Source organism: Nonomuraea sp. 3-1Str (genome assembly GCF_031570565.1).
In the GTDB taxonomy this organism is placed as follows: Bacteria; Actinomycetota; Actinomycetes; order Streptosporangiales; family Streptosporangiaceae; genus Nonomuraea.
Genome location: NZ_JALHBK010000041.1, coordinates 1 through 56,037, shown reverse-complemented (window position 1 = coordinate 56,037; position 56,037 = coordinate 1). Strand labels below are relative to the sequence as shown.

Annotated in this window: 48 protein-coding genes and 1 pseudogene (1 of these 49 only partly in view); 27 read left to right on the top strand and 22 right to left on the bottom strand. The window is 72.7% G+C overall.

Annotated features, from left to right (window positions below; translation table 11 throughout):
• Positions 1–1,201: the 3' portion of an MFS transporter gene (locus tag MTP10_RS39155; protein WP_310716629.1), read on the top strand. It extends 269 nt beyond the left edge of the window; only the last 1,201 of its 1,470 coding nucleotides appear in the window; its start codon lies off the left edge, out of view; it ends in the stop codon at positions 1,199–1,201.
• A 9-nt stretch (positions 1,202–1,210) separates the two neighbouring features.
• On the opposite strand, the gene MTP10_RS39150 is transcribed toward MTP10_RS39155, so the two are convergent.
• On the bottom strand, positions 1,211–1,918 hold the full coding sequence (locus tag MTP10_RS39150) for an alternative oxidase (protein WP_310716628.1): 708 nt from the start codon (positions 1,916–1,918) through the stop codon (positions 1,211–1,213).
• A 296-nt stretch (positions 1,919–2,214) separates the two neighbouring features.
• Between MTP10_RS39150 and MTP10_RS39145 the strand changes: the two genes are divergently transcribed.
• The 4 genes from MTP10_RS39145 to MTP10_RS39130 all read left to right on the top strand — a co-directional run bounded on the left by MTP10_RS39145 (position 2,215) and on the right by MTP10_RS39130 (position 7,640).
• Positions 2,215–3,495, top strand: coding sequence for an aspartate aminotransferase family protein (locus MTP10_RS39145; protein WP_310716627.1), 1,281 nt, complete (start codon positions 2,215–2,217; stop codon positions 3,493–3,495).
• Between the two features lie 29 nt (positions 3,496–3,524).
• Positions 3,525–5,030, top strand: coding sequence for a CoA-acylating methylmalonate-semialdehyde dehydrogenase (locus MTP10_RS39140; protein WP_310716626.1), 1,506 nt, complete (start codon positions 3,525–3,527; stop codon positions 5,028–5,030).
• Between the two features lie 99 nt (positions 5,031–5,129).
• On the top strand, positions 5,130–6,320 hold the full coding sequence (locus MTP10_RS39135; protein ID WP_310716624.1) for an extracellular solute-binding protein: 1,191 nt from the start codon (positions 5,130–5,132) through the stop codon (positions 6,318–6,320).
• Between the two features lie 102 nt (positions 6,321–6,422).
• A complete protein-coding gene (locus tag MTP10_RS39130; protein WP_310716621.1) occupies positions 6,423–7,640 on the top strand; it encodes a saccharopine dehydrogenase C-terminal domain-containing protein in 1,218 nt (405 codons plus the stop codon).
• Between the two features lie 64 nt (positions 7,641–7,704).
• Here the strand turns inward: MTP10_RS39130 and MTP10_RS39125 are convergent, their stop codons facing one another.
• Positions 7,705–10,932 carry a tetratricopeptide repeat-containing serine protease family protein gene (locus MTP10_RS39125; RefSeq protein ID WP_310716620.1) on the bottom strand — a complete coding sequence of 1,076 codons (3,228 nt, stop codon included), beginning with the start codon at positions 10,930–10,932 and terminating at the stop codon, positions 7,705–7,707.
• 59 nt (positions 10,933–10,991) lie between these two features.
• Between MTP10_RS39125 and MTP10_RS39120 the strand changes: the two genes are divergently transcribed.
• Positions 10,992–11,294 carry a trypco2 family protein gene (locus tag MTP10_RS39120; RefSeq protein WP_310716618.1) on the top strand — a complete coding sequence of 101 codons (303 nt, stop codon included), beginning with the start codon at positions 10,992–10,994 and terminating at the stop codon, positions 11,292–11,294.
• Between the two features lie 5 nt (positions 11,295–11,299).
• On the opposite strand, the gene MTP10_RS39115 is transcribed toward MTP10_RS39120, so the two are convergent.
• Together MTP10_RS39115 and gabT are read right to left on the bottom strand one after the other, a co-directional pair.
• The gene (locus MTP10_RS39115; RefSeq protein ID WP_310716617.1) at positions 11,300–11,500 is read right to left on the bottom strand and encodes a hypothetical protein; all 201 of its coding nucleotides are present in this window, start codon (positions 11,498–11,500) and stop codon (positions 11,300–11,302) included.
• Positions 11,501–11,723: 223 nt separating this feature from the next.
• Positions 11,724–13,052 carry a 4-aminobutyrate--2-oxoglutarate transaminase gene (gene gabT, locus MTP10_RS39110; RefSeq protein WP_310716616.1) on the bottom strand — a complete coding sequence of 443 codons (1,329 nt, stop codon included), beginning with the start codon at positions 13,050–13,052 and terminating at the stop codon, positions 11,724–11,726.
• A 94-nt stretch (positions 13,053–13,146) separates the two neighbouring features.
• On the opposite strand from gabT, the gene MTP10_RS39105 reads away from it, so the two are divergent.
• Positions 13,147–14,802 (top strand): PucR family transcriptional regulator, encoded by a 1,656-nt coding sequence (locus tag MTP10_RS39105; RefSeq protein ID WP_310716614.1) that lies wholly within the window; start codon positions 13,147–13,149, stop codon positions 14,800–14,802.
• Here the strand turns inward: MTP10_RS39105 and MTP10_RS39100 are convergent.
• Both MTP10_RS39100 and MTP10_RS39095 read right to left on the bottom strand, forming a co-directional pair.
• Positions 14,762–15,388: a TetR/AcrR family transcriptional regulator gene (locus tag MTP10_RS39100; RefSeq protein WP_310716613.1), complete on the bottom strand. Its 627-nt coding sequence runs from the start codon at positions 15,386–15,388 to the stop codon at positions 14,762–14,764. The genes MTP10_RS39105 and MTP10_RS39100 overlap by 41 nt on opposite strands.
• 207 nt (positions 15,389–15,595) lie before the next feature.
• The gene (locus tag MTP10_RS39095; RefSeq protein WP_310716612.1) at positions 15,596–16,216 is read right to left on the bottom strand and encodes a TetR/AcrR family transcriptional regulator; all 621 of its coding nucleotides are present in this window, start codon (positions 16,214–16,216) and stop codon (positions 15,596–15,598) included.
• A 119-nt stretch (positions 16,217–16,335) separates the two neighbouring features.
• Between MTP10_RS39095 and MTP10_RS39090 the strand changes: the two genes are divergently transcribed.
• Together MTP10_RS39090 and MTP10_RS39085 are read left to right on the top strand one after the other, a co-directional pair.
• Positions 16,336–17,280, top strand: a complete 945-nt coding sequence (locus MTP10_RS39090) for an alpha/beta hydrolase (RefSeq protein WP_310716611.1) — start codon at positions 16,336–16,338, stop codon at positions 17,278–17,280.
• A gap of 91 nt (positions 17,281–17,371) precedes the next feature.
• Positions 17,372–18,799, top strand: coding sequence for an aldehyde dehydrogenase family protein (locus tag MTP10_RS39085; protein ID WP_310716610.1), 1,428 nt, complete (start codon positions 17,372–17,374; stop codon positions 18,797–18,799).
• An 85-nt stretch (positions 18,800–18,884) separates the two neighbouring features.
• Here the strand turns inward: MTP10_RS39085 and MTP10_RS39080 are convergent, their stop codons facing one another.
• Together MTP10_RS39080 and MTP10_RS39075 are read right to left on the bottom strand one after the other, a co-directional pair.
• The gene (locus tag MTP10_RS39080; protein WP_310716609.1) at positions 18,885–20,141 is read right to left on the bottom strand and encodes a hypothetical protein; all 1,257 of its coding nucleotides are present in this window, start codon (positions 20,139–20,141) and stop codon (positions 18,885–18,887) included.
• 56 nt (positions 20,142–20,197) lie between these two features.
• The gene (locus MTP10_RS39075) at positions 20,198–21,277 is read right to left on the bottom strand and encodes a peptidase (RefSeq protein ID WP_310716608.1); all 1,080 of its coding nucleotides are present in this window, start codon (positions 21,275–21,277) and stop codon (positions 20,198–20,200) included.
• 195 nt (positions 21,278–21,472) lie between these two features.
• On the opposite strand from MTP10_RS39075, the gene dxr reads away from it, so the two are divergent.
• The 4 genes from dxr (at position 21,473) to MTP10_RS39055 (ending at position 26,548) form a co-directional block, all read left to right on the top strand.
• Positions 21,473–22,663, top strand: coding sequence for a 1-deoxy-D-xylulose-5-phosphate reductoisomerase (gene dxr, locus MTP10_RS39070; protein ID WP_310716607.1), 1,191 nt, complete (start codon positions 21,473–21,475; stop codon positions 22,661–22,663).
• Positions 22,664–22,704: 41 nt separating this feature from the next.
• The gene (gene ispG, locus MTP10_RS39065; RefSeq protein WP_310716606.1) at positions 22,705–23,871 is read left to right on the top strand and encodes a flavodoxin-dependent (E)-4-hydroxy-3-methylbut-2-enyl-diphosphate synthase; all 1,167 of its coding nucleotides are present in this window, start codon (positions 22,705–22,707) and stop codon (positions 23,869–23,871) included.
• A 118-nt stretch (positions 23,872–23,989) separates the two neighbouring features.
• A complete protein-coding gene (locus MTP10_RS39060) occupies positions 23,990–25,669 on the top strand; it encodes an alpha/beta hydrolase (RefSeq protein ID WP_310716605.1) in 1,680 nt (559 codons plus the stop codon).
• Positions 25,670–25,705: 36 nt separating this feature from the next.
• The gene (locus MTP10_RS39055) at positions 25,706–26,548 is read left to right on the top strand and encodes a GNAT family N-acetyltransferase (RefSeq protein ID WP_310716635.1); all 843 of its coding nucleotides are present in this window, start codon (positions 25,706–25,708) and stop codon (positions 26,546–26,548) included.
• Between the two features lie 38 nt (positions 26,549–26,586).
• On the opposite strand, the gene MTP10_RS39050 is transcribed toward MTP10_RS39055, so the two are convergent.
• The 4 genes from MTP10_RS39050 to MTP10_RS39035 form a co-directional block, all read right to left on the bottom strand.
• A complete protein-coding gene (locus MTP10_RS39050; RefSeq protein WP_310716604.1) occupies positions 26,587–26,982 on the bottom strand; it encodes a DUF3037 domain-containing protein in 396 nt (131 codons plus the stop codon).
• Positions 26,979–27,788, bottom strand: coding sequence for a HipA family kinase (locus MTP10_RS39045; protein ID WP_310716603.1), 810 nt, complete (start codon positions 27,786–27,788; stop codon positions 26,979–26,981). The genes MTP10_RS39050 and MTP10_RS39045 overlap by 4 nt, the downstream gene beginning before the upstream one ends.
• A 114-nt stretch (positions 27,789–27,902) precedes the next feature.
• Positions 27,903–28,775, bottom strand: a complete 873-nt coding sequence (locus MTP10_RS39040; RefSeq protein WP_310716602.1) for a TIGR03619 family F420-dependent LLM class oxidoreductase — start codon at positions 28,773–28,775, stop codon at positions 27,903–27,905.
• The gene (locus tag MTP10_RS39035) at positions 28,772–30,019 is read right to left on the bottom strand and encodes an LLM class flavin-dependent oxidoreductase (protein ID WP_310716601.1); all 1,248 of its coding nucleotides are present in this window, start codon (positions 30,017–30,019) and stop codon (positions 28,772–28,774) included. The genes MTP10_RS39040 and MTP10_RS39035 overlap by 4 nt, the downstream gene beginning before the upstream one ends.
• A 93-nt stretch (positions 30,020–30,112) precedes the next feature.
• Between MTP10_RS39035 and MTP10_RS39030 the strand changes: the two genes are divergently transcribed.
• The 5 genes and pseudogenes from MTP10_RS39030 to MTP10_RS39010 all read left to right on the top strand — a co-directional run bounded on the left by MTP10_RS39030 (position 30,113) and on the right by MTP10_RS39010 (position 36,620).
• Positions 30,113–30,940, top strand: coding sequence for an LLM class F420-dependent oxidoreductase (locus MTP10_RS39030; RefSeq protein ID WP_310716600.1), 828 nt, complete (start codon positions 30,113–30,115; stop codon positions 30,938–30,940).
• Positions 30,941–31,135: 195 nt separating this feature from the next.
• Entirely contained in the window at positions 31,136–33,331 is a 2,196-nt protein-coding gene (locus MTP10_RS39025; RefSeq protein ID WP_310716599.1) for a protein kinase domain-containing protein, read from the top strand.
• A 289-nt stretch (positions 33,332–33,620) separates the two neighbouring features.
• A complete protein-coding gene (locus MTP10_RS39020) occupies positions 33,621–35,030 on the top strand; it encodes an AAA family ATPase (protein WP_310716598.1) in 1,410 nt (469 codons plus the stop codon).
• Complete coding sequence (locus MTP10_RS39015) at positions 35,027–35,677, top strand: hypothetical protein (RefSeq protein WP_310716597.1); 651 nt, start codon at positions 35,027–35,029, stop codon at positions 35,675–35,677. The genes MTP10_RS39020 and MTP10_RS39015 overlap by 4 nt, the downstream gene beginning before the upstream one ends.
• Positions 35,678–35,898: 221 nt before the next feature.
• Positions 35,899–36,620: pseudogene (locus MTP10_RS39010) on the top strand (aminoglycoside N(3)-acetyltransferase).
• A gap of 70 nt (positions 36,621–36,690) precedes the next feature.
• On the opposite strand, the gene MTP10_RS39005 reads toward MTP10_RS39010, so the two are convergent.
• Both MTP10_RS39005 and MTP10_RS39000 read right to left on the bottom strand, forming a co-directional pair.
• Entirely contained in the window at positions 36,691–37,281 is a 591-nt protein-coding gene (locus MTP10_RS39005) for a DUF1707 domain-containing protein (RefSeq protein WP_310716596.1), read from the bottom strand.
• Positions 37,282–37,415: 134 nt separating this feature from the next.
• Entirely contained in the window at positions 37,416–37,937 is a 522-nt protein-coding gene (locus MTP10_RS39000; RefSeq protein ID WP_310716595.1) for a TetR family transcriptional regulator, read from the bottom strand.
• A gap of 98 nt (positions 37,938–38,035) precedes the next feature.
• On the opposite strand from MTP10_RS39000, the gene MTP10_RS38995 reads away from it, so the two are divergent.
• On the top strand, positions 38,036–40,285 hold the full coding sequence (locus MTP10_RS38995; protein ID WP_310716594.1) for an MMPL family transporter: 2,250 nt from the start codon (positions 38,036–38,038) through the stop codon (positions 40,283–40,285).
• Positions 40,286–40,378: 93 nt separating this feature from the next.
• Here the strand turns inward: MTP10_RS38995 and MTP10_RS38990 are convergent, their stop codons facing one another.
• The 5 genes from MTP10_RS38990 to MTP10_RS38970 all read right to left on the bottom strand — a co-directional run bounded on the left by MTP10_RS38990 (position 40,379) and on the right by MTP10_RS38970 (position 43,988).
• Positions 40,379–40,714, bottom strand: coding sequence for a hypothetical protein (locus MTP10_RS38990; protein ID WP_310716593.1), 336 nt, complete (start codon positions 40,712–40,714; stop codon positions 40,379–40,381).
• 118 nt (positions 40,715–40,832) lie between these two features.
• A complete protein-coding gene (locus MTP10_RS38985) occupies positions 40,833–41,570 on the bottom strand; it encodes a BTAD domain-containing putative transcriptional regulator (RefSeq protein ID WP_310716592.1) in 738 nt (245 codons plus the stop codon).
• A gap of 103 nt (positions 41,571–41,673) precedes the next feature.
• Positions 41,674–42,324, bottom strand: a complete 651-nt coding sequence (locus MTP10_RS38980; protein ID WP_310716591.1) for a metalloregulator ArsR/SmtB family transcription factor — start codon at positions 42,322–42,324, stop codon at positions 41,674–41,676.
• Entirely contained in the window at positions 42,324–42,839 is a 516-nt protein-coding gene (locus MTP10_RS38975) for a cupin domain-containing protein (RefSeq protein WP_310716590.1), read from the bottom strand. Before MTP10_RS38975 ends, MTP10_RS38980 begins: the two co-directional genes overlap by 1 nt.
• Positions 42,840–42,899: 60 nt before the next feature.
• The gene (locus MTP10_RS38970) at positions 42,900–43,988 is read right to left on the bottom strand and encodes an alcohol dehydrogenase catalytic domain-containing protein (RefSeq protein WP_310716589.1); all 1,089 of its coding nucleotides are present in this window, start codon (positions 43,986–43,988) and stop codon (positions 42,900–42,902) included.
• A 161-nt stretch (positions 43,989–44,149) separates the two neighbouring features.
• Here MTP10_RS38970 and MTP10_RS38965 point away from each other — a divergent pair, with 161 nt between their 5' ends.
• Genes MTP10_RS38965 through MTP10_RS38955 form a run of 3 tightly spaced genes read left to right on the top strand, consistent with a single transcriptional unit; the run spans position 44,150 to position 48,818 of the window.
• A complete protein-coding gene (locus MTP10_RS38965) occupies positions 44,150–45,421 on the top strand; it encodes an ABC transporter substrate-binding protein (protein ID WP_310716588.1) in 1,272 nt (423 codons plus the stop codon).
• Complete coding sequence (locus tag MTP10_RS38960) at positions 45,418–48,078, top strand: ABC transporter permease subunit (protein WP_310716587.1); 2,661 nt, start codon at positions 45,418–45,420, stop codon at positions 48,076–48,078. Before MTP10_RS38965 ends, MTP10_RS38960 begins: the two co-directional genes overlap by 4 nt.
• Positions 48,078–48,818, top strand: coding sequence for an ATP-binding cassette domain-containing protein (locus MTP10_RS38955; RefSeq protein ID WP_310716586.1), 741 nt, complete (start codon positions 48,078–48,080; stop codon positions 48,816–48,818). Before MTP10_RS38960 ends, MTP10_RS38955 begins: the two co-directional genes overlap by 1 nt.
• A gap of 10 nt (positions 48,819–48,828) precedes the next feature.
• On the opposite strand, the gene MTP10_RS38950 is transcribed toward MTP10_RS38955, so the two are convergent.
• Positions 48,829–49,026, bottom strand: coding sequence for a hypothetical protein (locus tag MTP10_RS38950; RefSeq protein WP_310716585.1), 198 nt, complete (start codon positions 49,024–49,026; stop codon positions 48,829–48,831).
• 146 nt (positions 49,027–49,172) lie between these two features.
• Positions 49,173–49,691 carry a LysR family transcriptional regulator gene (locus MTP10_RS38945; RefSeq protein ID WP_310716583.1) on the bottom strand — a complete coding sequence of 173 codons (519 nt, stop codon included), beginning with the start codon at positions 49,689–49,691 and terminating at the stop codon, positions 49,173–49,175.
• A gap of 71 nt (positions 49,692–49,762) precedes the next feature.
• Between MTP10_RS38945 and MTP10_RS38940 the strand changes: the two genes are divergently transcribed.
• The 5 genes from MTP10_RS38940 to MTP10_RS38920 are packed head-to-tail and all read left to right on the top strand — an operon-like array spanning position 49,763 to position 54,415.
• Positions 49,763–50,425, top strand: a complete 663-nt coding sequence (locus MTP10_RS38940) for a type 1 glutamine amidotransferase domain-containing protein (protein WP_310716581.1) — start codon at positions 49,763–49,765, stop codon at positions 50,423–50,425.
• A gap of 41 nt (positions 50,426–50,466) precedes the next feature.
• On the top strand, positions 50,467–51,474 hold the full coding sequence (locus tag MTP10_RS38935) for an alpha/beta hydrolase (RefSeq protein WP_310716580.1): 1,008 nt from the start codon (positions 50,467–50,469) through the stop codon (positions 51,472–51,474).
• A 9-nt stretch (positions 51,475–51,483) separates the two neighbouring features.
• A complete protein-coding gene (locus tag MTP10_RS38930) occupies positions 51,484–52,584 on the top strand; it encodes an acyl-CoA dehydrogenase family protein (RefSeq protein WP_310716578.1) in 1,101 nt (366 codons plus the stop codon).
• Positions 52,581–53,570, top strand: a complete 990-nt coding sequence (locus tag MTP10_RS38925; protein WP_310716576.1) for an acyl-CoA dehydrogenase family protein — start codon at positions 52,581–52,583, stop codon at positions 53,568–53,570. Before MTP10_RS38930 ends, MTP10_RS38925 begins: the two co-directional genes overlap by 4 nt.
• A gap of 8 nt (positions 53,571–53,578) precedes the next feature.
• Positions 53,579–54,415, top strand: a complete 837-nt coding sequence (locus tag MTP10_RS38920; protein WP_310716574.1) for a TIGR03619 family F420-dependent LLM class oxidoreductase — start codon at positions 53,579–53,581, stop codon at positions 54,413–54,415.
• Positions 54,416–54,481: 66 nt separating this feature from the next.
• On the opposite strand, the gene MTP10_RS38915 is transcribed toward MTP10_RS38920, so the two are convergent.
• A complete protein-coding gene (locus MTP10_RS38915; protein WP_310716572.1) occupies positions 54,482–55,636 on the bottom strand; it encodes a hypothetical protein in 1,155 nt (384 codons plus the stop codon).
• Positions 55,637–56,037: the final 401 nt, after the last annotated feature.

Genomic DNA, 56,037 nt, shown 5'->3' with positions numbered 1-56,037 from the left:
CGGGCTTGCCTTCTTCGGCGGCGCGTCGCTGCTGGCCGTGCTGGCCTCCGAGCCGTGGCAGCTCATCGGCGCGCGGGCGCTGATGGGCGTCGGCGGCTCGATCCTCATGCCCTCGACGCTGTCCATCCTGATGACCGTCTTCGACGAGGCTGAGCGGCGCAAGGCGATGGCCGCCTGGAGCGCCGTCGCCATGGTGAGCGTGATCGCCGGTCCCACGCTGGGCGGCTTCCTGCTCGAGCACTACTGGTGGGGCTCGGTCTTCCTGCTGAACGTGCCGATCGCCGCCCTCGCCATCCTGGCCGCCTTCGTCCTCATGCCCGAGACCCGCAGCTCGGGGCGGCGGATCGACCCGGTCGGCGTGGTCCTGTCGGTCGTCGGGCTGAGCGCCGCCGTCTACGTCATCATCGAGCGCGAGTGGAACGTGGCCGGCATCGTGACCGCGGTGCTCGCCCTCGGCGCGTTCGTGGTGTGGGAGCGCCGCCAGGAGCACCCGATGCTGCCGCTGGAGCTGTTCCGCAACCGCAACTTCAGCGGGGCGTCCTTCTCCATCCTGCTCATGTCGTTCGGCGCGGGCGCGGTGATGCTCATGCTGACGCAGTACCTGCAGTTCGTGCTCGGCTACGGGCCCATGCGGGCGGGGCTGGCGCTGCTGCCGTACGCGGTGGCGGCGGCGCTGTTCAACGGCCTGGGCGCGGCGCTCGGGCAGCGGGTGAGCAACCGGGTCCTGGTCGGCGTGGGCCTGGTGGTCATGGCCGGCGGGTTCGTGGTGCTCGCCACGACCACCGGCTACGTGCCGGTGCTGACCGGGCTGCTGGTCATGGGGATCGGCGGCGGCCTGGCCGGTCCGGCGGCCTACGCCTCGCTCATGGGGGCCATCCCCCTGGAGCACGCCGGGGTGGGCTCGGCGCTGAACGACACGGTTCAGCAGGTCGGCATGGCCATGAGCATCGCGATCCTGGGCAGCGTGCTGGCCGGGGTGTTCACCTCGTCCATGCCGGCCGGTGTGCCCGACGCGGCCAAGGAGTCGATCGGCGACGCGATCCGGCTGGGCTTCGCCGAGCCCGCCCGCGCCGCGTTCACCGACGCCATGCATCTCGGCGCGTGGGTGGGGTGCGGATTCTGCGTGGCCGCCGCGCTGCTCGCGCTGTCGGTCATGCGGTCGCCGGCTCCCGCGGTCGCCCCCGAGCCCGAGCGGGTCTGAGGCGGCACGTCAGCGGAGCCGGGGCTCGCGCATGGCCTCCAGGCTGTCGAGCTTGTGGACGCGCTCGTCGTGGCCGATCTGCCGCAGCAGGTCGGCCACCGACCGCTGGCGGCCGTACTCGGCGGCGTAGGTGCCCGGGTCGGGCACGAGGTCCAGGGCGGGGTTCTCGGCCACGAAGGTCATGTACTCGTGCTCGGCGTGGTCCTCGAACTCGGCGTTGAGCCGGTAGGACCAGTCGGGCCGGAGCAGGAACAGCACCCACGACACGTGGTAGTAGAAGAACGAGATGAACCACGGCGCCAGCCTGTGCAGCAGCCATGACTGCTTCTCGCCGTTGCGCTGGACGAGATCCTGCATGATCAGCAGGTGCCACTGCTCGTTGTCCTGGTCGGCGCGGGCCTCCACGATCCGCTCGAACACCCTCCTGGCCAGTGCCGAGCGCCCCGCGTGGCGGTGCACCGCCCAGTAGCCCATCCGCTCCCACGCCTGGTACGGCACGCGGGCGATGATCTCCAGCATGGCGAACTTGGTGAACGAGCCCTGCCGCCCGTACATGAGGTCGACCGGCTTGAACATCATCCGCGCCAGCAGGCTGTAGTCCATGCGCGGGGTGGCGAGCGTGTCGCGCTCGGCCTGCCGGAGCAGGTCGCGACCGAGCTTCGGGGGACCGGAGGGCAGCTCGGGGCGCTCAACGGCGGGGTCCAGGGTGATGGTCATGGCGGGTGTCTCCTCGGGTCGTCGTCGTGATGATCCGATCGTGGCCGAGGAGGACCCCTCCGGTCGTCGGCCGCCGGTGGTCTTCGCTGGTGCCTCGCGCGGCGTACCGCCGGCGCGTCCCGTACGCCCGGAGGCGCACGGGACATCCCCTAGGGGGCGGACAGCATGAGGTCCTGTTGTCATGACATACACTGGTTCGGAGCCCAGAGACCCACCCGACAGCATGTAAGGCGATGCGGCGGCACGCCGACAGGTTGCCGGTGGGGGGAACCCTGCGAGGACGGGATACTCAGAACATGTCGGAGCTTCTCGCGCGCCACCGGGCCGTCATGCCCAACTGGCTGGCCCTCAACTACAACGAGCCCATCGAGATCGTCGGCGGCAAGGGCAACCGCGTCGTCGACGCCGACGGGAAGAGCTACCTCGACTTCTTCGCCGGCATCCTCACCAACATGATCGGCTACGACGTCCCCGAGGTGCGTGAGGCCGTCGAACGCCAGCTCGCCACGGGCGTCGTCCACACGAGCACGGTCTACCTCCTGCGCGGCCAGATCGAGCTGGCCGAGAAGATCGCCCGTCTGTCCGGCATCCCGGACGCGAAGGTCTTCTTCACCAACTCCGGCACCGAGGCCAACGAGACGGCCCTGCTGCTGGCCACGTACGCCCGCAAGAGCGACCAGGTGCTGGCCATGCGGCAGAGCTACCACGGGCGCAGCTTCGGCGCGATCGGCGTCACCTCCAACCGCGCCTGGAAGAACAACTCGCTCTCCCCGCTCAACGCGCACTTCCTGCACGGCGCGGACCGGCACCTCGCCCAGTTCCGCGGCCTGTCCGACGCCGAGTACATCCAGGTGTGCGTGGACGACCTGCGCCACGTGCTCGCCACCGCGGTCGCCGGCGACGTCGCCGCGCTGATCGCCGAGCCCATCCAGGGGGTCGGCGGCTTCACCATGGCCCCCGACGGTCTGTTCGCCGCCTACAAGGAGGTCCTGGACGAGCAGGGCATCCTGCTGATCTCCGACGAGGTGCAGACCGGCTGGGGCCGCACCGGCAGCGCGTTCTTCGGCATCCAGAACCACGGCGTGACGCCCGACATGATGACGTTCGCCAAGGGCCTCGGCAACGGGTTCGCCGTCGGCGGCGTCGTCGCCCGCGGCGACCTCATGGACGCCCTGCCCGCCGTGGGGCTGGCCACGTTCGGCGGCAACCCGATCTCCATGGCCGCCGCCAACGCCACGCTCGACTACGTCCTCGACCACGACCTCCAGGCCAACGCCGCCCGCACCGGCGCCCTCATCACGGACGGCCTGCGCGCCGCCGCCGAGCGGCTGCCCGTCGTCAAGGACGTGCGCGGCAAGGGGCTCATGTTCGCCGTCGAGCTGGAGACCCCGGCCCAGGCCGCCCGGTTCATGGAGGAGACCAAGCGGGCCGGCCTGCTCGCCGGCAAGGGCGGCCTGTACGGCACCGCCATCCGCATGGCACCGCCCCTCACCCTCACGATGGACGAGGCCGCCGAGGGGCTCGGCATCATCGTCCACGCACTCGAAGTCATCAACGCGGAGGCGGCAACCCAGTGAGCCCAGTGAGCCCAGCGAAGGACGGCGCAGTGAAGTCAGTGCAGCACTGGATCGGCGGAGCCCTCACCGGCGGCGACGGCCGTACCGGGGACATCTTCAACCCGGCGACCGGTGAGGTGAGCGGGCACGTGGCGCTGGCCTCCGTCGAGGAGGTGGACGCGGCGGTGGCCGCCGCGGCCGCGGCGTTCCCCGCCTGGCGGGACGCGTCACTGGTCAAGCGGACGCAGGTGCTGTTCCGCTTCCGCGAGCTCATGAACACCCACCGCGACGAGCTGGCCGCGCTGATCTCCGCCGAGCACGGCAAGGTGCACTCCGACGCGCTCGGCGAGGTGGCCCGCGGGCTCGAGGTCGTCGAGTTCGCCTGCGGCATCCCGCACCTGCTCAAGGGCGGCTTCTCCGAGGGCGTCTCGACCCGGGTCGACTCCTACTCGATCCGCCAGCCCCTCGGGGTCGTGGCCGGCATCACGCCGTTCAACTTCCCGGCCATGGTGCCGATGTGGATGTACCCGATCGCGATCGCCTGCGGCAACGCGTTCGTGCTCAAGCCGTCGGAGAAGGACCCGTCGGCGTCGCTGCTCATGGCCCGGCTGTGGCAGGAGGCGGGGCTGCCCGACGGCGTGTTCAACGTCGTTCAGGGCGACAAGGAGGCGGTGGACCGGCTGCTGGAGCACCCGGACGTGCGGGCCGTCTCGTTCGTCGGCTCCACCCCGATCGCCCGCTACGTGTACGAGACCGGCACCTCCCACGGCAAGCGCGTCCAGGCGCTCGGCGGCGCCAAGAACCACATGCTCGTGCTCCCGGACGCCGACCTCGACCTGGTCGCCGACTCGGCCGTCTCGGCCGGCTTCGGCTCGGCCGGTGAGCGGTGCATGGCGATCTCCGTCGTGCTGGCCGTGGACCCCGTCGGCGACGAGCTGGTCGAGAAGATCTCCGAGCGTGTCGGCAGGCTGGTGATCGGCCCGGGCGACGACCCGAAGGCGCAGATGGGGCCGCTGGTCACGCGCGAGCATCGCGACAAGGTCGCCTCCTACCTCGACCTCGGCCTCCAGGAGGGCGCCAAGCTGGTCGTGGACGGCCGTGAGAGCTCGGTCCTCGGCGGCGGCAAGGCGTCCGAGGCGCCCGGGTTCTGGCTGGGCCCGACCGTGCTCGACCACGTGCCGGCGGGCTCGCGGGTGCACACCGAGGAGATCTTCGGGCCGGTGCTGTCGATCGTGCGCGTCTCGTCGTACGAGGAGGGCGTGCGGGTCATCAACGACGGCGAGTACGGCAACGGCACCGCCATCTTCACCAACGACGGCGGCGCCGCCCGGCGCTTCCAGAACGAGGTGGAGGTCGGCATGATCGGGGTCAACGTGCCGATCCCGGTGCCGATGGCGTTCTACAGCTTCGGCGGCTGGAAGGCGTCGCTGTTCGGCGACACGCACGTCCACGGCAGCGAGGGCGTCCACTTCTACACCCGCGGCAAGGTCGTCACCTCCCGCTGGCTGGACCCCTCCCACGGCGGGGTCAACCTCGGCTTCCCCACCAACGCGTAGGCCCCCGCGACCCTACCGGGGAGGGACACGCGTCCCTCCCCGGTCCGCGCCCCGGTAAGCTCCAGGTCACGACAAGGGTCGCGGACAAGGGGGACCACGTTGGATCGCCGCACACCCGTCCTGGCGCTCGCCGCGACGGTCCTCGCCGCGGGCCTGGGCGCGGCGAGCCCGGCATCCGGCGCCGCCGTCCCGCTCCCCGGGGCGAGCGCCACCCGGGTGTCCCTTCCGGCGCCGCGCAGCGCCGCGACCGGCACGCCGTCGCCCACCGCGAGCGTCAAGCCGCGCAAGTCCACGTCCCCGCAGGGCCCGGCCCAGAGCGACGGGACGCTGCAGATCCTCACCTACCGCGGCTACGCCGACTACTCCGGCACCACCGGCGAGTTCGAGAAGACCACCGGCTGCCGCATCGCCCGCTACGACACCGTGCAGACCGCCGCCCAGATGGCCGCCCAGGTCGGGCAGCGGCCCTACGACGTGATCTCCGCCGGGCCCGTGCTGGCCGCCGACCTCATCGCGGGCAAGCAGGTGCAGCCGGTCGACCCGGCCAAGGTGCCCGGCTACGGCGACCTCACCAAGCGCTTCCGCGACATGACGGTCCGCTCGGGCAAGGTCTACGGGGTGCCCTACCTGTGGGGCTTCCACGAGTTCCTGTACGACTCCTCCCGGGTCAAGGGCGACCCGACGCTCAGGGACGTCTTCGGCTCGGGCCACGTCGCGCTGCGCGACACCCCGCTGACCATCGCCGACGCGGCCCTGGCCGACGGGGTCGAGGGCGACCCGTTCGAGCTCGGCAAGGACGAGCTGGGCAGGGCCGCCGGCCTGCTGGAGGAGCAGCCCGGCCGGGAGTACTGGACCGAGCCGCTGGACCTGGTCAAGGGCTTCGCCACCGGCTCGCTCGACTACGCCCAGGCCACCCCGTACTACCGCCTGCTGCTGCAGGAGGCCGGCCGGCCGGTCAAGGCGGTCGACGCGCCGCGCACCACCGGCTGGGTCGACTCCTGGATGCTGGGCGCCGGGGTGCCCAACACCGAGTGCGCCTACCGCTGGCTCGCCTACACCGCCACGGCCGCGGTCCAGCGCAAGGCCGTCGCCTGGGTGGGGCTGGCCCCGGCCAACCCGAAGGCGTGCGCCAAGGCCACCCGGCGCGTCTGCGACGCGTTCGGCGTCGACGAGCCGGAGCACCTCGACCGGGTCGCCTTCGCCACCCGCCCGCCCGACGGGTGCAAGCCCAAGGACGGCTGCCCGGCGTACGCCGCCTGGGAGAAGCGGTGGCACGCGCTCGTCAGGTGACCTCCACCGCAGGTGGGAGCCCTGCGTTCGCGTGTCGTCAATTTAGACTGAATGACCAGTCAGTCTCGACTGAATGACCAGTCAGTGAGTAGGGTACTCAGCATGAGAATCCTCCTGGTCGGCGCAGGCGGGGTCGGCTCCGCCGTGGTGCCCATCGCCGCTCGCCGAGATTTCTTCGAACACATCGTGGTCGCCGACTCTCAACAGAGCCGGGCGGCCCGTGCCGTCGCCGCCGTGGACGACCCGCGCTTCACCGCGATCGCGCTCGACGCCTCCGATCGCGCCCAGGTCGAGGCGGCCCTCCGCGAGCACCGGTGCGACGTGCTGTTCAACGCCGTCGATCCCCGGTTCACGATGCCGCTGTTCGAGGCGGCGTTCGCCGCGGGGGCGCACTACCTCGACATGGCCATGTCGCTGTCGAGGCCGCACCCGAGCGAGCCGTACCGCAAGCCGGGGTTGAAGTTGGGCGACCGGCAGTTCGCGCTCGACGGCGAGTGGCGGGGCGCGGGCCGGCTGGCGCTGGTCGGCATGGGCGTCGAGCCGGGGCTGGCCGACGTGTTCGCCCGCTACGCCGCTGACCACCTGTTCGCGAGCATCGACGAGGTCGGTGTCCGGGACGGCTCCAACCTGGTCGTGGACGGCTACGACTTCGCGCCCACGTTCTCCATCTGGACCACGATCGAGGAGTGCCTGAACCCGCCCGTGGTCTGGGAGGACGGGAGCTGGCGCACCACCGAGCCGTTCAGCGAGCCCGAGGTGTTCGACTTCCCGGCCGGCATCGGCCCGGTCGAGTGCGTGAACGTCGAGCACGAGGAGGTCGTGCTCGTGCCCCGCTGGATCCCCGCGCGCAAGGTGACGTTCAAGTACGGGCTCGGCGACGAGTTCATCGGCGTGCTCAAGACGCTGCGCAAGCTCGGCCTCGACAGCGCCGAGAAGGTGCGCGTGGGCGGCGCCGAGGTGGCGCCGCGCGACCTCGTGGCCGCCCGCCTGCCCGACCCGGCCACGCTCGGCGAGCGCATGCACGGCAAGACGTGCGCCGGCACCTGGGTGAAGGGCCTCGGCAAGGACGGCGTGCCGCGTGAGGTGTACCTGTACCACGTGGTGGACAACGACTGGTCGATGCGGGAGTACGGCTCCCAGGCCGTCGTGTGGCAGACCGCGGTCCACCCCGTCGTGGCGCTGGAGCTGGTCGCACGCGGCGTCTGGAAGGGCGAGGGCGTGCTCGGGCCAGAGGCGTTCGACGCCGTCCCGTTCCTCGACCTGCTCCACGAGTACGGCTCCCCGTGGGAGATGCGCGAGACCCGGCTGGTAGCCGCCTGATACTCCAGGTCTGCCATGCTGGAATCGGCCTCCTGCCGGCGGTAACGGTCGCCCTGCGGGCCCGTCAGGAGATGCCTATCCAGTCCGCCTCCTCGCCGGTGAGCCGCCGCCACTCGGCCGACACCCCCTCGGGGTCCGCCTCACCGGCGGCGCGCAGCCACATCGCCGCCGCCTGCGTCTCGGCTTCCAGCTCGATCAGCAGGTGGAGGCTCTGCAACAGCGGCTCGATCGCCTCCACCGGACGCCCGCACTCGACAAGCAGCCCGCCGCGCAACGACAGGCAGTGCGCCAGCTTCTCGGGCTCCCCGGTCCCGCCGCCGCGGATCGCGATCGCCTCCTCGATCGGGGCGAGACCCTCGGCGTGCCGTTCGAGCAGGGCGTACCGGATGGCGTTGTTGGCAAGCGCGGTGGCCAGGCTGTCCAGCCCTCTCCCGTCATGGGCGGAGGTGGAACTGTCCGGCCGTCTGCCGGGATGGGCGGCGGCCAGGCGGCGGAACACGGCCACCGCCTCCTGTACGGCCGCCAACGCCTCCTCCGGGCGTCCGGCGTTGCCGTAGGCGTTCGACAAATTGTTGAGCTCGGTGGCGAGGCTGTTCAGGTGCAGGTCGGGGCTGACAGCGGCAAGGTCGTGGAGCAGGGCGACGGCTCGCTCCGCGCGTTCGACCACGTCGTCGTGCCGGCCCATCCCGGCACGGCTGGAGGCCGCCGTCGTCAACGTCGAGACGAGCCTGGGCACGTGATTGTCCGGGTCGATCTCGGCGAGCCTGTGCTCGATGGCGGTCGCCTCCTCGCTCGCCGCCACGCTCTCGGCAGCTCGGCCAGCCCTCTCGTACAGGGTGGACAGCGTGACGAGGGCATGCGCCAGCTCCGACTTGCGGTGCTCCCTCTCGAAGGAGCCCGGCTCGGCATCGTCCATATGGCGGCGCTGCAGCCCCACCGCCTCCTCGGCGGCTGCCAGCGCCGCCTCCTGCCGCCAGGGCGGGCACGCATTGGCGAACACCCGCAACGCATCGGCAAGGCCGAGGGCGTGGTCCCGGCCGAGGCGGCGGTTGACGCCCACGGACTCCTCGGCGGCGGCCACCGCCTCCTCCCGCCGGTTCACGACCAGGTAACGCTCCGCGAGGTAGGCCAGTGCCGTGGCCAGATCGCTCACGACCCCCCTGTGTCGCTTCGGCACGCGGAAGGGCCACAGGCGGCCGGTCATGGTCGCCCGGCGGGCCTCCTCGCGGGCGACCATGACCAGCCGCTCCGCCACCCGTACCCCGAAGTCACGCAGTACCAGGGTCGACAAGGGTGTTGCCATCGTCAGCGCGAGCAGTTCGCCGTAGGCCAGGTTCTGCTCTTCCTCCACGAACGACGCCAGCGCGGCACGCAGCGCCTCCGGGCGTTCGGCGTGCGTCGTGATGTCGAGCATCGTCACGATCAGGTGCCAGTGCCTGATGCCGAGCAGCGAGCGGAAGATCGGGCGGAAATGGTCCTGTTCGCGGGCCGAGGCGCGGGCCAGCACCTCCAGTGCCCGCTGGCGCTGCTCGACGGTCGCGGCGGGCAGAAGCACGTTCAGCAGCTCGGGGGTGTCCCTGGTGACGGTCGCAACCAGGTGCTCGCCGATTCGATCCGGCTGGAGGGCGCCCCAGTACTCCCCCGCAGGGGCCGGGTAGAGGCCGTGGATCCAGCCGGCCGCCGCTTCCCGCCGGTCGGCGTCGGTGCCGTCCCAGCCCGGTACCGCCTCCAGCGTGGCCCCGGCCTGCGCCGCGTCGTCGGCACCGCACAGCGCGGCCGCGGCGATCGCCCGTTCGAGCGACTTAGGGTTGAGCGCCAGGCCCGCCGCGACCGCCGTACGCTGCCAATACCGGCGTTCGTGGTTGAGCAGCACGTCCTCGACCGCGTCCGATGCCTGGACCTCGACAGGATGCTCGCTCGACTGCAGCAGCTCCACGAGTGCGGCCATCTGGATGGTCAGGATGGACGCGCGGACGTCGGCGCCCAGCCAGGTGGGCGGATCGATGGCCTTGGCCGCCGAGGCCCACGAGGGGCCGCCGAAGCCGGGGATGCGTTCGAGGTGAGCGGCGAGGTCGCGTAAGGCGTCACCGAAGGCGGCGCGGCGGCCGCCCTCGTCGGGTTCGAGCGGCTGGAGGGTCTGCACGACGGTCCCGGACAGCGCCGCCTCCAGGTCGGGATGGCCGGTGCGGAGCTGCGTCCACCACTCCCCGGCGGTGCGGGCCACCAGCAGAATCCGTACGGTCTGCCCGTCGCCGCCGTGCAGCACCTGCTCCAGCAGGTGCACCACCTGCTCGGGCCGGCTCTCGGCGTAGTCCACGACGACGATGAGCGGCACCGTCGTCTGCGCGAAGACGGCGTAGGCGGCCGGGTCCACGCGCCGGGACAGCAGGTGGCCGCCGACGAAGCCGCGCCCGTACATGTCGTTCAACAGCCGCCGCGACAGCCTGGTCTTCCCCTGCCCGCCGGGACCGGCGAGCAGGCGCACGGAGACCCCGTCGCCTTCGCACCAGTCGGCCAGCTCCTCGAGCAGCTCCCGTCGGCCGCGGAAGGCGACCACCTCGGCGTCGGCGCGCAGCAGGAAGGCGGGCGAGCGGAGATCGGCCCGGACCTGTGGTGTGTCCAGCAGCCCGGCCAGCTCCACCGACTCCAGCAGAGGCACGCAGCCGGTCGCGTCCCTGATCAGATCGTGAAAGCCCGGATCAGCCAGGAGGTCCTGGGCTCGGGTGGCGGCCAGGCGGCCGCCGTATGCCGTGCGGTCCTGAGAGACGACACCGATCACGAGCCGACCGTCGGCGGACAGAACCGCCGCACCGGACATACCCGCCCACGGGGACTCGCCCGGCGCCCCTAGCCTGGGCAGCGAGTCGTCCACGTGAATCTCGTAACGGCCGGCGGAGGCGGCGGTGCCCGGATTGACGTGACCGGACAGCTGCTCCTCCCACCGTCCGCTCTCCTCGCGTTGCGCCCTCGGGTAGCCGGTGGCCTGGCAGGGGACGCGCGGCTTGGTGCTGGTGAGCCGCCCCCACCGCATCGGCCGCCGGCCGAGCCCCTCGCCCGCGTCGGGAACTCGGATCAGCGCCGCGTCCACGGCCCCGGAGCGGTGCCGCCACACCACCGTGCCCGCCGACTCCTGCCCGGCCCACCCGACGACGACCTCGTGACCCACGTCATCGACCACGTGGGCTGAAGTCAGCACCAGCGACGGGGCGACGAGGAAGCCGCTGCCGAACACCTTGCGGCCGTCGCCCACCCGGGCGCGCACGTACACGGATCTTACGGACTCAGCAGCCACGCCTCACCTCCACATACGATGAGCTTCCCCCGAATTGTGAGCCGCGATGGGAGATCGACGTGAGCGATTCCGAATGGGTGGAGCTGGACGACGCGATCACCGCGTTACGCAAGCAGCTCGACGAGGCGCGTAAGCGGGGTGCGGACGAGGACCTGAAGTTCGCGCTCGGTGAGGTGACCGTCGAGTTCGGCATGGAGATCCGCAAGGAGGGGTCGGGCAACGCGGGCGTGCGCTTCGGGGTCGTCTCCGTGGGCGCCAAGGGGACGGTGGCCAAGAACGTCACGCACAAGGTGACCATCAAGATGACGCCCCGGATGAGCGACGGGGAGTCGGTGGACGTCGGCGACGAGGACGGCTGGTAGCCGCCTCAGCGGGCCGGGAAGGCGAGGACCGTGCCGAGCGCAGCGGGCAGCAGCGCCTCGGCGCAGTCGGCGCAGGCCAGCACGGCGGAGTCGTCGGGCAGGCGGCCCACGCGCACGCGCGGTCTCGGCCACCGCTTGTGGCAGACGGCGCAGGCATCGCCTTCGCGCTGCGCCCAGCTCAGATCGTCAGGGTCGAACGTCAACATGTCCTGCGCCGTTCCTGTCGGGCCCCAGTTCATCACGCTCCCCGAGGTGATCGCGCACCCGTGCACCGGATCCGTTATAACCCCGGCCGCTCTCGTGATCGTCTAGCTGGACGTCAAGCTAGAGTGAATTCTCTACCCGACCCGCATCTCTAAGGCCCATAAACACGGGCATCCAGCCACAAGCCGGATGCCCGTTTTGTAACAATTCTACTTTGTAAAGGGTCTACAGCTCGGCGAGCGCCTTCTCCAGGATGCCGAGGCCCTCCTCCAGCAGGTGCTCGGGCATCACCAGCGGCGGCAGGAAGCGCAGCACGTTGCCGTAGGTGCCGGCCGTGAGCACCAGCAGGCCCTCCGCGTGGCAGCGCCGGACCACCTCGGCGACGGCCGCCGGGTCCGGCTCCTTGGTGCCGGGCCGTACCAGCTCGATCGCGATCATCGCGCCGCGGCCGCGCACGTCGCCGATCACGCCGAAGCGCTCCTGCATCGAGCGGAGGCGGGGCAGCATGATCTCGCCGATCCGCCGGGCCTTGGCGACCAGGTCCTCCTCGGCGATGGTCTCCAGCACGCCCAGCGCCGCCTCGCAGGCCAGCGGGTTGCCGCCGTACGTGCCGCCGAGGCCGCCCGGGTGGACCTTGTCCATGATCTCGGCGCGGCCGGTCACCGCGGCCAGCGGCAGGCCGCCCGCGATGCCCTTGGCCGTGCAGATGAGGTCCGGCACGACGCCCTCGTCCTCGCAGGCGAACAGGTCACCGGTGCGCGCGAAGCCCGTCTGCACCTCGTCGGCCACGAACACGATGCCGTTCTCGCGGCAGAACTCCGCGATCCGCGGCAGGAAGCCCTTGGCCGGCTCGATGAAGCCGCCCTCGCCCGCGATCGGCTCGATCACCACGGCGGCCACGTTCGTCGCGCCGACCTGCTTGGTGATCATGTCGATGGCCTGGGCGGCTGCCTCCTCGGCGCAGTTCTCCGGGCCGGTCGGCCAGCGGAACGGGTAGGCCAGCGGCACCCGGTACACCTCGGGGGCGTACGGGCCGAAGCCCTGCTTGTACGGCATGTTCTTGGCCGTGAGGGTCATCGTGAGCAGCGTGCGCCCGTGGTAGCCGTGGTCGAACACCACGACCGCCTGCCGGCCGGTGGCGTACCGGGCGATCTTGACCGCGTTCTCGACGGCCTCGGCGCCGCTGTTCACCAGGAAGGTGCGCTTGTCGTGGTCGCCGGGGGTCAGCTCGTTGAGCTTCTCGCAGACCTGCACGTACGACTCGTACGGCGTGACCATGAAGCAGGTGTGGGTGAAGTCGGCGACCTGCTTCTGGACCCGCTCGACCACCCGCGGGGCGGAGTTGCCCACGTTCGTGACGGCGATGCCGGAGCCGAAGTCGATCAGCGCGTTGCCGTCGGCGTCCTCCACCACGCCGCCCCCCGCTCGGGTCACGAAGACCGGGAGGGTGGTGCCGATGCCGTGCGGCACGGCGGCCTGCTTGCGGGCCAGCAGCTCCTGCGACCTGGGTCCGGGGATGGCGGTGACGAGACGGCGCTCCTGCGGGATGCTCATGGGTCCGACGCTACGGCCCGCTCCTACCTGCGCCGATACGTCGATATGGCACACTGGAGGCACTTGCCTTCGCCGGAATGGACAACTCTCTCGGATGGCGCCTTCGCTTCGGGTCGTGGTGCGGCGGATGGGGCTGCGGCCGCTCGCCGGGTCGATCGAGGGGGTCGTGGTCCGGTGGGTCGCGGTCAGCGAGCTGGAGGATCCGACCCCGTACCTGGAGGGGGACGAGCTGCTCCTGACCACTGGAATGCGCCTCGAATCCGATATTTCCCGATATGTCGCCCGATTGGTGGCGCGGGGGGTCGCGGGGCTCGGCTTCGGGGTCGGCCTGACGCACGACGAGGTGCCGCCGGGCCTGGTGCGGGCCGCCTCGGAAGCCGGGCTCCCGCTGCTGGAGGTGCCGCGCGAGACGCCCTTCATCGCGATCGGCAAGGCGGTCAGCGAGCTGCTGGCGGCCGAGCAGTACGACGAGATCAAGCGCGCCTTCGCGGCGCAGGGCCGGCTGACGCGCGCCGCCCTGCGTCAGGAGGGGCCGCACGCGGTGATCGACCGGCTGGCCAAGGAGATCAGCGGGTGGGCGGCGCTGCTGGACGAGGCCGGAGAGGTCCGCCACGCGACACCCGGCGCCCAGGTCGGCACGGTGACGGCCGAGCTCGGCCGCCTGGGCGCGCTGCCCGGCCGGCCCGATGCGCAAGGTGGGCGACCAGGGGCGTCGGCGGCTCAGACGGGGCGGCCCGCCAGCCTGGCGCTCTCCGGGCCCGAGGGGCACACGGTGGTGCTGCCGCTCGGCGGGGGGCCACGTCCGCGCGGGTTCTTCGCGGCCGGCTCGCCCCGGCCGTTCTCGCCGGTGGGTCACACGGTGCTCAACGCCGCTGCCTCACTGCTCACGCTGGCGCTCGAACAGGGCGGAGCCCGGCTGGAGGCGGAGCGGCGGCTGTGCTCGGCCGTACTGGAGCTGCTGCTCGCCGGGGCGTACGAGCAGGGGCGCGCGGTGCTGGACCCGGTCGGCGTACGGCTGCCCGAGGAGCCGCTGACCGTGCTGGTGGCCCGGGCGGAGACTCTGGAGGTCCTGGAGGAGGCCCTGGAGCCCCACGCCTTCACGGCCCTGCTTCCGGCGTCCCCGGCGTTCCTGGCGTCCCCGGCGTTGTCGGCGTCTCCCGCGCCGGGCGGGAAGGCGCACAGTGCCGATCCCGCGGCGGCACGCGGCAGGGCCGGGGGCGAGAGGCTGGTGGTGGCCGTCGTGGGGGAGGAGGGCGCCGAGGAAGTGGCCGCCTTCGCCGGTGGGCCCGTCGGCGTGAGCGCCCCCTGCTCGTACGGCGAGCTGGCCGGCGCCCTCGACCAGGCGCGCCGCGCGCTGGCGGCGGCCGGCGACGGTGGGGTGGTGCGGTTTGCCGACCTGGCCGGGCAGGGGCTGCTGAGGCTGCTCGACCCGGGCGCCGCGCGGGCGTTCGCGGACGCGCTGCTCACCCCGCTCACCCGGTACGGCTCGCGCGCCGACCTCGTCGAGTCGCTGCGCGCCTACCTGAGCTGCAACGGCCACTGGGACGCGGCGGCCCAGCGGCTCGGCGTGCACCGCCACACCCTGCGCTACCGGATGCGGCGCGTGGCCGAGCTGCTCGGCCGGGACCTCGACGACCCGGGCGTACGGGCCGAGCTGTGGATCGCGCTGGCGGCCACCGCTTCCTTCGCGCGGCCGCCCGCTGACGCGCCTACTGCTTGGACACCAGATAGCAGCAGATCGTCGCCGTAGTGACCGCCTCGTAGGTGTGGGCGTCGCGCAGGTGGCCGGCCCGTTCGAGGCTGACGGCGCCCTGCGCCGCCGCCCAGAGCGCGTCGGCGATCTTGCGCGGCTGGGTCGGGACGAGGTAGCCGGCCGAGATGCAGTCGGCGATGACCCGGTCGAGGATGTTCAGCGCGGCGCGGGCCAGGGTTCTGGCGCGCTCGCTCGGCTCGAAGCCGGGGATGGCCCGCTCGAACATGAGGCTGTAGTAGCCGGGCTCGGCCAGGCACGCCTGACGGTAGGCGGGGCCGAGAGCCGACAGGTACTCGAAGGGGTTGTCGCGCTGCGGCACGGCATCCAGGAACCGCCTGAAGCGCTCGAAGCCCTCCAGGTACAGGGCCTCGGCGAGTCCCTCCCGGTTGCCGAACATCGTGTAGATCACGGTGGTGGTGCAGCCGGCCTCGCTGGCGATCCTGCGCATGGTCAGGCTCTCCGGCCCGTCGCTCACCAGCAGGTTGACGGCGACGTCCAGGAGCCTGGAACGCAGCTCGTCGTGGCTCGCCCGTTCGCCCAGCAGGTAGGCGCCCTGAAGTCCAAGCGGCGCCGAGGAGGTCATGGGGCCACGCCTTTCTGCTCGGGGGCCCACCGCGCTGGAGACCCGCACACGTTGACTTAGCCAGGGCGGGGATGATTCAAACCGCTCCGCACGGTAAACATCCCGAATTAGGTCTACTTCTGTTACATGGTGGGTAAAGGAGGGGGTCCGGACGAGGTCGGCGGACGCCGTCCTCTTCCGCGCGCCGGCGGGAGCAGGGAGCCGGGGTCACAGGTCGGGGCCGAGGACGCGGTCGACGATGTCGCGCATGCTCGCGACGACCTCGGCCCTGTCGTACGGCGCCGTGCCGGAGATCATGTCGTGCAGGGCGCCGTGCACCCCGTGGTAGGCGATGCGGGCGAAGACCTCTGGCGTGCCCGGTCGTAGGACTCCGGCGGTCATCCCCCGTTTGATCGCCTCAGCCAGCAGGTCGATGACCTGCTGGTTGGTCTCCCAGCACAGGGCGAGGGCCTTGGCGTCGGCGGAGCCGTAGACGACGCGGTGCAGGCCGGCGTGCTCCATGGCGTGGTCGATCAGGCGCTCCAGCAGCGCCGTGAGCACGTCGATCCAGTCGTCCTGGGGTGTCCGGTCGGCGAGAACGGCTTCGGCGAGCTCGAGATAGCCGGCCACGTACCGCTCCCAGAGGGCGGCCACGACCTGCTCCTTGGCCGAGAAGTGCAGGTAGAAGCTGCCCTTGGCGACCTCCGCCCGCGCGGTGATGTCGCTGACGGTGGCGTCGGCCACCCCGCGCTCGGTGAAGACGTCCATGGCCGCGTCCAGCAGTTCGGCGCGGCGTTCGCCGGCCGGCTTGATCACGCGTTTGCGCGTGGCCTCCGGGCCCCTGCTCATGGCCATGCCTCCACGATCGCTTGACTGACCGTTGGTCATTCGTACAGACTGACCAGCGGTCAGTTGACTGACCAACGGTCATTAGCTTACACGTCCCCCTTCCGAAGGAGTGACAACCCATGCGCCTGCGCTCCGCGCTCGCTCTGGCCGCCACGGCGGTCGCCCTTCCTGCTCTGCTGAACCGCTCCCGCGGTGAGACCGTCCCGATGGACGCCCGCGCCAGGCGGGACGCGCCCGGGTCGTTCGTCCGGCTCAGCCACGGCACGACGCACGTCGTGACGGACGGCCCCGAATCGGGAGAGCCGATCCTGTTCATCCCCGGAGCGACCCTGTCCCTGTGGGTGTGGGACGGCCTGTTCGAACAACTGGCCCGGGCCGGATACCGCACCATCCGCTACGACCGCTACGGCCTCGGCTTCAGCGACCGTCCCGAGGTGGAGTACAACCAGCAACTGTTCGAAGAGCAGATCATCGACCTGCTGGACACGCTCGGCGTCGACCGCCCGGTGACACTCGTCGCCCTGGCGTTCGGCGGGCCGATCGCGGCCGAGTTCGCCGTGCGCCACCCCGAACGGGTCGCCCGCCTGTGCCTGGTCTCGCCCGACGGTTTCGCCACCCCGCTCAACCGCGGGCTGCGCCTGGCCATGCTGCCCGGCATAGGTCTGCCCTTCTTCCAGGTCTTCGGGGACCGGGCGTTGAAGTCCCGCCTGCCCGGCTACTCGCGCGACCGGCGGGTGGTGGCCCGCATCCAGGCACGCCTGCTGCCGGAACTTCGCTACCAGGGCTTCAAGCGCAGCCTGCTCTCCGCGCTCGGCAACGTCCCCTTCCACGGAGCCGAGTACCTGTATCGGTTCGTCGACACCCGAGACGTTCCGGTTCAGGTGGTGTGGGGACGCCAGGACCCCGTGACCCCGATGCCGCCGGAGGAGGTCCTGCGCACCGTGTTCTCCCGCGCCGACCTCCGCCTGCTCGACGGTGTGGGGCATCTGCCGCACTACGAGCGTCCCGACGAGACCGCCGCGATCGTCCTGGACTTCCTGCGGGCACACCAGGAGCCTGCATGACTTCGGGTTGTACGCACCGGCGGGCCGCTTCGGGGGGTTTGTGCGTCGTGGCCAAATCGGCCGAAGGTCGCGGTGGCATAACGTCAGAGGTATGGACGTGCGCACCTTCTGGCTCGCAGGACGCCCCGCCACCGGGGACACCGAGCTCACCGTCACCAATCCCCTCGACGGTCGCGAGGTCGGCAGGCACTCCGTGCCGACCGACGCCCAGGTCGAGGAGGCCGTCGCGGCCGCCGCGGAGGTGGCCCGGCAGGCAGCCGCGCTGCCCGTGCACGTGCGCGCGGAGGCCCTGGCCCACGTGTCGCGCCGCCTCGCCGAGCGGGCCGACGAGATCGCCCGGCTGATCACCGCCGAGAACGGCAAGCCCATCCTGTGGGCGCGGGGCGAGGTCGCCCGGGCCGTCGCGACGTTCCGGTTCGCCGCCGAGGAGACCCGTCGCTGGTCGGGGGAGGTGCAGCGGCTCGACACCGAGCCGGCCGCCGCCGGCCGGCTGGCCTACGTCTCGCGCGTGCCGTACGGGCCGGTGCTGGCGATCACCCCGTTCAACTTCCCGCTGAACCTCGTCGCTCACAAGGTCGCGCCCGCGATCGCCGTCGGCGCGCCCGTGATCGTGAAGCCGGCGCCCGCCACGCCGCTCACCTCGCTCGTGCTCGGTGAGATCCTGGCGGAGACCGACCTGCCGGCCGGGATGTTCTCCATCCTGCCGGTCGAGAACGACCGCGCCGGCGCGCTGGTCCAGGACCCGCGGCTGCCCGTCGTGTCGTTCACCGGCTCGGCGCCGGTCGGGTACGCGATCGCCGACCAGGTTCCGCGCAAGCACGTGACGCTGGAGCTCGGCGGCAACGCCGCGGCCGTGGTGCTGGCCGACGCCGACCTCGACTGGGCGGCCACCCGCGTCGCGCTGTACTCCAACTACCAGGCCGGCCAGAGCTGCATCGCCGTGCAGCGGGTCATCGTCGAGGAGCCGGTGTACGACGCGTTCGTCGAGCGGCTGCTCCCGGCCGTCGGCGCGCTCGTAACGGGCGACCCCGCCGACGAGAAGACCCAGGTCGGGCCGCTCGTGTCGCAGGCGGCGGCCGAGCGGGTCGAGCAGTGGGTCAAGGAGGCGGTGGACGCCGGCGCTCGCGTGCTCGCCGGCGGCACCCGCGAGGGCGCCACCATCACGCCCACGGTCCTCGCCGACGTGCCCGCCGACGCCAAGGTGGCGCGCGAGGAGGTCTTCGGCCCCGTCATGATCCTCCAGCGGGCCGCGTCGATGGACGAGGCGTACGCCATGGTCAACGACTCGGCGTACGGGCTGCAGGCCGGGGTGTTCACGCGGTCGCTGGACGCGGCCTTCCGGGCCAACCGGGAGCTGGAGGTGGGCGGCGTCATCATCGGTGACGTGCCGTCGTACCGGGCCGACCAGATGCCGTACGGCGGGGTGAAGGACTCGGGCGTCGGCCGCGAGGGCCTGGCCTCGGCGATGAGCGACCTCACCTACGAGAAGGTCATGGTGATCACCGGGCTCACCCTCTGACGGTCCGTCACGGCCGGCCGGCGGCCGGGCCCCGGCGGCTGGAGCCCGGCGCGGCCCACCGATTGAACGGCTGGGGCAAGGTGCGTCAGGCGCGTTCGGCGGTGGTGAAGAGGGTCTTGATCGTGTCGCCGAAGTAGGGGCCGTACATGGTGCGGCGGTCGTCGCTGTACTTGAAGCTGCTCAGCGACGTCATCGTGCCCCAGCCGGTGGCGTGGTCGAAGCCGGACAGCCAGGGGCCGCCGCTCGACCCGGCCGTCATGTCGCAGCCGAGGCCCTGGTCACGGGTCTGACCGTGGGGGTCGTTGCGCAGCTTGCCGGCGCAGTAGACGAGGTGCTCGCCCGTGTAGGGCGGGTCGGCCGGGTAGCCGAAGCCGAACGCCTGGCCGCCGCGCCCGGTGTTGAAGGCGATCTCCTGGGCCCCCACCGCGTCGGTGACGTGCCGGTCCGCCCATGTCGTCAGCGCCACCATGCCCACGTCGTAGTCGTCGTCGGCCGAGCGCGACCACGGCCCCGCGACGAACATGCGGCGCGCCGCGTACCTGCCGAACGGCTCGCCGCCGCCCTCCCGGTAGCCGGGGACGAACGTCCAGTTCTCCGCCCACGGGCCGGTGCCGTCCTTGACGCAGTGCCCGGCGGTGACGACGACGTCGCGGTTGGCGCTGCGCACGGTGCCGGCGGAGCAGACGAAGTCCACGCCGCGCAGGGTCATGAACACCCGGCCGGTCGTGCGGGTCACGGCGCCGCCGGTGGTCCAGCGCGAGCCGGCCGTGATGAGCTGCGGCCGGGCCGACTGGTGGCGGCGCTCGGCCACCCGGCCCTCCGATGCTCCGGCCGTGCGGCCCTCGGGTGCTCCGGCGGTGCGGCCCTCCGGTGCGGCGCTCGCCGGTCGGGCGGGTGACGGGGGGCGGCGGGGGAGGAGCTTGAGCGCGCCGTGGGACAGGCCCGGGGCGGTGGACAGGCCCGATCGGCCCGTCACACCGCCGAGCAGGCCGCCGCGCGACCCGCCGCCCAGCAGCCCGCCGCGTGGTACGCCGTCGAGCAGGTTGATGGGCAGGGCGCGGGCCATCCGCTCCCGCGTCCAGTAGCCGAGCACGCGGCTACGGTCGGCGGGCACGCGCGCGGCCACGTGCTCCACGACGGCCCCTCCCCGGTCCCCGGACCGGGGCTCGGCGGGGCCCCCGGACGGGAGCCGGGTGGACGGGGTGCGGGCCGGGGAGGGCGCGGGAGCGGCGGGAGGACGGCCGGGCCGGCTCGGGGGCTCCGGCGTCGCGCCGATGAGGGCGGGCCCCATCAGCCCCGCGACGAGCGGAACGGCCGCCAGCAGAGGGGAGCTCAGGGTCATGGCAACCGAGTGTGCACTACGTCATGTGGTCTTGTGACTACATCCGGTGAAAAGCTTCACAGCGCGTTGGTGGTCTGCGCCGCCTGGTAAAGGGCCTGGGCCTCGTTCCCGAAGAACGGACCCATCATGACGTTCGGGGCGAAGTTGTACTTGAAGCTGTTGACGGAGTTGAGCCAGCCGAGGCCGGTCGACTCGTCGAAGCCCCGGAACCACGGGCCGCCGCTGGAACCCCCGGTCATCCGGCAGGCCAGCCCCTGGTCGCGCGTCATGACGGTGTCGTCGAACGTGCGCCCGCTGCAGTAGATCAGCGCCGAGCCGTCGAACGGCGCCGCCGCCGGGAAGCCGAAGGCGAACGTCTGGCGCCCTCTGGGCTGGTTGAACGCCACGCCCTGGCCGCCCACGGCGTCCACCAGCGCGCGGCCCTGGAGCGGCGCCACCACGGCGGCGCCGATGTCGAAGTTGATGTCCTCGCGGGTGTTCCACTGCTGGGTGGTCAGCAGCCTGGTGGCCACCCAGGTGCCGAAGGGCCGCCGGCCGTTGTCGAAGCCCGGGACGAACACCCAGTTGCGATGGGCGGCGCCGTCCATCTTCACGCAGTGCCCGGCGGTCATCACGACGCTCTTGTTGGCGCTGGTCACGGCTGTGCCGGAGCAGGAGGCGTTGCCGCCGCCGGCGGTGGTGAAGAAGACCCGGCCGACCGTGCGCACGACGGCGCCGCCGTCGGTCCAGCGCAGCCCGGTGCTGTCGGGCGCCGGCGCCTGCCGCCGCGCGGCCACGGTCGTGACGCGTAGCGGGCCGCGCTGGGGGAGGGCCGCCGAGGCGCCGCGCGTGGCCCAGGGACTGCCCTGCGTCGGGCCGCCGGAGCGGGTGGTGCGCCGGGGCGCGGGCGCGTCGAGGGGCCGCGCCGCCAGCATGCGCTGCGACGTCCAGTACTGCAGGACGGACGTCCGCTCGGACGAGGAGTTCGTGGTGGACCACCGGACCGGGCCGGGCTCGGCGGCGGTGCCCGAGATGACCTGTGAACCGGCGCCGGACCCGGCGCCGGACCCGGCCTGAGCCGGTGCGGTGGCCAGGGCGGCCGTCACGGTCGTCGTGGCGAGCGCGACGGCGGAGAGCAGGGCGACTCTACGGTGCATTACGTACCTCCCGAAACCGGATCTGCCATGGGGAGGTACGTGCGGGATATCGGGTTTTTCTCAAGGTATGCGCAGACGGATATGGCTCCATTACCGTACGAATGTCGTACGGCACGGACGGTCACATATGCCGCCGGTTTCCGGCGGGTCATGGCCGCGTGCCCGGGGGAGCCGGCGAGCGGGGAGAATGGACGCGTGCATGCAGAGACCCTCCGATCCGTCGTCGTTCTCGGCTCCACCGGCTCGATCGGGACCCAGGCCATCGACGTCGTCACCGCCAACCCCGGAAGGTTCCGGGTCGCCGGTCTGGCGGCCGGGGGCGGCCGGGTCGACCTGCTCGCCCGGCAGGCCGCCGAGCTGGGCGCCGAGGTCGTCGCGGTGGCCGACGCCGCGCGGGTGCCGGAGCTGAAGGAGGCGCTGGCCGCCCTCGGCGCCGGGCCCGTGGTGCTCGGCGGCCCGGACGGGGTCGCCGAGGTGGCCGGGTGGCGGTGCGACATCGTGCTCAACGGCATCACCGGGGCGCTCGGCCTCACCTCCACGCTGGTCGCCCTGGAGGCGGGCCGCACGCTCGCGCTGGCCAACAAGGAGTCGCTGATCGTCGGCGGGCCGCTGGTCAAGCGGCTGGCCAAGCCGGGGCAGATCGTCCCCGTCGACTCCGAGCACTCGGCCCTGCAGCAGTGCCTGTGGGCCGCCGGCCCCCACGGCTACGACCCCGACGTGGTCAGGAAGCTGGTCGTCACGGCCAGCGGCGGGCCGTTCCGGGGCAGGAGCCGCGCCGAGATGGCCGACGTGACGCCTGAGATGGCGCTGGCCCACCCCACCTGGTCGATGGGCCCCATGATCACCGTCAACTCCGCCACCCTGGTCAACAAGGGGTTGGAGGTCATCGAGGCGCACCTGCTGTTCGACCTCGGGTTCGACCGGATCGACGTCGTGGTCCACCCCCAGTCGATCATCCACTCCATGGTGGAGTACGTCGACGGCTCCACCATCGCCCAGGCGAGCCCGCCCGACATGCGGCTGCCCATCGCGCTCGCCCTGGGACACCCCGGCCGCCTGGCCGGCGCCGCCCCGCCCGTCGACTGGACCAGGGCTCACACCTGGACCTTCGAGCCCCTGGACGACGAGGCGTTCCCCGCCGTCGCGCTGGCCCGCCACGTCGGCGAGGCCGGCGGCACCGCGCCCGCCGTCTACAACGCCGCCAACGAGGCGTGCCTGGAGGTGTTCCTGCGCGGGGAGCTGCCGTTCCTCGCCATCGTCGACACCGTGGCGCGGGTCGTGGAGGAGCACGAGGTCACTCCGGCCGGCTCCGTGGAGGAGGTGCTGGCCGCCGACGCCTGGGCCCGGGCCCGGGCGGCGGAGCTGGCGGCAGGGCAGTCCCGCTGACTTCCTAGACTGGACATCGTCTTCGACACCAAAGGGTTGAAATGTCTTCTGTAGCACTCGGCATACCGACGGTCCGCCCCAAGCCGCTCGCCGAACGCCGCCACTCCCGCCAGATCAGGGTCGGCGACGTGCTCGTGGGGGGCGACGCGCCGGTCTCCGTGCAGTCCATGACCACCACGGTCACCGCCGACGTCAACTCCACCCTGCAACAGATCGCCGAGCTCACGGCCTCCGGCTGCCAGATCGTCCGCGTGGCCGTGCCGTCGCAGGACGACGCCGACGCGCTGCCGATCATCGCCAGGAAGTCGCAGATCCCGGTGATCGCCGACATCCACTTCCAGCCCAAGTACGTCTTCGCCGCCATCGAGGCGGGCTGCGCGGCGGTGCGCGTCAACCCGGGCAACATCAAGAAGTTCGACGACAAGGTGGGCGAGATCGCCAAGGCGGCGGCCGACCACGGCGTGCCCATCCGCATCGGGGTCAACGCCGGCTCCCTCGACCCGCGCCTGCTCCAGAAGTACGGCAAGGCCACACCGGAGGCGCTGGTCGAGTCGGCGCTGTGGGAGTGCTCGCTGTTCGAGGAGCACGGCTTCCGCGACATCAAGATCTCGGTCAAGCACAACGACCCCGTCGTCATGATCAACGCCTACCGGCTGCTGGCCGCCAGGTGCGACTACCCCCTGCACCTGGGCGTCACCGAGGCCGGCCCCGCCTTCCAGGGCACGATCAAGTCGGCCGTCGCGTTCGGCGCGCTGCTGGCCGAGGGCATCGGCGACACGATCCGCGTCTCGCTGTCCGCGCCCCCGGTCGAGGAGGTCAAGGTCGGCACGCAGATCCTCGAGTCGCTCGGGCTGCGCGAGCGCGGCCTGGAGATCGTCTCCTGCCCGTCGTGCGGTCGCGCCCAGGTCGACGTCTACACGCTGGCAGAGCAGGTGCAGGCCGGGCTTGAGGGTATGAAGGTGCCGCTGCGCGTCGCCGTCATGGGCTGCGTCGTCAACGGGCCCGGCGAGGCGCGCGAGGCCGACCTGGGCGTGGCGTCCGGCAACGGCAAGGGCCAGATCTTCGTCAAGGGCGAGGTCATCAAGACCGTGCCGGAGTCGCAGATCGTCGAGACGCTCATCGAGGAGGCGCTGCGGCTGGCCGAGGAGATGGGCGTGGAGGTCGACCTCGACGACGACGCCCCCGGCCCGCAGGTCACCGTCGCCTGAGCGGGCCACCCCCGCTCACCTGGCAAGCGTAACGGTAAGCCATCGACTCATTACAGAATGGCAAGGGTTCGGTCATGCGGCACGCCGGCCCGGTCACGGGCAGGCAGCATCTGTAGTCATGAGACGGGTGAAGCGGTGTGTCCGGGTCGTGGCGGCGGTGGTGACGCTGGCCGGTGGGGTGGTGAGCGCCGGAGGCGACCCGGCGGCGGCCGGCGAGACCCCTGCGGCCCTGGCGTCCACCGGTACGGCCATCCAGCCCACCGGCATGACCGCCCGGTCCACCGGCTCGGCTGCCCCGTCCGTCGTGTGGGGAGCGTGTCCCGCCGCTGACAGGGCAGACTCCCCGGCGCAGGCCGCCCCCGCGCACGCCACCCACACCGAGTGCGGCGCCGTCCGGGTCCCCCTCGACTACCGGCAGCCCCTCGGCCGCACCCTCACGATCGCCGTCAACCGGATAGCGGCCACCGTCCCGCGCGACGGTGGCCGCTACCTCGGCACCCTGCTGGTGAACCCCGGCGGCCCCGGCGCCTCCGGGCGCAAGCTGGCCGAGTTCGTCGCCGGCGCCCTGCCCGGCGAGGTCGCCGGCCGCTACGACGTCGTCGGGTTCGACCCGCGCGGCGTCGGTGGCAGCGAGCCCGCCATGCACTGCGTGGACCCCGGCACCTACTACGCCCCGCCCCGCGCCGACGCCGTGCCGCGCGACGCCGCCGACGAGGCCGTCCTGCTCGGCAGGGCCCGGCAGTACGCCGGCCGGTGCGGCGACCTGTGGGCGTGGCTGCTGCCGCACATGACCACCGCCGACGCCGCCCGCGACATGGACCGCGTCCGCGCCGCGCTCGGCGAGGAGAAGATTTCCTACCTCGGCTACTCCTACGGCACCTACCTCGGCGCCGTCTACGCCACGCTCTTCCCGGAGCGGGTGCGCCGCCTGGTCCTCGACAGCTCCGTCGACCCGGGCGCCGTCTGGTACCAGGCCAACCTCAACCAGGACGTCGCCTTCGACCGGCGGCACCGCGACTTCCTGGCCTGGGTCGCCCGGCACAACGACGTCTACCGGCTCGGCCGTACCGAGGAGCAGACCTCGTTCGCGTGGTACGCGATGCGCGCCCGGCTCCGCGAGCGCCCGGCCGGTGGCGTGGTGGGGCCGAGCGAGCTCGACGACGTCTTCACCGCCGGCGGCTACACCGACCGGCTCTGGCCCGAGCTGGCCTCCGTCTGGTCCCGGTACGTGCGGCAGGGCGACGTGCGTGGCCTGCTCGACGACTACGACCGGCTCGGCGGCCACGCCACCGAGGACGAGAACGGCTACGCCGTCTACCTGAGCGTCCAGTGCACCGACGCCTCGTGGCCCCGCGACTGGGCCACCTGGCAGACCGACATGGCTGCCCTGCACCGCCGCGCCCCGTTCCTCACCTGGCCGAACGCCTGGTTCAACGCCCCCTGCGCGTTCTGGCCGCAGCAGGGCCGGAGCCCGGTGGACGTCCAGGGACGCGCCGGCCTGCCGCCCATCCTCATGATCCAGTCCCGGGGCGACGCCGCCACGCCGTACTCGGGCGCGCTCGGCATGCTGCGCAGGTTCCCGACGGCGCGGATGGTCGTCGAGGGCGGCGGCAACCATGGCATCTCCCTGGCGGGCAACACCTGCGTCGACCGGCACCTGACCGCCTACCTCGCCGGCGGGAAGGTGCCGGAGCGGACGGCCGCGTGTCCCGCCCTGCCGGAGCCCCAGCCGGTGGGCCGGACGGCCGTCCGGCACGCCCGCGGACAGGAAAGGCTCGCCGAGGCCCTGTCAGGATGAGCTAATCGGTGGGGCTTCGCGTAGTCTGACCATGTGATGCTGCGTACCTCGGCGTCGCGCGTGCTCGATGACAGCGACCGGGACGAGGCTCTGGCCTTGCTCGACAGCGACCCGGTCGCGAACGTCTTCGTCGCCTCCCGCGTGCGGACCGTCGGCCTCAACCAGGCGCGGCTCGGCGGGCAGATGTGGGGGTTCGGGCCGCGTGGCGGGCTCGTCTCGCTGTGCTATGCCGGCGCCAACCTGGTCCCGGTCAACGCCGGCCCGGAGGCCGTGCACGCTTTCGCCGACCGTGCGCGCAAGCAGGGACGGCGCTGCTCGTCCATCGTGGGCCCGGCCGACGCCGTCTCGCTGCTGTGGGAGCGGCTGGAGCCGTACTGGGGCAGGGCGCGGGCCATCCGGTGGGCGCAGCCGGTCATGGCCACCTCCCACAAGTCGCCCGTGCCCGCCGATCCGCTGGTGCGCCGGGTACGGCCGGAGGAGTTCGACATCGTCCTGCCGGCGTGCGTGGCGATGTTCACCGAGGAGGTCGGCGTGTCGCCCAACCTCGGCGACGGCGGCGCCCTCTACCGCACCCGCGTGTCGGAGCTGATCCGCATCGGCCGCTCGTACGCGCGCATCGAGGACGGCCGGGTGGTGTTCAAGGCCGAGATCGGCGCGGTGACCCCGTTCGCCTGCCAGGTGCAGGGCGTGTGGGTGGACCCGGAGCTGCGCGGCCAGGGCTTCGCCGTCACCGGCATGGCGGCGGTCGTCGAGGCCGCGCTGGCGTGCTTCGCGCCGGTCGTCACCCTGTACGTCAACGACTTCAACACCCCGGCCCGGGCCGTCTACCGCAGGGTCGGCTTCCACGAGGTCGACACGTTCATGTCCGTCCTCTTCTAGGGCATGTCCGTTCGCTTCTGGAGCATGTCGGTTCTGTTCTAGAGCCGCACGAGCTTGTCGAAGAGCCGGGCCAGCTCCGTGCCGGGGTCCGCGGTGAGCCCCGCGTGGACCGGGCCGGTCTGCACGATCGTGCTGCGCGGCGCCGTCAGCCAGCGGAACCTGCCGCCGAGCGGCTCCGCGGCCAGCGGCCCCGACTGCTCGCCGCAGGCCAGCTCGTACGCGCCGAGGGCCCGTCGTACGGCGTCGGCGTCGGCGTCCGGGTCGAGGGCGCGCAGCCGCACGGTGTCCAAGTGCACCCGCGCGCACAGGTAACCGCGCGGCTGGCAGTAGAGCAGCACGCCCGCGTTGATCTGCTCGCCGCGCTCCACCCGGGGCACGACGCGGATCACGGCGTACTCGTAGACGTCTCTCACCATGGGCTCCGTGGCGCTCATCGGCCGTCTCCCCGCCAGAACTCGCCGACCGATCCCGGCCCCGCCCGCCGCGTGGGCGGCGGCTCGTGGGTCAGCCACGCGCGGGGCCCGTGGGCGCGGCTCAGCAGGTGCTCGACGTAGGCGTCGCGCACGTCCTGGGCGGAGGCGAAGCCCGGCTCGCCGTCGAGCCACTCGTCGGGGACCAGCGCCGTGACGGTCCGCAGCAGCTCCGGCGTGATCCGCGCGGCCAGCTCGGCCCCGGCGGCCTCGACCCCGGTGGCGAAGGGGGCCAGGACGTGGTCGCCCGCGTCGAAGGGCCGTTGCGGGTCGGCGGTCTTCCAGTTGTGGTGGAACCACAGGGCCGCGCCGTGGTCGATCAGCCAGATCTCGCCGTGCCAGACGAGCAGGTTGGGGTTGCGCCAGCTCCGGTCGATGTTGTGGACGAGGCCGTCGAACCAGACGACCCGGGAGGCGAACGTCGGGTCGGGCGCCGAGGTGAGCGGCTCGAAGCCGAGCGCGCCGGGCAGGAAGTCGATCGCCAGGTTGTGGCCGGCGCTGGCCTTGAGCAGGTCCTGCACCTCCTCGTCCGGCTCCCGGACGCCGAGCTGCGGGTCGAGATCGATGATCTTGAGGTCGGGGGTGCGCAGGCCGAGCCGCCTGGCCAGCTCCGCGCAGATGATCTCGGCGACGAGGACCCGCCGGCCCTGGCCGGCCTCGCGGAACTTCACCACGTACGTGCCCAGGTCGTCGGCCTCGACGACGCCCGGCAGCGATCCGCCCTCCCGCAGCGGCGTCACGTAGCGCGTGGCCGCGATGGATTCCAGCACGGCACGAGGGTATCGCCCCGGGCGGCCCGCCACGGATGTCCCCGGCGGCGCGGTGGAACGGTCGGCGCCGGTGGGACGGCCTGGGACGGCTCGGGGCGGCCTGGGGCGGCGCGGTCAGATCTTGGCGATGACCTCCTCGGCGAAGCGCTCCATCGTGGCGATCTTGAGTTCCAGGGTCCCGTCGCCGTACCGGGCCTTCTCCTCCGGCGTGGCCAGCCACCACGGCGCGGCCATCGTCCCCGTGACGCCCTTGGCGGCGAAGCGGCGGTAGGTCGCGGCGTCGGGCATGACGGCCAGCGGCGCGATGACCTCGAAGTCGCCGCCGTCGCGGCCGTGCTCGCGCAGCAGCGCCCGCAGGTCGCCCAGCACGGTGTCGAACTGCTCCTCGGTGTAGACGCGGTTGCCGATCCAGCCGTCGCCGAGCCGGGCGGCGCGGCGCAGCGCGGCCTCACTGTCCCCGCCGACGATCACGGGGACGGGCCGCCGCGGCGCGGGTGCGATCGACAGCTCGGGCAGGCCGTCCACCGTCACGGCGCGGCCCGTCCACAGCTCGCGCAGCAGCGGGATCATCGCGTCGAGCCGGCGGCCCCTGGTGTGGAAGTCCTGCCCGGTGGCCAGGAACTCCTCCTTGCACCACCCGACGCCCACCCCGAAGCTCACCCGGTCGCCGGACAGTACCGCCGCCGTCGACACCTGCTTGGCCACGGTGAACAGGTCCCGGGCCGGGGCGATGTAGACGTTCGGCGAGAAGCGCAGCGTGCTCGTCACGGCGGCCATCGCCCCGATCGTCACCCACACGTCCGGCCAGTGCGTGCGCGCGTCCCAGCGCGGCCGGCCCGAGCGGGAGTAGGGGTACGGCGAGGCGAAGTCGGCGTAGAACAGGTGGTCCGACAGCGTCAGCGTGTCGAAGCCGCACCGCTCGGCCGCCCGCGCCAGCTCCAGGAACTGGCCGGTGTCCGCGAACGAGGCCCCCAGCCAGAACCTCACCGGAACTCCGGGATGACCTTGGTGGCGAACAGCTCCAGGTTGCGCTTGACCGTGTCGAGCGGCAGCACCCCCTGCTGGCCCTGCATGTACAGGCCGAACCACTCCAGGTCGGGCATCCGGTCGAGCATCCGCTGGATGCCGCGCTTGACGTCGTCGGGGGTGCCGAACAGCGCCATCTCGACGTCGTTCATCCGCTTGGCGTCGCCCTTCTCCGGCGAGATGGGCTTGTGCTTCTCGTCCTCCTTCTTGCGCAGCACTTCCAGGTAGCCGAACGGGCCGAAGAACGCGGCGAAGTCCTTGGGGATGCTCCGGCCGAAGGTGTTGATCGCCTGCTCGGTCGTGTCGGCGATACCGACGATCTTGAGGATGCCGGTGTGCTCGCCCAGCTTGTAGTCGCGGCCCTGCCGGGCCGACTCCTCCTGGTAGAGCTTGGCCTTGGCGGCGTGGTCGTCGGGGTTGGGGGTGAACATCCACGGCAGGATGTCCTCCTGCGCCGCCCTGATGACCGAACGGTCGGAGATGGTGAACGGCTGCCACAGCTCCGGGTAGGGGTTCTGGTACGGCCGGGGGCAGACCGAGACGGCCTGCACCTTGCCCTCGTCGTCCAGCTCGCCCGGGGCGCCGAAGGTCCGGGTCCACTCCTGGGCGGGCCAGCCCTCGATGCCCTCGAACGGGTACGGCACCTGGTAGTCCAGGACGTCCGACTTGTAGCGGAGCGTCTCCTGGGTCCACGCCATTTTCATGATCTTCAGCACCTCCCCGAAGACGTCGAAGTTACGCGTGTCGGAGGCCGAGCCGTCGGAGCGGGCCGCCGCCGCGTGCCAGCGCTGGCCGAGCACGTTCATCCACCGGTTCTGGTAGCCCCGGGCCACGCCCAGCCGCAGCCGTCCCTTGCAGAACTGGTCGAGCAGCGCCACGTCCTCGGCGGCCCTGATCGGGTCCCAGGCGGGCAGCACCATGCCGAGCGGCGCGAGCAGGATGCGCTCGGTCCTGGCCGCCAGGTCGGTGAGGAACATGAGGGGGTTGACCGAGAACTCCATGCCCTCCGAGTGGAAGTGGTGCTCGGTCATCATCAGCGCGTCGAAGCCGATCTGGTCGGCGTGGACGGCGATCTCCCGCACCTCCTGCAACAGCCGCTGGTACGACTCCGTGTCCCGCCCGATGGGGCGCTTGGCCTTGGCGTTCTCCTCAGCCGCGTATCCGGAGCCTGGAATCTGCGGATTCAGGAAGATGGAAAACTTCACCGGGAGACCTCTTTCCGCGGGGCGCTTCTCTGAGCGGCAAGCTACTCTAGAAATCTTAGCCGAGCAATCGCTTGGTTGACCTAGGGAGGGCGCATGCGGCTCGGGGTCACGATGTTCACCACGGACCGGGCCATGCCGGTCCACGAGCTGGCCAGGGCCGCCGAGGAGCGCGGCTTCGCCTCCCTCTACGTGCCCGAGCACACCCACATCCCCGTCTCCCGCCGCACGCCCCCGCCCAACGGGGAGGAGGAGCTGCCCGAGTCGTACAAGCGCACCCTGGACCCGCTGGTCGCGCTCTCCTACGCCGCCGCCGTCACCGAGCGGCTGCGCGTGGGGACCGGCATCCTGCTCGCCGCCCAGCGCGACCCTGTCGTCACCGCCAAGGCCGTCGCCACCCTCGACCATCTGTCGGGAGGGCGCCTGGTGCTCGGCGTCGGCTTCGGCTGGAACGCCGAGGAGATGGCCGACCACGACGTGCCGTACGGGACGCGGCGCGAGGTGACGCGTGAGCACGTGCTGGCCATGCGGTCGCTGTGGCGTGACGAGGTGGCCTCCTACGAGGGCCGCTTCACCCGGTTCGAGCCGTCCTGGTCGTGGCCCAAGCCGGTCTCCGGGCCGCCCGTCTACATCGGCGGCGCGGCGGGGCCGACGATGTTCGCGCACGTCGCCGAGTACGCCGAGGGCTGGATGCCGATCGGTGGCAAGGGCATCAAGGCCGCCCTCCCGGCGCTGCGCGAGGCGTGCGAGAAGTCCGGCCGCCCGCCGGCCCGGGTGATCCCGTTCGGCACGCTGCCGACGCGCGAGAAGCTCGACTACTACGCGGAGCTCGGGATCGAGGAGACCGTGGCGAGCCTGCCGAGCGGGCCGGCCGATGTGGTGCTGCCCGTGCTGGACGAATATGCCCGGCTCATCGCCGCCTGACAGGCGGGATGACCGCGAGAGTGAGGGTTGTACGGCCCGGCGGTGCCATGGATGTCACCACTTCGGGAAATGTCCGGCGGCTTTCTGACCTTGAGTGTCACGGTCCGGTGGCGAAAGGCGCTGGACCGTTGACTCTCCGCCGCCGGTTGCCTTCAGTGGAAGGTGATGTGGGGTGGCGGCGAGGGGAGGCGCCCCGTGCCAACGGCGCAGCCGCTCAGGACGGGGGACCCGCGGCGGCTCGGCTCGTACGAGCTGACCGGGCGCCTGGGCGAGGGCGGTCAGGGCGTGGTGTTCCTCGGTTCGAGGGGCGAGGAGAGTCACGGCGAGGAGAGCTCCGGCGACGAGAGCTACGGCGAGAAGAGCGACGGCGAGGAGAGGTACGCGGTCAAGCTGCTGCACGGCCCCGTGGGGGACGAGCGGGCGGCGTTCCTGCGGGAGGTGGAGCTGGCCAAGCACGTGGCCAGGTTCTGCACCGCGCAGGTCATCGAGGCCGGCTTCGACGAGGGCCGGCCGTACATCGTGAGCGAGTACGTCGACGGGCCGTCACTGCAACGGCACGTCGTGCTCACCGGGCCGCGCGGCGGCGCCGCGCTGGAACGGCTCGCGGTCAGCACCGCGACGGCGCTCGCGGCGATCCACCGGGCCGGCATCGTCCACCGCGACTTCAAGCCGCAGAACGTGCTGCTCGGCGACGACGGGCCGCGCGTCATCGACTTCGGCCTGGCCAGGGCGCTCGACGCGGCGGCCACGGTCAGCGGCAGGGGCGTCGGCACCCCCGCGTACATGGCGCCCGAGCAGATCACCGCCTCGGCGGTGACCGGGGCGGCCGACGTGTTCTCGTGGGGCGCCACCATGTGCTTCGCGGCCAACGCGGTCGCGCCGTTCGGCCAGGACTCGGTGGCGCCGGTCCTGCACCGCATCCTCACCGCGCCGCCGGAGCTGGGCCGGCTGGACGGGCGGCTGCGGGAGATCGTGGCCGCGTGCCTGGACAAGGACGCGCGCAACCGGCCGAGCAGCAGGGAGCTGCTGCTGGAGCTGCTGGGCGATGCGGACGGCGTCCCCGCCGAGGTGCTGCGCTCGCCACCGCCGCACATCCTGCGCGCCCCGTCCTCGTGGCCGTCCGACCCGGCCGGCCCGCGGCCCGCCTCGGGAACGGATTCCGGGCCCGCGTCCGAGCCCGCATCGGGGCCCGTGACCGGGGCCGTGCCCGCGTACGCGCTGGCGGGTTCCGCTCCGGTCGCCCGGCCCGAGGCGACCGGCACGCCGCACGGCTACCACCTGCCGGAGGGCGCGTCCTTCCACGCCGGACGTCCACCCGGAGCGGGCGCGCAGAGCTCCGGCGGGGCGTATCCCGCGCCCGGGACGTATCACTCCGCTCTCGGCACCGGCCCGGCCGCCCGCGACAGCGAGCAGACGCGGCGCGTCGGGCAGGCGTTCAACCGGGCCGGGCTGGCGGTCTCCGCCGCCCTGCTGGTGAGCGCCGCCGTGCTCGTCACGGTCGTGGTGCCGGCGTTCCGGCACGCCGGCTTCGGGCCCGCCGCGGCCGGCCCCACGGTCATCACGACCGCCCCCGCCGGCACGATGCCCGACACGGGGCACGCGACCCCGCACAAGGAGCGGCACAGCACGGGCGCGCACGCGCAGCCCGCCACCGATCCGGCCACTGATCCGGCGTCCGTGCCCGCCGCCGAGCCCCCGGTCCCGGTGGCCGGCGGCGTGCACGTGCCGGCGCTCGGCGGCCTCGACCGGGGCTTGGCGGTCAAGGCGCTCGAACGCGCGGGCCTGGTGGCCGGAACGGTCACGCAGGTGGACTCCCCGCGCAAGGTCGGCCAGGTGCTCGGCTCCCAGCCGCAGGCCGGCGTGGCGGTGCCCAAGGGGACGGCGGGCGCGCTGCGCGTCTCGGCCGGCCTGGGGGTGCCCGCCGGCACCGGCATGCGACGCGGACCCGCCGAGACGGCTCTGACCAGCGCGGGCCTGACCCTGGGCGCGGTGAGCACATCCTGCTCGGCCCGGCCGGACGGCCAGGTCCTCTCGTCCGCCCCGGAGGCGGGCACCCGGATCACGGGCGGCGGCAAGGTGACGCTCGTGGTGTCCAAGCACGGGACGAAGGTTCCGGGCGTGCTCGGCCGTACGGGGGAGGCGGCGAGCGGGACGCTGCGCGGGGCCGGTTTCGGGGTGACGCAGGACACCCGGCTGGTGACGGACGAGTCGCGCGCGGGCACGGTCCTGGCGCAGAGCGTCGCGCCGGGCGCCTGCGCGAAGCCCGGCAGCGGGGTGGTCCTCACCGTCGGCGTCCTGGCCCAGAGCGACCCCGACCCCACGGAGCCCTCCGAACCCCCGGCCACGGTGCCTCCCACCCCGACCGCCACCGCCTCCGACAGACCAGCCTGACAGGGCCGCGAGCATGAAGAGGCTCGGGCCTCACGCACCCCCGGCCGCCATCCGACTTCCGCACCATTGCCTTATGCGCTTCCATTCGAGCCACGCTGTAGTGCGATCGGAACACGACTTGACCGACCCGCAGAGGGGGTGGACACGGCGGACTTCAACCGGGTCGTCCTCGGGCCGACAAGCCAAGAAGCGAGCACTCCTCCATGTCAACTCACGGATGTACTGCCGGGTCTGATCACGAGGCGTATCCTTGCGGCCACCGCTAGCATGGACGGGTGGGAAGGCTCTGATGCTTACAAGGCTGGAAGTGCACGGATTCAAGAACCTCTTGGGTTTCGAGGCCGATCTTGGTCCCTTTACGTGTATCGCAGGCGTCAACGGGACCGGGAAATCGAATGTCTTCGACGTGATCCAGTTCCTTAGCCTGCTGGCTGATAAATCCCTGATCGAGGCGGCCCAAGAAGTCCGTGGTGTGCATGGTGAGCGATTGGGTGATCCCCGAGATCTGTTCTGGAACGGTTACTCCGGAGCCGATCACACGATGAGGTTCGCCGTAGAAATGATTGTTCCGGGTGAGGTTGAGGACGATTTTGGGCGTCCGGCCAAGCCGGCGATCACCTTTCTGCGCTACGAACTGGAGCTCGCATATATTCCACCGACCGGTATCGAGAAGATCGGGCGGCTTGGTTTGCTCGCGGAAAGGCTCCGGCATATCAAGCTTGGCGACGCACCCGAAAGGCTTCGCTTCAGACACAATGCTGGTCATTTTCGAAAGGCGGTACTGCATGGGCGTCGTGCTGGTACAGCCTTCATCTCGACAACTCAAGACGCCGACGGCCAGCCGATCATCAGTATTCACCAAGACGGGGGGAGCAGAGGGCAGCCAAAACCAGCGGCTGCGTCCCGGGCTCCTGCCACAGTCGTAAGTACGGTCACGAGCAGCGACGATCCAACAGTTCTCGCTGCGCGGCGAGAGATGCAGTCATGGCGTCGCCTGGCTCTGGAACCCTCCGCTCTGCGAACGGCGGATCGTTATGTCGATCCTCGACAGATGGATCCGACCGGACGCCATCTGGCGGCAACTCTCTTCCGCATAGCTTACGAGGACGGCGATCCGGAGCGTATATACGCGCGAGTGGCCGGCCGGCTTGCCGACCTGTCTGGCGTTGACGTGAGGGACCTGCAGGTCGAACAGGACGATGTGCGCGAGCTTTTCACCGTACAACTTGTCGAATCTGGAGGTCTTGCGCTTCCCGCCAGGAGTCTGTCGGAGGGGACGCTTCGCTTTCTTGCGCTATGTGTTCTTCTCGAAGACCCCTCCGTTGAGGGTCTCCTCTGCATGGAGGAGCCCGAGAACGGCATACATCCCGCAAACCTGGACGCGATGGTTCGGTTGGTCGAAGACCTGGCTGTCGACGCGCAAGAGGCGCCAGGACCTGACAATCCGTTCCGTCAAGTCATTGTCAACACGCATTCGCCCGCGGTCGTCCAACTCGTGGATCCGCAGGATCTGCTCTTCGCGGAGTCCGACATCAGGCAGGCGCCTGATGGGACAATGACTCACGCCCTGCAACTGCGCCCGCTCGCGGGCAGTTGGCGCGATAGTAAGGAGTCCAAGGTCAGAGCTGTCACGAAGGCCGACATCCTGCCCTACTTGACAACGCCGCCCGGGGCTCAACTCTCGTTGGAGATCGCGTGAACCTGCGCGTCCTGTTCCTTGGTGAAGGAACCAGCGACAGTGGCATTGCGACCCATGTTCGACGCATAGCCATCGAAAATGGTTTCAGAGTGGCGATCACGGATCCACTGATGGAAAGACTTCCGCCCTCTCGTCAGAAGACGTTAGCGTCCAAGCTGGAGATGATCAAAGAGATCGGCGGTCCGTACGAACTGGTGATAGTGCATCGTGACGCGGACAGAGATGGGCGGGAGGCCCGGCTGCGGGAGATTCGGCTGGCCGTGGAAGGCGTCATGCCTGGAGTGTCTTACGCCGGCGCCATCCCTATTCGGATGACCGAGGCTTGGCTCATGTTGGACGAGCGTGACATCCGGCAGGTCGCAGGCAATCCAAACGGTCGCATGAACCTCAACCTGCCGAAGCCGAGCTCTGTTGAGTCAATTCCTGATCCGAAGGCCATGCTCGCCGAGAAGCTGGCCCTTGCGTCCGGTCTGTCCGGTAGGAGGCTGGACAGATTCAAGCAACGTTTTTCCGAGCACAGGCGTCAGTTACTGGACCGCATTGACCCCGAGGGTCTCATATGCAATGTTCCGTCATGGAATGATTTCAATGCAGACATCATCGCCGGCCTGCGAAGGGCCGTTTCTCGCATGGGGGAGAATCGGTGAGATGACGGCGGGTCCTTCGGTCCGGGGCCGAGGATAGGGACCGCTATACCAAGGTCGTGATCAGCAATCGGGTCCGACGTCGTTCCCAGGTTCGCTTCTGGGCCTGGTCTCATGCCGATGTCCGCTTCGCGGCGTTGTCAGGTTCCGAAGGTCCTGGCCGCGTGAGTGGCCGGCCGGAAATTCACTGTCCTCGGCGTGCGGGCCGCCGATATCTTCCGATCATGGACGAGCCGGCTCTGCTCAAGCACTCCGACGGCCCGGTGACCCGCGACCGGATCGCCCGCGACCTCACCGCTCTCGGCCTCGCCGAGGGGGACGTCGTCATGTTCCACACCCGTATGTCCGCCCTCGGGTACGTGGCCGGCGGCCCGCAGACGATCATCGACGCCCTTCTCGACGTCGTGGGGCAGCGCGGAACCCTCATGGTCACCTGCGGCTGGAACGACGCCCCGCCGTACGACTTCACCGACTGGCCCCGGGCATGGCAGGACGCCCTGCGCGCGGGTCATCCCCCGTACGACCCCGACCTGAGCGAGGCCGACCACGACAACGGACGCCTGCCGGAGGCCGCGTGCTGCTGCTGGGCGCTCCCCTGGACACCCTCACGCTGCTGCATCACGCCGAGGCGCTCGCGGACGCGCCGGGCAAGCGGTTCGTGGAGTACGAGCAGCCGATCCTCGTGGACGGCGAGCGGGTCTGGCGTCGCTTCCGCGACATCGACTCGGAGGACGGGGCCTTCGACTACTCCCGCGTGGTGCCCGAGGACCAGTGGCCGTTCGCCGTCATCGCGGCGGAGATGATCGCCGCGGGGATGGTGCGGCGCGGCATGGTGGGCGCGGCGGAGAGTCACTTGTTCGAGGCCGGGGACGTGGTGCGCTTCGGCGTGGCCTGGATGGAGGAGAAGCTGGGGAAGGGCCGACGAGGGAGCGGGCCGGCCACGTGACGTCAGGTGGGGTGACGTCCTCGGCGGTGGAGCCGTGCCGCGGGGGCGCCCTGGGGGACGCCACGTCCCGTCACGGTCGCGGCCGGCTCCTCCTCGACCGGATCCGCGTGACGACAGCGCCGAACAGGGCGAGGCCGGTGACGACGACGCGGGGCGCGCCCGGCGCGCCGGCGTCCCCGCCGCGCCTGCCGAACACACCGAACAGGCCCAGCCCCTTGACCTCCACGTGGATGTCGTCAGGGACGAGGATCTTGGTGCCGCCCCAGAGGGCGAAGGCCCGAATCCGGGTCTCCTGACGGGTGAAGCGCGCCTCGCGCAGGTCGATCCGGCCGCCCCCGAACAGCGACAGGGACGTGAACACCGGCGGCACGACCCATGCGCCCTTGCGGGCGAACCCGCCGAACATGGCCATCGCGAAGCCGGAGGCAGGCTCCCGGCCGGTCACGAGGTCGCCCTGACCGCTGGATTCGGGGAGGTCGGAGCCGACGAGGCGCAGGTCGGCGCGGGTCTTCGCCCGGTAGACGTCGGTGAGCCGCTGGTCCAGCTCGGCCAGGTCGATGCGCCCCTCGGCGACGGCCGCCCGCACCCGCTCGGCCGTACGCTCGCGCTCGTCGTCGGAAGCCCGTACCCGATCGTCGCCCGCATGGTCGATGTGCTCCATGTGCCCCCAGCCCCGTCATGTCGTGGACGCGCGCGACACGATGCCCGTGTTGCCCACATGGACAGTAGTGGATGCCGGATGGACGGGTTCATCCGGCGGGTTCCGAGCCGACCGTACCGTCGGACGGTGCTCCGTCAGATCGCGTGGGCGGCGCGGAGGAGCTCGGCGCGGACCTGGTCCTCCGGCAGGTCCGTCGTGTGCACCACGCCCCACTGCAGCGCTCCCAGCACGGCCCAGCCGCGCAGCCGGGACCCGGCATCCGGCTCCGGCCCCACCAGCCGGGCGAACAGCTCGTCCCGGAACGTCCTGATGGCCTCGCCCGGCGACCCCGGCGGGGCGTCGTCGGCGCCGCCGACGTCCTCCATGATCAGGCGCAGCACCGCCCGGTGCCGCACGACGAAGCCGACGAGCGCCTCCAGGAACGCCTCCCGGCCGGAGAACTCGGCGCCCAGCAGCGTGAGCATGTCGTCGGCGCAGGGCGCGAGCAGTTCGGCGGCCAGCCGGTCCTTGGGGTGGAAGTGGTAGGCGACCGCGGTCTTGGTCAGCCCGACGGCCGCCGCGATGTCGGCGAGCGAGGTCCCCGCGTAGCCGCGCTCGGCGAACAGCGTGCGGGCGGCGGCGAGGATCCTGCTGCGGGTGTCGTCGGCTGTGGTCATCGTCTCATTTCCGTACTCGCCTCAGCCTTCGGGTATATCCCGATCTATCGTAGATCCTGTACGACCGTACAGGACGGCCGTCGAGGAGGGGGCCTGCGATGACGCGGTTCTTGGGGCGGCTGGGCGGCTGGTGCGCCCGGCACGGGATGGTGGTACTGGCGTTATGGGTGGTCGCGGCGGCCGGCCTGCTGGGCGGCAGCCTCGTGCTCGGCAGTCCGGTCAGCAACGACGTGACGATCCCCGGCACGGACGCGCAGCGCGCGCACGACCTCTTGCGCACCGGCTTCGGCCCCGGCTACGACACGGGCGGCACGGTGCAGCTCGTCGTCTACTCGGCCAAAGGGCAGCTCATCGACAAGCCCCGCAAGGAGGCCGTCGAGCGGGCGATCGCCGCCATCCGCGCGGTCCCGCACGTCAAGCAGGTCGACACGCCCTACCGCCGCGGCGGCATCGCCTCCAACCTGCAGATCGGCCTCATCACCGTCCGCCTGGAGGGGCACGACACCACCAAGCCCGCCGAGGCGGCCCAGGTCGTGTCGCGGGCGGCCGAGCCCGCCAGGGCCGCCGGGCTGGAGGTCGTCCCCGCCGACAGCTCAACCCCCGCCGACAAGGAGATCAAGACCGGGCCGAGCGAGATCATCGGCGTGGCGTGCGCGCTGCTGGTGCTCGTCCTCGCGTTCGGCACGCTGACGGCGGCGCTGGTGCCGATCTTCACCGCGCTGGTCAGCGTGGCCGCCGGGCTGGGCATCATCGGCCTGCTCGGTCACGTCGTGGACGTGCCGAAGCAGGCGGGCATCATGGCCACGATGATCGGGCTCGGCGTGGGCATCGACTACGCGCTGTTCCTGTTGTCGCGGCACCGCAGGCTGCTGGCCGACGGCGTGCCCGTCCAGGAGTCGGTCCGGCGCACGGTCGCGAGCTCGGGCGGCGCCGTGGTGTTCGCGGGCGGCACAGTCATCGTCGCGCTGAGCGCGCTGGTCCTCGGCGGGTTCCCGCTGCTGCGCACGCTCGGCTGGATCACCGGAATCTCGGTCGTCACGGCCGTGCTCACCTCCGTCACGCTCGTCCCCGCCCTGCTCGGGCTGCTCGGTCACCGCGTCAACGCGCTCAAGCTGCCCTTCCTCGGCCGCCGCCGCGGCGAGTCGTCCGGCTGGGCCGGGCTCGGGGCGTGGGTGGCCCGCCGCCCGTGGCGGGTGCTGATCGGCAGCGTCGTCGTGCTGGCCGCCCTCACCGCCCCCGCCCTGGCGCTCAAGCTGGGGCCGCTCGACGAGGGGTACGGAGTGCAGGGCTCCGAGTCGCGGCGCGCGTACGAGCTCATGGCCTCGGGCTTCGGCCCGGGTGTCAACGGGCCGCTGCTCGTCGTCGCCCGGCTCGACGAGAAGGTGGCCGACGCCAAGGCGCCCGTGGTCGAGCGGCTCACCGACGCGATCGAGGACGTGGACGGCGTCGCGCACGTCGCCCCCGCCAAGGTGGGGACGTCCGGCCGGTCGGTGATGATCCAGGCGATCCCCGACTACGCGCCCAGCGACTCCCGCTCCGCCGACGTCGTCCATGACGTCCGCGCCCTGACCGTGCCCGGCGCGCACCTGCACGTCGGCGGCAAGGTCGCCGCGCTGACCGACGCCGGTGACCGCATGGCCGAGCGGACGCCGCTGGTCATCGGCGTGGTCGTGCTCCTCAGCGCCCTCCTCCTGCTGCTCGCCTTCCGCGCCCCCGTGGTCGCGCTGAAGGCCGCGGTGATGAACCTCATCTCGCTCGGCGCCGCGTTCGGCGCGCTCGCGATGGTCTTCTCCGTCGGGCTGGGGAGCCGGCTCGTCGGCATGGACCCGCCGCTGGAGGCTTCGTCGCTGCAGACGTTCTTCTTCACGGTGCCGATCGAGAGCTACGTGCCGCTCATGCTGTTCGCGGTGCTGTTCGGGCTGTCGATGGACTACGAGGTGTTCCTGCTGACGGCCGTACGGCAGGCGTACCTGCGGCACCGCGACAACTCCCGCGCGGTCGCCGAGGGACTCGGCTCCACCGGCCGGGTGATCACCTCGGCGGCGCTCATCATGGTGTCCGTCTTCGTGGCGTTCATCGCGTACCCGGACCCGATGGTGAAGACGTTCGGCGTGGGACTGGCGGCGGCCGTCGCCGTGGACGCCACGATCATCCGGGGCTTCCTGGTGCCCGCCACGATGGTGCTGCTGGGTCGGGCGAACTGGTGGTGCCCGCGCTGGCTGGACCGGCTCCTGCCGAACCTGTCGGTCGAGGGGCACGAGGAGGACGACCACGACGTCCGTCCCGGCGGCGACGCCGGTCAGGGGGAGCGCGACGACCTGCCCGAGCCCGTGGGCGTCCGCAGCTGAGCCAGGCTTCCGCCTCCGCGCGGGAAGGACCCCGCTCCGCCCAGGCGGTGCGGGGCCCTTCGTCCCACCGGGGAAGGTGTCAGAGGTTGCCGGTTACGGCTTCTTCGGCGGCGTGCAGCTGTGGAAGCCGCTGATGTAACCGTTGCGGTAGCCCATGCTGAACGGGTCCGACCCGGTGAAGTTCAGGTCGAACGGCTGGCCGCCCTTGCAGTCGAACCGGCCGTCGGAGAAGCCCTTGCTGTAGCCCTTGTTGTAGCGCTTCTTGCCGGGCGGCGCGACGGCGACGGTGTTCACGGTGATGCCCGCCTGGACGACCGCGGCCTTGGCGGTGCCCGCGGAGGCGGTCGCGGGAGAGGCCGCGGCCGGCCCGAACGCGAGCGCGCCGAGGAGTGCCGGCGCGGCCAGCATCATCACTCGCCTGGTACGCATTCCTGTCTCCTTGATCCCGCCGGTCCGCGGTGACAACCACCTGCGGGTGCTCCGGCGCTCACCAGCCAGCATGGCCAGCACCCAGTGACCGCCCCGTGATGCCGGCGTGACGGCGGCATCACCGGCGCCCCGGCCCACCCTCGTCCGCCGGGCGCAGACCGGCCACCAGGTCGCGCAGCCGCGGCGTCGGCGACAGGTCCAGCTCGCCGCGGAGCGCCCGCTCGTACAGCTGGTACTGGCGCAGCGCCTCGGCCTGGTTGCCCTCGGCCAGGTGGGCCTCGACCAGGGCGGCGCAGGCGCTCTCCCGCAGCGGCTCGGCGTGCAGGGCCACGCTGGCCGCGGACACCGCGTCGGCGAACCTCCCGGCCCGGACGAACCGGGACGACAGCGCCTCCAGCGCGTGGAGCCGCTGCTGGTGCCACTGCTCGGCCTCCCGCAGGACCCAGTCGTCGTACCAGCCGGGCAGCAGGCCGTGGGACAGCACCTCGATGGCGTGGCGGTCGAGGTCCTCGCCGCCGGCCGGCACGTCCGGGCCGAGGATCCGCTCGGCCAGGGCCCTGGCCTCGTGAAGGTCGACCCGTGTGTCCGGCGCCAGGCCGACCTCGGTGGAGCCGACGTGCAACATCCGGCGGCCGGCGCCGTCCAGGCGGGCCAGCGCGGAGCGCAGGCTCGCGTACGCGCGGTGCTCCGGCGCGTCGGGCCACAGGGTGGCGGCCGTCAGGCTGCGCGAGACCACCCGGCAGCCCAGGGCGAGGAAGGCGAGCAGGCGTTCGGACCCGCTGGAGACGCTGATCTGGTCGTCGCCCGCGAGCAGCCGGAAGCCGCCGAGGAGTGTGAGACGGAGACTGCTGCCCATGGCCTTCGGTCCCTTCACTGTCCCGGATCGGAACCCCTGGTCAACGCTCAGTGTCTAGGTGAATGCCACGTTCGTCGGGTATGTACCCATTTGAGGTGATTTTTCAGCTCACAACGGTGGCGCCGCCGGACCGCCGCCACCCCGTGATGCCCCCCTCCAGCGACAGCGCCCGGAAGCCGTGCGCCCGCAGCAGCCGCACCGCCTCCGGCGACACGACACAGTACGGGCCGCCGCAGTAGGCGACGATCTCCGCGTCCCGCGACAGCTCCTCAAGCCGCTCGCGCAGCTCGGCCAGCGGCACCGACACCGCGCCCGGCAGGTGGGCCGTGGCGTAGGACGCCGCCGAGCGCACGTCCACGACGATCGTTCCCGGGTCCGCCAGCCGGGCGGCCAGCTCGGCGGCCGTCACACCCTCGGGCGAGCCCAGGTGGCGGGCCACCGCCTCGCGCAGATCGGCCAGCCGTCCGTGCGCGAACGCCTGCATCTCCCCGAGGAAGCGCGACACCCCCTCGTCGGCCAGCCGGTAGAAGACCTTCGTGCCCTCCTTCCGGCTGGTGACCAGGTGGGCGGCGCGGAGCTGCTGGAGCTGCGCCGAGGTGTTCTTCAGCGCGATGCCCGCCTCCTCGGCGAGCTCCTCCACCGTGCGCTCCTGCTGGTCGAGCACGTCGAGCAGCCGCAGCCGCACCGGGCTGGACAGCACCTTGCCGATGCGGGCGAGCTGCTCGTAGATCGGCTCTTCCGGGAAACCGGCCATCACACCATGAACTGGTCGTGGCGGAGGAACAGCTCGGTCCACTCCTCCTCGGTGGGCTGCCGGCCGGTCGTGGCGATCTCGGCCAGCTCCTCGAAGTACCCCTCCCTGGGGGCGCCGGGGGTGAACAGGATGAGCATGGTCGCCGGGGCGCCCGACTCGTTGCGGAAGCCGTGGATGCCGCCCTCCGGGACGAACAGGAAGTCGCCCGGGTTGCCGTCGATCCACCGGTCGCCGTTGAACAGGCGCACCGTGCCGTCCAGGACGTAGAAGGACTCGGTCATGGTCCGGTGGAAGTGCGCGCCGGCGCCGCCGGGACGCGGCCCCATCTCCCACCGGTACAGCCCGAACGCGCCGCCCGTGGTGGCGCCCGTCCCCAGGTGGTGCACGTGCGTGCGCCGCTGCGCGGGGTCGTCCGTCTCGGGGCCCATCACGAGGTCGGCGGGCGCGCCGGCCGGCCGGAACCGGCTGCTGACCTCGCCCTTCTCGCCGAGGTAACGCGGCTGGGGGTACGACATGAGCATCTCCTCAAGGTCTGCTTTTCTAAGGATCGTTAGAATAGCAGAGGAGATCGCCAATCAGAAGACGATGACCGTACGGGCCACGGTGCCCTGGCGGACGTGCGCGACCGCCTCGTTGACCTGCTCCAACGGCAGCCGCTCCGTGATGAGGCCGTTGAGGTCCAGGCGGCCCCGGAGGTACTGGGCCGCCAGCATGGGCAGGTCGCGGTGCGGCGCGGCGTCCCCGCCCTGGGTGCCCATGAGGCGGCGCGAGGAGAACAGCAGCGAGGTGTCCACCTCCATCGGCCGGCCCGCCGGAGGGCTGCCGACCATGACCGTGGCGCCGCCCGGCGCCGTGGCGGCGAACGCGCGGGCGAGCACGCCGGGCACGCCCGTCACGTCGAAGGCGTAGTCCACGCCGCCCCGCACCACCTCGCCGACCTGGGCGGGCAGGTCCTCCGGCGTGAGCGTGTGGGTGGCGCCGAAACGCTCGGCGAGCTTGAGCTTCCCCTCCGCCACGTCGGCCGCGATGATCGTGGTCGCGCCGGCGAGGACCGCGCCCTGGATGACGTTCAGGCCGACGCCGCCGCAGCCCACCACGAGGACGCTGGAGCCCGGGGCGACCCGCGCCACGTTCAGCACGGCGCCGACGCCCGTGACGACGCCGCAGGCCAGCAGGGACATGGCGTCGAACGGCGCGTCCGGGGCGATCCGCACGCACATGGGCTCGTTGACCACCGTGTACTCGGCGAACGAGCCGATGCCGATGAAGCGGCGGGTCTCCGCGCCGTCCAGCGTGACGCGCGGCTCGCCGCCCATGATGGCCCGCGTCCTGGCCGGGCCCGAGCACAGGTGGAAGCGGCCGGCGCCGCAGTGGCGGCACTTGCCGCACGGGCCGCTCATCGAGACGATGACGTGGTCGCCCGGCTGGACGCCGGTCACGCCGGCCCCGACGCTCTCGACGACGCCCGCGCTCTCGTGCCCGAGGATGTACGGCAGCCGTGCGACGACCGGGCTCTTGCCGTCGATCGCCTTGAGGTCGGAGCCGCACACCCCTGACGCCTTGATCTGGACCCGGACCTCGCCGGGTCCCGGATCGGCGATCTCCACCTCGCGGATCTCCATCGGCTCGTGGAAGGCGGTCAGCACGGCGGCGCGCATGAGCATGCGCTCACGCTAGCCCGGCGCATCCATTGTGAGCAAGCGATTGCTCGGCAAATCCCTGGGCCGTTGACACCTTTTCCGGGCAAATTTACGCTGACCAAAACCAAGCGAGCGCTAGGCCAAGACGGGGGCCGCGGCGCACGCCGTACCCAAGAGGTGAGGCGATGGCGCGACGACATCACGAGGTGCGGCGGGGCGCGGCGGGCCTGGCGGTCGCGCTGGCCGTGACGCTGCCGCTGGCCGGCTGCGCCGCCGAGCGGAAGACGCCCGGAGCCGGCGGCGGCGCGGCCCCCGGCGTAACCGCCACCACCGTCAAGGTCGGCGGCGTGCTGACCAAGACCAGTGCCAGCGGCTACTCCACCAAGGACGCCGAGATCGGCGCCAGGGCCAGGTTCGCGCGGGCCAACGCCGAGGGCGGCGTCCACGGGCGGAAGATCGAGTTCGTCGGCGCCGAGGACGACGGCCAGGACGCCGCGAAAGGCGACGCGGCGGCCAGGAAGCTCGTGCAGCGCGACGAGGTGTTCGCCCTGGTGCCCGTGCACGCGCCCAACTTCGGCGGCGCGGCGTTCCTGGAGCAGCAGGGCGTGCCGTGGTTCGGCTGGGCGACCGGCCCGCAGTGGTGCGGCACCACCACCGGCTTCGGCTACAACGGCTGCCTCGCGCCCAAGAAGGGGGCCGGCTCGCAGACCTGGTGGGGCCGGCAGCTGGCCGACCTGCTCGGCGGCGCCCAGGGCAGGAGCGTCTACGTCCAGACCACCGACTCCAGCGGCAGCAAGTACGGCGGGACGACGATCTCCCAGTCGTTCACCGCGGCCGGGTTCGAGCTCGCCGGCCTGAACTCCGGCCTGCCCGCCGCCGCGCCGCCCCCCGACTGGCTCCCGTACGTCAACAAGATCATGACCTCGGACGGCGGCAAGGCGCCCGACGTCGTGGTGTCGGTCATCGCCGGCACGAAGTTCAACGTCGGCCTCTACTCCGCGCTCAAACGGGCCGGCTACCGGGGCGTGATCACCGACGCCACCAGCTACGACGCCGCCGTGCTCAAGGACCCGGCCGGCGCGCAGGCCCTGGAGGGCGTCGTCGCGGCGCCGATGTTCGAGCCGTTCGAGTCGACCGCCCCCGAGATCGCCACGTTGAGGGCCGACGTCGAGAAGGTCGCGCCCGGCGCCACGCTCACCCAGCACCTGGCGATCGGCTACTGGGCGGCCGACATCTTCCTCGACATGCTCGCCAAGACCGGCAAGGACCTCACCCGCCAGAAGTTCCTGGCCACCGCCAACGGCGACTACACCTACGAGAACGCCGGCTTCGGCCGCGTCCGCTTCCCCGCGGACCACACCGAGCCCAACGGCTGCGGGGCCCTGGTCAGGCTGGAGGGCGGCGCCTTCAAGGTCGCCAAGAGCCTGAAGTGCTTCGACAACGTGCCGCTGAAATGATCGCCGGCTACATCCTCAGCGGGCTCGTCACCGGCGCCGTCTTCGCCGTCATGGGGGCGGGGCTCACCCTGTCGTACGCGGCCACCGGCGTGTTCAACTTCGCCCACGGCGCCGTCGGCTTCGTGACCGCCCTGCTGTTCTACCAGTGCGACCGCGCCGGGCTGCCCGCGTGGCTGTCGGCGCTGCTGGCCGTCGGCGCCTTCGCGCCCGCGCTCGGCTACGCGCTGCACCGGGCCATGTTCCGCGGGCTGGCCCGCGCCGGGGAGACCGCGCAGATCGTCGGCACCATCGGGCTGACGATCGCGCTGCCCGCCCTCGGGCTGCTCGCCGTGGACCTGCTCGGGCTGCCGCCGGCCGACGCCACCGCGCTGCCGCGCGGCGTCGGCCCGCACCCGGCCGTCACCCTCGACGTGCTCGGCGTCCGCCTCGACACCGACCAGCTCATCACCTTCGCGCTCTCGGCCGTCACCGCCGCGGGCCTGTGGGCGTTCCTGCGCCACACTCCGTACGGTCTGCGCATGCGCGCCTCCGTGGACCGGCGGCGGCTCGCCACGCTGCGCGGCGTGGACGTGGACGCCACCTCCGCCCTGGCGTGGATGCTCGGCTCCGGCCTCGCGGGGCTCGCCGGGGTGCTGGCCGTGCCGGTCATCGGCCTCGACGCCACCGCGTACACGGTCCTGCTGTTCGCCTCGGCGACGGCGGCGGTGTTCGGGCGGCTGCGGTCGGTGCCGTGGACGTTCGCCGCCGGGCTCGGGCTGGGCGTCGTGCAGAACCTGGTCGCCGGGTACACCGACTTCCTGGAGGAGATCACCGGGCTGCGGACCGCGGTGCCCGTCATCCTGCTGTTCGCCGGGCTCGTGCTGCTGAACCGCTCGCGGGAGCGGGTGGCGGGCAGCTCGGCCGAGGACACGCCGCCGCCGGACCATCTGACCGGGGTGCCGCCGTGGCGGCGGCGCCTGCCGTGGGCGCTGGCGCTCGTGGCGCTGCTGGCCTTCACCGTGGCCGGGCCCGAGTACTACGTGGGCGTCGCGGCCAACGGGCTGGTGCTGGCGCTGATCTTCTGCTCGTTCGTGGTGGTCACCGGGATCGGCGGCATGGTCAACCTGGCCCAGGCGTCCTTCGCCGCGATGGCCGCCCTGACCTGCGGCTGGGCGTACGCGTCGGGGCTGCCGTTCTTCGTGGCGATCGTGCTGGGGGTGCTGGCCGCCTGCGCGGCCGGCCTGCTGGTGGCCCTGCCCGCGCTGCGGCTCGGCGGCCGGGTGCTGACGCTGGCCACGCTGGCCCTGGCGCTGCTCGCCGACCAGGTGCTGTTCCAGGTGGACGCGTTCAGCAACGGCACGATCGGCTGGCCGCTGCCCGCGCTCGGGCTCGGGTTCGCCGACACCTCGGACCCGCGGGTGCGGGTGGCGCTGCTGCTCGCGCTCGTCGGGCTCGCCGGGCTGCTGGTGCGCAACCTCGAACGGTCGGCCTCAGGGCGGGCCGTCCTCGCGGTCCGCTCCGCCCCGGCGGCGGCCGTCACCTCGGGCCTGTCCGCGCCCCGCGCCAAGATCACGCTGTTCGTGCTGGCGTCGGGCGTCGCGGGGCTGGGCGGCGTGCTGTTCGCCGTGTCCAAGGAGTCGATCACGGCGACCGACCTGCCGGCCTTCTCCGGGTTCGTGTGGCTGGCCGTGGTGGTGCTCCAGGGGGTGCGGCGCGTGGGCGGGGCCGTGCTCGGCGGGCTGGTCGCCGCCGCCGTGCCCGAGCTGCTCGCCGGCTGGGGCGTGTCGGCGCACGTGGGAGCCGTCCTGTTCGGCGCGGGCGGCGTGATCCTGGCCCAGCACCCGGACGGGGTGCTGGCGCAGCTCGCCGAGTCCCGGTCCCGCCGCACGCGCAGCCGGGACCCGCAGAGCCGTGACCCGGAGAGCCGGGACCCGGTCCGGCGTGAGCCCGTCGTGGGGGCGGTCCGCGAGCCCGCCGATCAGGTCGCGGACGGCGCGCCGGCGTTGTTCCGGCTGGAGGGCGTGGTGGCCGGATACGCGGACTGCACGGTGCTGCGCGGCGTCGAGCTGTCCGTACGGCCCGGCGAGGTCGTCGCGCTGCTCGGCGCGAACGGCGCCGGCAAGTCCACCGCCTGCGCCGTGGCCGCCGGGGACCTGCCCGTGGCCGCCGGCCGGGTGCTGCTCGACGGCATGGACGTCACGCTCTGGCCCGCCCACCGCAGGGCCCGCGCCGGGGTGCTGCTGGCGCCCGAGGGCCGGGGCGTCTTCCCCGGCCTCACCGTGGAGGAGAACCTGCGTACCTGGCTCGACGACCCCGCGCCCGCCTACGAGCGGATGCCGCAGCTCGCCGCCCGCCGTACCGTCCTGGCGGGGGCGCTGTCCGGCGGCGAGCAGCAGCTCCTCACCCTGGCGCCGGCCCTCGTCAGGCCGCCGCGCGTGCTCGTCGCCGACGAGCCGTCGCTGGGGCTCGCGCCGCTCGTCGTCCGGCAGGTGTTCGAGGTGTTCGCCGAGTTGCGGGAGCGCGGGGTGGCGCTGCTGCTGGTGGAGGAGAAGGCGACCGAGGCGCTGGCCGTGGCCGACCGGGTGGCGTTCATGCGGCTCGGCCGGATCACCTGGACGGGGCCGCGCTCCGAGGTGGACGCCGACCGCCTGACCGCCGCCTACCTGGGGGTGTCCTGATGCTCCGGGTGACGGACGTGTCCGTGTCCTTCGGCGGGGTCAGGGCGCTGGACGGGGTCTCGTTCGAGGTGCCGGAGGGGCAGGTGTGCGGGGTCATCGGGCCGAACGGCGCGGGCAAGACGACGCTGTTCGACGTGGTGTCGGGGCTGCGCCGGCCGAGCGCGGGCCGGGTGAGCGTGGCGGGGGAGGACCTGACCCGGGTGTCCGCGGTCCGGCGGGCCCGGCGCGGGCTGCGGCGCACATTCCAGCGCACCCAGGTGTTCGGGCGGCTCACCGTGGCCGGCAACGTGCTGGCGGCGCTCGACTGGCACGGCGGGGGCGGCGGCCTGGCCGCCGACCTGGTCGGCCGGCCCGCGCGCGGGCGGCTGGAGCGCGAGCGCGGGCGGCGCGTGGACGAGGTGCTGGAGCTGTGCGGCCTCACGGCGCTGCGCGACGCGTACGCGGCGGCGCTGCCGGTGGGGCAGCGGCGGCTGGTGGAGCTGGCCCGCGCCCTGGCCGACCGCCCGAGGCTGATGCTGCTCGACGAGCCCACCTCCGGCCTCGACGCGGAGCAGACGGCCCGGCTGCGCGCGGTCGTCGGGTCGCTGGACACGACGGTGCTGCTGGTCGAGCACGACATGGGCTTCGTCATGGACGTCTGCGACCAGCTGGTGGTGCTGGACCTCGGCCGGGTCATCGCCACGGGCGCCCCGGTGGAGGTCCGCGACGACCCGGTGGTGCGGGCGGCGTACCTGGGGTGAGCCATGTATCTCAGAACGGCGGGGACGCGCGGATCGTCTCGAGCAGGTGGGCGTGGACGCGGGCGACCGGCTCGGCGGACAGGCCGCCGGAGCGGACCGCGAGATAGCCGGTGTTGATCGGCGGCACCTCCGGCTCGGCCAGCGTCACCAGCGCGCCCGACGCCAGGTGCGCGCGGCACAGGTACGAGGGCAGTACCGACCAGCCCATCCCGCCAGCACCGCCGCCACGACGGCGCGCAGGTCGGGGATCACCACCCGCGCGGCCATCGACGGGCGGCGGCCGAAGACCGTGCGCCAGTAGCGCCGCACGATCGGCAGGTCCTCCGCGTACGCGATCAGCGGCAGCCCCGCCGGTCACTCACCCGCCACGGACGGAGCCGCCACCAGCACGAACTCCTCGTCGTACACCGGCTCGGCCTGGATGCCCCGGTGGCGCGGCCGGATCGTGGAGATCACCAGATCGAGCCGCCCGGCGGCGAGCCCGGCGAGCAGGTCGTCGGCCAGGCCCAGCGTGAAGCGCACCCGGAGCCCGTCGCGCACCAGCGGCGCCAGCATCGGCACCACCTGCTCCGACAGGAACTCCGCCGGCCCGCCCAGGTGCACCGCCCGCTCGGCCGGCAGCCGCGACCCCACCACGGCGTCCAGCGTGTCCAGGGACGGGGCCACCCGGCGGGCCAGCTCGTCCGCGGCGGCCGTGGGCGCCACGCCGCGGGGCAGCCGGTCGAACAGCGGCCGGTCCAGCGCCGCCTCCAGGCTCCTGACCTGCGCGGTGACCGCGGGCTGCGACAGCCCGAGCGTCTGCGCCGCCGCCGTGATCGACCCCGTGCGGTGCACCGCAAGGAACGTCCTGAGCAGATCCAGTGATACCGACATATCAGTATTCTGATGGCTAGGCGTGCCTTGCGCTATTTGTGACTGATGACCGGGACGGACATCCTGGAGGCATGACCAAGCGCATTCTCATCGCACTGACCAGCCATGACGACCTCGGCGGCGTGCGCAGGACCGGTTACTACGTCTCCGAGGCGGCCCACCCGTGGGAGGTGTTCCGCACGGCCGGGTTCGAGGTGGACGTGGCCAGCGTGCGCGGCGGCGAGCCGCCCCAGGACGGTCACGACCCGTCCGACGAGGTCCAGAACGCGTTCCTCGCGACGGAGGCGGCCCGCGACACGGCCAGGCTGGCCGACGTGGACGGCTCCGCGTACGACGCCGTGCTCTACGCCGGCGGACACGGCACCATGTGGGACTTCCCGAACGACCCCGACGTCGCCCGCGTCGGCCGGGAGGTCTACGAGCACGGCGGCGTGGTGGCCGCCGTCTGCCACGGCCCGTCCGCCCTGGTGAACCTCACACTCTCCGACGGGTCGTACCTGGTGGACGGCAAGAGGGTCGCCGGGTTCACCAACAGCGAGGAGAAGGCCGCGGGCGTGGACGGCGTCGTGCCGTTCCTGCTGGCCGACGCGCTGGAGGAGCGGGGCGCCCGGCACGAGGGCGCGCCGGACTGGCAGGCCCAGGTGGTCGTCGACGGCCGCCTCGCCACCGGCCAGAACCCCGCCAGCGCGGGACCCCTCGCCGAGCGCGTCGTCGAGCTGCTCGGTCAGCGGTAGCACCGGAGGTAGGGCGGCCCGCCCGCGGAAAGAGACGGGTCATGACACTGCACCCCAACCTCGACCCGGAGCTCCGCGCGGCCCTGGAGCGGGCGCCGCTGACCCTGCTCGAAGCGGCGACGCTCACCCCGGAGGCCGTCGCGCGGCAGCGGGCCGAGATCGACGCCCTGCTGGCCCTCGTGCCGCCGCCGGGCCCCGGGGTGACGGTCGAGGACCGGCGCGTGCCCGGCCCGGAGGGGGCGCCGGACGTCCGCCTGCGGCTCTACCTGCCGGCCGGCGAGCCCGCGGGGCCGGCCGGGCGGCCCTGCCTGTACTGGACCCACGGCGGCGGCATGGTCCTCGGCCGGCCGGAGATGGACGACGGCCTGCTCGCCGGGTACGCCGAACGGCTCGGCTGCGTCGTCGTCTCCGCCGACTACCGGCTCGCGCCCGAGCACCCGCACCCCGCGCCCGTCGAGGACTGCTACGCGGGTCTCGTGTGGACCGCCGCGAACGCCGCGGCGCTGGGCGCGGACCCGGCCCGGCTGGCCGTGGCCGGCATGAGCGCGGGCGGCGGCCTGGCCGCGGCCATCGCCCTGCTCGCCCGTGACCGGGGCGGACCGGCCCTGGCGTTCCAGCTCCTGGCCTGTCCGATGCTCGACGACCGCGGCGTCACCGCGTCCAGCCGCCGCCTGGCCGACGCGCTGCTGTGGAACGGGGCGGCCAACGCCTTCGGCTGGCGGGCCCTGCTCGGCGACCGCGCGGGCGGCGGCGACGTCTCCCCGTACGCGGCGCCCGCGAGGGCGACGGACCTGTCCGGGCTGCCTCCGGCGTTCGTCGACGTGACCGAGTTGGAGATCTTCCGGGACGAGGCGCTCGACTACGCGCGGCGGCTCGCCGAGGCGGGCGTCTCGACGGAGTTCCACCTGTACCCGGGCGCGTTCCACGGGTTCGACGTGCTGCTGCCGGACACCGAGCTGGGACGCGCGGTCGCGGCGGCGCGGCTGGCGGCCCTCGGGCGGGCCTTCCGCCGCCCGCCCGGCCTGGCCAGTTGGCCAAGCGTGCGCTAGGTTGGTGTCGTGGATCTCGACTTCTCCCGGGCCGAGCAGGACTTCCGCGCCGAGGTCCGCGACTGGCTGGCCGCGCACGTGCCCGGCCCGCTGCCGTCGATGGACACCCCCGAGGGCTTCGAGGCGCACCGCGCCTGGGAGGCGCTGCTCGCCGCCGCCCGCCTGTCCGCCGTCTCCTGGCCCGAGCGGTACGGCGGGCGCGGCGCCTCGCTCATCGAATGGCTGATCTTCGAGGAGGAGTACTGGGCCGCCGGCGCGCCCGGCAGGGTCAGCCAGAACGGGATCTTCCTGCTCGCCCCCACCCTGATGACGTACGGCACCGAGGAGCAGCGGCGCGCCTGGCTGCCCGGCATGGCCCGCGCCGACCAGGTGTGGGCGCAGGCGTGGTCCGAGCCCGAGGCCGGCAGCGACCTGGCCGCGCTCACCTCCCGGGCCGAGCGGGCCGGCGGCGGCTGGCGGCTGTACGGGCAGAAGACGTGGAGCTCCCGGGCCGCCCACGCCTCCCACGGGTTCGGCCTGTTCCGCAGCTCCGGGGCGCGGCACAAGGGGCTGACCTACGTCATGTTCCCGCTGGACGACGTCACGGTGCGGCCCGTCGCGCAGCTCGACGGGCTGCCGGGGTTCGCGGAGCTGTACTTCGACGGCGTGTACGTGCCCGACTCGATGGTGATCGGACAGCCCGGCGAGGGCTGGCGCATCGCCATGGCCACCACCTCCTCCGAACGCGGCCTCGCCCTGCGCAGCCCCGGCCGGTTCCTGGCCACCGCCGACCGGCTCGTGGAGCTGGCCCGCGACGCCGACCCGGCGCTCGCCGACCGGGCCGCCCGGTGCTGGACCGACGCCGAGGCGTACCGGCTGCACACCTTCCAGACCGCGCGCCGGATCATGGCCGGGGAGGAGATCGGCTCCGCGTCCAGCATGGGCAAGGTCTTCTGGTCCGAGCTGGACCTGCGGATGCACGGCCTGGCCATGGAGCTGCTGGGGGAGGGGGCGGGGCGGACGCCGTGGCTGGACGGGTTCCTGTTCGCGCTGGCGGGGCCCATCTACGCGGGCACCAACGAGATCCAGCGCACGATCATCGCCGAGCGCGTCCTGGGGCTGCCCCGATGAACTTCGCCTTCACCCCCGACCAGCTCGCCCTGGCCGAGACCGTCCGGGACGTGCTGGCCGAGCACTGTCCCGCCTCCGCGCTGCGCACCGAACGCCTGCCCGCCTGGGACCGGCTCGCCGCCGTGGGCTTCTTCGGGCTGCTCCTCCCGCCCGAGGCCGACGGGCTGGGCCTGCGCCTCGTGGACGCGCTGCCCGCGCTGGAGGAGACCGGCCGGGCCTGCCTGCCGGGGCCCGTCGTCGAGACGGCCGTCGTGGCGCCGTACCTGCTGCCCGGGGTGCCCAAGCTCGCCTCCGGCGCGGTGCGCGTGAGCGTCGTGCCGCCCGGCGGTGTCGGCGCGCCGGACGCGGACCTCGCCGACCTCATCGTGGTCGCCGGGACCTCGCCCGGCGCGGGGACCGGGGCCGTCGTGCCGAGACTGGTGGCGCGGGAGTCGGCGCGGCTGCGGCCGGTGCCGGGCCCCGACCCGTGCCGCCGCCTGTCCGAGGTGTCGTTCACGGAGTCCACGCCGGTGGAACGGCCGTTCGCGCCGGCGCTGCGAGCGGCCACGGTGGCGACCGCCGCCCAGCTCATCGGGGTCGCCCGGCGGCTGCTGGACGTCTCCGTCGCCTACGCGGGGGCGCGGCGGCAGTTCGGCGCGCCCATCGGGTCGTTCCAGGCGGTCAAGCACCGGCTCGCCGACGTGGCGGTCGGGATCGCGTTCGCCGCGCCGCTGGTCCACCGGGCCGCCCTGTCGGTGGACGCTCAGCCCGGAGGAGATGTGGAGCGGGACGTGAGCGCCGCCAAGGCCGCCGCCGGTGAGGCCGCCGACCTCGCCGCCCGCGCCGCCCTCCAGACGCACGGCGCCGTCGGGTACACCGAGGAGCTGGACCTGCGGTTCTGGCTGGCCCGCGCCTGGTCACTGTCGGCCGCGTACGGCGGCGCGGCCGAGCATCGGGCCAGGATCCGCGAGAGCCTGACCGGCGGCGTCACCCGGCGGTACCCGTGAAGTACGGCGTGCCCCTGGGCCTCGTGCACCCGGCCGCGTGGAAGGACGTCGCGGTGGCGGCCGACCGGCTCGGGTTCGAGTCGGTGTGGCTGCCCGAGCACCTGGTGTTCACCACCGACCTGTCGTCGGCCGCGTACCCGGGCACCACGGAGCCGGGCATCAAGCCGTCCACGCCGCTGTTCGACGCCCCGGCGTACCTGTGCTGGCTGGCCGCGCTCACCACCCGCGTCCGGCTCGGCACGGCCGTGCACCTGCTCGCGCTGCGGCACCCGTTCGTGTCGGCGCGCGCCTTCGCCACGCTCGACGTGGTGTCCTCGGGCCGGGCGATCTGCGGGGTCGGGGCAGGGTGGTATCGGGGCGAATGGGACGCGGCCGGGGTGCCGTTCGCGGACCGGGGCGCCCGGCTGGACGAGGCGGTCGAGGTGACGCGACGGCTCTGGAGCGAGCCCGTGGTGGCGCACTCCGGGAGGTTCTACAGTTTTCCCGAGGTGGCGTTCGAGCCGAAGCCCGTACAGCACCGGCTGCCGATCCTGTGCGGCGGCGAGTCGCCCGCCGCGCTGCGCCGGGCCGCGCGGCTGTGCGACGGGTGGATCAGCATGCCGCACACGCTGGAGTCGATCCGGCCGCAGCTCGACCGCCTCGCCGCGCTCGGCGGGACGAGATCGGTCACGGTCCACGCGTACGAGCTGGGATCGCCGGACGAGGTGCCGTCCTGGGCCGCGCTGGGGGTGGACCGGCTCATCGTCCGCCCGTGGACCCGGAGCAGGGACGCGGTGTCGAGCCTGGAGTCGTTCGCGTCCCGGTACGGGGTGACGCCCGGCGCCCGGGAGACGAGGGTGGGGTGAGGGCCGGGTCCTGGTCCTGGTCCTGGTCCGGCTGACGGTGTGCGTCTCGTTGTCACGCCGGCCGGGTCAGGCGCGGTGGCGGCCCCTCCGGGTTCCGGTGCGGCGGCCCTCGCGGGTTCCCGTGGAGGACCGTTCCGGGGTGGGGGAGACGGGCGGGGACATGGCCGGTGTCCTCGGCGTGGCGGGCGACGCGGCGGGTTGCGCGTAGCCGGTGGTCCCGGGGCCGGTGGTCGCCGGGGTGGCGTGGGTGGGGGCGGCCAGGGCCGGGGCGCGGCGCGGTTCGGGGGAGCCGTCCGCGGCGGTGTGGACGGGGGAGCGGTGGCGACGGCCCCGGAGCGGCGTGTCCTGGGGGAACTGGTCGGACCAGCGGGGCTCCAACTGGCGGACGTCCCAGCGCCCGCCGGCCCGCTGGGCGTCGGCTGCGTGCCCGCCGGCCCGATGGGTGTCGGCTGCGTGCCCGTCGCCTCGGTGGGACGTGGGCTGGGCCCAGTAGGGGTCGATCCGGCGGGCGTCCATGTGGTGCGGCTGCTCGGGGCGGTGCTGGGCCGTACCACGGTGCCGGCGACCGCGCGGGGCCGCGTCGGGCGAGAACGCGACGGGCTCCTCGACCGGGTGCCCGCTCCGGCGCCGGCGACCCCGGTAGCCGCCGGAGGAGCCGTCCTGCCGCGAGAACCGTCCCTGATCGGCGTACGCGGCGTGCGGGGCGAGTCCGGCTGCGGCGTGTGGGGCGTTCCCGTGCGGGGCGTTCCCGGCGTGCGCGGTGGCGGAGGACCGGCGGCCGAAGGCGTCCCAGGGCTCCTGCTCGCGGGGCGGCAGGCCCTGGGCGTCCCGCAGCAGGCTCTGAGCGTCCCGCACCAGGTGCGCGACCTCCTGCGGCAGCGCCTCGACGGCAGGCCACGGCTCCGTGGGCGCGTACCGCGACGCCGGGCCCTCCGCCCGGCGCGACCCCTCTGCCCGGCCCGACCCCTCTGCCTGGTGCGGCGTGTACGCCACCGGCTGGGGATCGTGGCGCCGGACCGGTTCGGACGTGTGGGTGGACGAGCGCGCGCCGGCGGCCGACATCGGTCGCGGGCCGAACGCGTCGAACGCGCTCGTCGCCTCCGGGATCGTGAAGGTGCCGCATGGCAGCGCCAGCCGGGCCGCGACCGTCTCCAGCGGGACCCTCTGCCGCACGGCGGCCGGGTCCAGCGGTGCGAACCGGTCCAGGCGCGCCGGGTCCATGGGGGTCAGGCGGCCGTCGGCGTCGGACGTGAGGGGGGTGGGGCGGCGGTGGCGGCGCTCCGTCGTGGCGTCGGCCGGGACGATACGGCGGGGGGCGGGGGGCCCCCGCCGGGGGGCCGGGGGGGGGGGGGGGGGGGGGCGGGGGGGGGGGGGGCCCCCGGCCGGGGGGGGCGCCCGGGGGCGCCGCGCGGGGGGGGGCGGGGGGGGGGGGGGGGGGGGGGGGGGGGGGGGCGGGGGGGGGGGGGGGGGGGGGGTGGGTGGGGGGGGGGGGGGGGGGGCCGTTGAGGGGGGCGTTGCAGGACAGGATCGACGCCGAGCGGCTGCCCGTGACGCTGCTGGGCAACCGTGACGACGTGCCCGACCTGCTGGCCGCCGCCACCGTCGTCGTCTGGCCGAGCCGC

What these genes read in the sequence shown, in the direction of transcription:
- MTP10_RS39080 (WP_310716609.1), bottom strand. Translation starts at nt 20,141, where the DNA reads ATGACCCTGAGCTCCCCTCTGCTGGCGGCCGTTCCGCTCGTCGCGGGG.
- MTP10_RS38960 (WP_310716587.1), top strand. Translation starts at nt 45,418, where the DNA reads ATGATCGCCGGCTACATCCTCAGCGGGCTCGTCACCGGCGCCGTCTTC.
- MTP10_RS39085 (WP_310716610.1), top strand. Translation starts at nt 17,372, where the DNA reads ATGGACGTGCGCACCTTCTGGCTCGCAGGACGCCCCGCCACCGGGGAC.
- MTP10_RS38935 (WP_310716580.1), top strand. Translation starts at nt 50,467, where the DNA reads ATGACACTGCACCCCAACCTCGACCCGGAGCTCCGCGCGGCCCTGGAG.
- MTP10_RS38945 (WP_310716583.1), bottom strand. Translation starts at nt 49,691, where the DNA reads ATGTCGGTATCACTGGATCTGCTCAGGACGTTCCTTGCGGTGCACCGC.
- MTP10_RS38990 (WP_310716593.1), bottom strand. Translation starts at nt 40,714, where the DNA reads ATGCGTACCAGGCGAGTGATGATGCTGGCCGCGCCGGCACTCCTCGGC.
- MTP10_RS38980 (WP_310716591.1), bottom strand. Translation starts at nt 42,324, where the DNA reads ATGGCCGGTTTCCCGGAAGAGCCGATCTACGAGCAGCTCGCCCGCATC.
- MTP10_RS38995 (WP_310716594.1), top strand. Translation starts at nt 38,036, where the DNA reads ATGACGCGGTTCTTGGGGCGGCTGGGCGGCTGGTGCGCCCGGCACGGG.
- MTP10_RS38970 (WP_310716589.1), bottom strand. Translation starts at nt 43,988, where the DNA reads ATGCTCATGCGCGCCGCCGTGCTGACCGCCTTCCACGAGCCGATGGAG.
- MTP10_RS39130 (WP_310716621.1), top strand. Translation starts at nt 6,423, where the DNA reads ATGAGAATCCTCCTGGTCGGCGCAGGCGGGGTCGGCTCCGCCGTGGTG.
- MTP10_RS38985 (WP_310716592.1), bottom strand. Translation starts at nt 41,570, where the DNA reads ATGGGCAGCAGTCTCCGTCTCACACTCCTCGGCGGCTTCCGGCTGCTC.
- MTP10_RS39000 (WP_310716595.1), bottom strand. Translation starts at nt 37,937, where the DNA reads ATGACCACAGCCGACGACACCCGCAGCAGGATCCTCGCCGCCGCCCGC.
- MTP10_RS39115 (WP_310716617.1), bottom strand. Translation starts at nt 11,500, where the DNA reads ATGTTGACGTTCGACCCTGACGATCTGAGCTGGGCGCAGCGCGAAGGC.
- MTP10_RS38940 (WP_310716581.1), top strand. Translation starts at nt 49,763, where the DNA reads ATGACCAAGCGCATTCTCATCGCACTGACCAGCCATGACGACCTCGGC.
- MTP10_RS39050 (WP_310716604.1), bottom strand. Translation starts at nt 26,982, where the DNA reads ATGAGCGCCACGGAGCCCATGGTGAGAGACGTCTACGAGTACGCCGTG.
- MTP10_RS39105 (WP_310716614.1), top strand. Translation starts at nt 13,147, where the DNA reads ATGGCGCCTTCGCTTCGGGTCGTGGTGCGGCGGATGGGGCTGCGGCCG.
- MTP10_RS38915 (WP_310716572.1), bottom strand. Translation starts at nt 55,636, where the DNA reads ATGGACCCGGCGCGCCTGGACCGGTTCGCACCGCTGGACCCGGCCGCC.
- MTP10_RS39055 (WP_310716635.1), top strand. Translation starts at nt 25,706, where the DNA reads ATGCTGCGTACCTCGGCGTCGCGCGTGCTCGATGACAGCGACCGGGAC.
- MTP10_RS38955 (WP_310716586.1), top strand. Translation starts at nt 48,078, where the DNA reads ATGCTCCGGGTGACGGACGTGTCCGTGTCCTTCGGCGGGGTCAGGGCG.
- ispG (WP_310716606.1), top strand. Translation starts at nt 22,705, where the DNA reads ATGTCTTCTGTAGCACTCGGCATACCGACGGTCCGCCCCAAGCCGCTC.
- MTP10_RS38925 (WP_310716576.1), top strand. Translation starts at nt 52,581, where the DNA reads ATGAACTTCGCCTTCACCCCCGACCAGCTCGCCCTGGCCGAGACCGTC.
- MTP10_RS39030 (WP_310716600.1), top strand. Translation starts at nt 30,113, where the DNA reads ATGCGGCTCGGGGTCACGATGTTCACCACGGACCGGGCCATGCCGGTC.
- MTP10_RS39095 (WP_310716612.1), bottom strand. Translation starts at nt 16,216, where the DNA reads ATGAGCAGGGGCCCGGAGGCCACGCGCAAACGCGTGATCAAGCCGGCC.
- gabT (WP_310716616.1), bottom strand. Translation starts at nt 13,052, where the DNA reads ATGAGCATCCCGCAGGAGCGCCGTCTCGTCACCGCCATCCCCGGACCC.
- MTP10_RS38965 (WP_310716588.1), top strand. Translation starts at nt 44,150, where the DNA reads ATGGCGCGACGACATCACGAGGTGCGGCGGGGCGCGGCGGGCCTGGCG.
- MTP10_RS39020 (WP_310716598.1), top strand. Translation starts at nt 33,621, where the DNA reads ATGCTTACAAGGCTGGAAGTGCACGGATTCAAGAACCTCTTGGGTTTC.
- MTP10_RS38950 (WP_310716585.1), bottom strand. Translation starts at nt 49,026, where the DNA reads ATGGGCTGGTCGGTACTGCCCTCGTACCTGTGCCGCGCGCACCTGGCG.
- MTP10_RS39145 (WP_310716627.1), top strand. Translation starts at nt 2,215, where the DNA reads ATGTCGGAGCTTCTCGCGCGCCACCGGGCCGTCATGCCCAACTGGCTG.
- MTP10_RS39090 (WP_310716611.1), top strand. Translation starts at nt 16,336, where the DNA reads ATGCGCCTGCGCTCCGCGCTCGCTCTGGCCGCCACGGCGGTCGCCCTT.
- MTP10_RS39100 (WP_310716613.1), bottom strand. Translation starts at nt 15,388, where the DNA reads ATGACCTCCTCGGCGCCGCTTGGACTTCAGGGCGCCTACCTGCTGGGC.
- MTP10_RS39060 (WP_310716605.1), top strand. Translation starts at nt 23,990, where the DNA reads ATGAGACGGGTGAAGCGGTGTGTCCGGGTCGTGGCGGCGGTGGTGACG.
- MTP10_RS39005 (WP_310716596.1), bottom strand. Translation starts at nt 37,281, where the DNA reads ATGGAGCACATCGACCATGCGGGCGACGATCGGGTACGGGCTTCCGAC.
- MTP10_RS39150 (WP_310716628.1), bottom strand. Translation starts at nt 1,918, where the DNA reads ATGACCATCACCCTGGACCCCGCCGTTGAGCGCCCCGAGCTGCCCTCC.
- MTP10_RS39075 (WP_310716608.1), bottom strand. Translation starts at nt 21,277, where the DNA reads ATGCACCGTAGAGTCGCCCTGCTCTCCGCCGTCGCGCTCGCCACGACG.
- MTP10_RS38975 (WP_310716590.1), bottom strand. Translation starts at nt 42,839, where the DNA reads ATGTCGTACCCCCAGCCGCGTTACCTCGGCGAGAAGGGCGAGGTCAGC.